Source organism: Streptomyces neyagawaensis (genome assembly GCF_023516595.1).
Lineage (GTDB): Bacteria > Actinomycetota > Actinomycetes > Streptomycetales > Streptomycetaceae > Streptomyces > Streptomyces neyagawaensis.
On sequence record NZ_JAMGBG010000048.1, the window covers coordinates 114,961 to 172,378 of the forward strand.

General features: G+C 69.2%; 45 protein-coding genes and 7 pseudogenes (2 of these 52 running past the window's edge). 34 read left to right on the forward strand and 18 right to left on the reverse strand.

Features of this window, described 5'->3' with window-relative positions; genetic code table 11:
* From acsA to M8J73_RS45545, 8 genes and pseudogenes are all read left to right on the forward strand, one after another.
* Positions 1-333 carry the end of an acetate--CoA ligase gene (gene acsA, locus M8J73_RS21675; protein ID WP_055541737.1) on the forward strand. It extends 1,458 nt beyond the left edge of the window, so only the last 333 of its 1,791 coding nucleotides appear in the window; its start codon lies beyond the left edge, outside the window; the stop codon is at positions 331-333.
* Positions 330-1,415 (forward strand): pyruvate dehydrogenase (acetyl-transferring) E1 component subunit alpha, encoded by a 1,086-nt coding sequence (pdhA, locus tag M8J73_RS21680; RefSeq protein ID WP_079055142.1) that lies wholly within the window; start codon positions 330-332, stop codon positions 1,413-1,415. Before acsA ends, pdhA begins: the two co-directional genes overlap by 4 nt.
* Before the next feature lie 2 nt (positions 1,416-1,417).
* Positions 1,418-2,413 (forward strand): alpha-ketoacid dehydrogenase subunit beta, encoded by a 996-nt coding sequence (locus M8J73_RS21685; RefSeq protein WP_055541738.1) that lies wholly within the window; start codon positions 1,418-1,420, stop codon positions 2,411-2,413.
* A 2-nt stretch (positions 2,414-2,415) separates the two neighbouring features.
* Entirely contained in the window at positions 2,416-3,873 is a 1,458-nt protein-coding gene (locus M8J73_RS21690; RefSeq protein WP_249828958.1) for a dihydrolipoamide acetyltransferase family protein, read from the forward strand.
* Complete coding sequence (locus tag M8J73_RS21695; RefSeq protein WP_240501781.1) at positions 3,870-4,115, forward strand: acyl carrier protein; 246 nt, start codon at positions 3,870-3,872, stop codon at positions 4,113-4,115. The genes M8J73_RS21690 and M8J73_RS21695 overlap by 4 nt, the downstream gene beginning before the upstream one ends.
* Before the next feature lie 636 nt (positions 4,116-4,751).
* A complete protein-coding gene (locus M8J73_RS21700; protein WP_055543175.1) occupies positions 4,752-5,519 on the forward strand; it encodes a DUF2182 domain-containing protein in 768 nt (255 codons plus the stop codon).
* Between the two features lie 112 nt (positions 5,520-5,631).
* Positions 5,632-6,288 (forward strand): DUF1326 domain-containing protein, encoded by a 657-nt coding sequence (locus M8J73_RS21705; protein ID WP_055543174.1) that lies wholly within the window; start codon positions 5,632-5,634, stop codon positions 6,286-6,288.
* A gap of 475 nt (positions 6,289-6,763) precedes the next feature.
* Positions 6,764-7,063 (forward strand): annotated as a pseudogene (locus M8J73_RS45545) (hypothetical protein); the annotation flags it as partial.
* 174 nt (positions 7,064-7,237) lie between these two features.
* On the opposite strand, the gene M8J73_RS45550 reads toward M8J73_RS45545, so the two are convergent.
* Positions 7,238-7,735, reverse strand: coding sequence for a GNAT family N-acetyltransferase (locus M8J73_RS45550; RefSeq protein ID WP_079055289.1), 498 nt, complete (start codon positions 7,733-7,735; stop codon positions 7,238-7,240).
* Positions 7,736-8,630: 895 nt separating this feature from the next.
* On the opposite strand from M8J73_RS45550, the pseudogene M8J73_RS21715 reads away from it, so the two are divergent.
* From M8J73_RS21715 to M8J73_RS21735, 5 genes and pseudogenes are all read left to right on the forward strand, one after another.
* Positions 8,631-9,134, forward strand: a pseudogene (locus M8J73_RS21715) (AbfB domain-containing protein); the annotation flags it as partial.
* 27 nt (positions 9,135-9,161) lie between these two features.
* Positions 9,162-11,468, forward strand: a complete 2,307-nt coding sequence (locus M8J73_RS21720) for a beta-L-arabinofuranosidase domain-containing protein (protein ID WP_055538372.1) — start codon at positions 9,162-9,164, stop codon at positions 11,466-11,468.
* 167 nt (positions 11,469-11,635) lie between these two features.
* On the forward strand, positions 11,636-13,051 hold the full coding sequence (locus M8J73_RS21725) for a non-reducing end alpha-L-arabinofuranosidase family hydrolase (protein ID WP_079054788.1): 1,416 nt from the start codon (positions 11,636-11,638) through the stop codon (positions 13,049-13,051).
* Positions 13,052-13,135: 84 nt separating this feature from the next.
* Positions 13,136-14,782, forward strand: coding sequence for a glycoside hydrolase family 27 protein (locus M8J73_RS21730; RefSeq protein WP_055538373.1), 1,647 nt, complete (start codon positions 13,136-13,138; stop codon positions 14,780-14,782).
* Between the two features lie 356 nt (positions 14,783-15,138).
* Complete coding sequence (locus M8J73_RS21735) at positions 15,139-15,783, forward strand: GAP family protein (protein WP_055538374.1); 645 nt, start codon at positions 15,139-15,141, stop codon at positions 15,781-15,783.
* 94 nt (positions 15,784-15,877) lie between these two features.
* On the opposite strand, the gene M8J73_RS21740 is transcribed toward M8J73_RS21735, so the two are convergent.
* The gene (locus tag M8J73_RS21740; RefSeq protein ID WP_157873120.1) at positions 15,878-16,021 is read right to left on the reverse strand and encodes a hypothetical protein; all 144 of its coding nucleotides are present in this window, start codon (positions 16,019-16,021) and stop codon (positions 15,878-15,880) included.
* 219 nt (positions 16,022-16,240) lie between these two features.
* Here M8J73_RS21740 and M8J73_RS21745 point away from each other — a divergent pair.
* Positions 16,241-17,354, forward strand: a pseudogene (locus tag M8J73_RS21745) (hypothetical protein).
* Positions 17,355-17,811: 457 nt separating this feature from the next.
* On the opposite strand, the gene M8J73_RS21750 reads toward M8J73_RS21745, so the two are convergent.
* Positions 17,812-19,371 (reverse strand): aromatic amino acid ammonia-lyase, encoded by a 1,560-nt coding sequence (locus tag M8J73_RS21750; RefSeq protein WP_249828959.1) that lies wholly within the window; start codon positions 19,369-19,371, stop codon positions 17,812-17,814.
* A gap of 141 nt (positions 19,372-19,512) precedes the next feature.
* On the opposite strand from M8J73_RS21750, the gene M8J73_RS21755 reads away from it, so the two are divergent.
* The 4 genes from M8J73_RS21755 to M8J73_RS21770 are packed head-to-tail and all read left to right on the forward strand — an operon-like array spanning position 19,513 to position 22,785.
* Positions 19,513-20,547 carry an ABC transporter ATP-binding protein gene (locus M8J73_RS21755; RefSeq protein ID WP_055537197.1) on the forward strand — a complete coding sequence of 345 codons (1,035 nt, stop codon included), beginning with the start codon at positions 19,513-19,515 and terminating at the stop codon, positions 20,545-20,547.
* Entirely contained in the window at positions 20,544-21,185 is a 642-nt protein-coding gene (locus tag M8J73_RS21760) for an ABC transporter permease (protein ID WP_055537196.1), read from the forward strand. The genes M8J73_RS21755 and M8J73_RS21760 overlap by 4 nt, the downstream gene beginning before the upstream one ends.
* A 1-nt stretch (position 21,186) precedes the next feature.
* Positions 21,187-21,849, forward strand: a complete 663-nt coding sequence (locus M8J73_RS21765; RefSeq protein WP_055537195.1) for an ABC transporter permease — start codon at positions 21,187-21,189, stop codon at positions 21,847-21,849.
* 9 nt (positions 21,850-21,858) lie between these two features.
* Positions 21,859-22,785, forward strand: a complete 927-nt coding sequence (locus M8J73_RS21770) for an ABC transporter substrate-binding protein (RefSeq protein WP_055537194.1) — start codon at positions 21,859-21,861, stop codon at positions 22,783-22,785.
* Positions 22,786-22,976: 191 nt separating this feature from the next.
* Here M8J73_RS21770 and M8J73_RS21775 read toward each other — a convergent pair whose 3' ends face one another.
* From M8J73_RS21775 to M8J73_RS21805, 7 genes are all read right to left on the reverse strand, one after another.
* A complete protein-coding gene (locus M8J73_RS21775; RefSeq protein ID WP_055537193.1) occupies positions 22,977-24,404 on the reverse strand; it encodes an aspartate ammonia-lyase in 1,428 nt (475 codons plus the stop codon).
* A 43-nt stretch (positions 24,405-24,447) separates the two neighbouring features.
* Positions 24,448-25,338: an amino acid ABC transporter permease gene (locus M8J73_RS21780; RefSeq protein ID WP_055537192.1), complete on the reverse strand. Its 891-nt coding sequence runs from the start codon at positions 25,336-25,338 to the stop codon at positions 24,448-24,450.
* Positions 25,335-26,003, reverse strand: coding sequence for an amino acid ABC transporter permease (locus M8J73_RS21785; protein ID WP_055537191.1), 669 nt, complete (start codon positions 26,001-26,003; stop codon positions 25,335-25,337). The genes M8J73_RS21780 and M8J73_RS21785 overlap by 4 nt, the downstream gene beginning before the upstream one ends.
* 76 nt (positions 26,004-26,079) lie before the next feature.
* Entirely contained in the window at positions 26,080-26,910 is an 831-nt protein-coding gene (locus M8J73_RS21790; protein ID WP_055537190.1) for a glutamate ABC transporter substrate-binding protein, read from the reverse strand.
* An 82-nt stretch (positions 26,911-26,992) separates the two neighbouring features.
* Complete coding sequence (locus M8J73_RS21795) at positions 26,993-27,772, reverse strand: amino acid ABC transporter ATP-binding protein (protein WP_079054674.1); 780 nt, start codon at positions 27,770-27,772, stop codon at positions 26,993-26,995.
* A 111-nt stretch (positions 27,773-27,883) separates the two neighbouring features.
* On the reverse strand, positions 27,884-28,780 hold the full coding sequence (locus tag M8J73_RS21800) for a glutamate ABC transporter substrate-binding protein (protein WP_055537188.1): 897 nt from the start codon (positions 28,778-28,780) through the stop codon (positions 27,884-27,886).
* Positions 28,777-29,466 (reverse strand): response regulator, encoded by a 690-nt coding sequence (locus M8J73_RS21805; RefSeq protein ID WP_063799156.1) that lies wholly within the window; start codon positions 29,464-29,466, stop codon positions 28,777-28,779. The genes M8J73_RS21800 and M8J73_RS21805 overlap by 4 nt, the downstream gene beginning before the upstream one ends.
* A 200-nt stretch (positions 29,467-29,666) precedes the next feature.
* On the opposite strand from M8J73_RS21805, the gene M8J73_RS21810 reads away from it, so the two are divergent.
* Positions 29,667-32,888: a hybrid sensor histidine kinase/response regulator gene (locus M8J73_RS21810; RefSeq protein WP_249828960.1), complete on the forward strand. Its 3,222-nt coding sequence runs from the start codon at positions 29,667-29,669 to the stop codon at positions 32,886-32,888.
* Positions 32,889-32,993: 105 nt separating this feature from the next.
* Here the strand turns inward: M8J73_RS21810 and M8J73_RS21815 are convergent, their stop codons facing one another.
* Positions 32,994-33,893, reverse strand: coding sequence for a LysR family transcriptional regulator (locus M8J73_RS21815; RefSeq protein ID WP_055540030.1), 900 nt, complete (start codon positions 33,891-33,893; stop codon positions 32,994-32,996).
* A gap of 98 nt (positions 33,894-33,991) precedes the next feature.
* Here M8J73_RS21815 and M8J73_RS21820 point away from each other — a divergent pair, with 98 nt between their 5' ends.
* The 3 genes from M8J73_RS21820 to M8J73_RS21830 all read left to right on the forward strand — a co-directional run bounded on the left by M8J73_RS21820 (position 33,992) and on the right by M8J73_RS21830 (position 36,894).
* The gene (locus M8J73_RS21820; RefSeq protein ID WP_055540029.1) at positions 33,992-34,357 is read left to right on the forward strand and encodes a YybH family protein; all 366 of its coding nucleotides are present in this window, start codon (positions 33,992-33,994) and stop codon (positions 34,355-34,357) included.
* Positions 34,358-34,480: 123 nt separating this feature from the next.
* Positions 34,481-35,038 carry a PadR family transcriptional regulator gene (locus M8J73_RS21825; RefSeq protein ID WP_055540028.1) on the forward strand — a complete coding sequence of 186 codons (558 nt, stop codon included), beginning with the start codon at positions 34,481-34,483 and terminating at the stop codon, positions 35,036-35,038.
* Between the two features lie 131 nt (positions 35,039-35,169).
* Positions 35,170-36,894, forward strand: coding sequence for an acyl-CoA dehydrogenase family protein (locus tag M8J73_RS21830; protein WP_055540027.1), 1,725 nt, complete (start codon positions 35,170-35,172; stop codon positions 36,892-36,894).
* A 188-nt stretch (positions 36,895-37,082) separates the two neighbouring features.
* Here M8J73_RS21830 and M8J73_RS21835 read toward each other — a convergent pair whose 3' ends face one another.
* Together M8J73_RS21835 and M8J73_RS21840 are read right to left on the reverse strand one after the other, a co-directional pair.
* Positions 37,083-37,559, reverse strand: a complete 477-nt coding sequence (locus M8J73_RS21835) for a GNAT family N-acetyltransferase (RefSeq protein WP_055540032.1) — start codon at positions 37,557-37,559, stop codon at positions 37,083-37,085.
* 182 nt (positions 37,560-37,741) lie between these two features.
* Entirely contained in the window at positions 37,742-38,881 is a 1,140-nt protein-coding gene (locus M8J73_RS21840) for a PucR family transcriptional regulator (RefSeq protein WP_055540026.1), read from the reverse strand.
* An 86-nt stretch (positions 38,882-38,967) separates the two neighbouring features.
* Between M8J73_RS21840 and M8J73_RS21845 the strand changes: the two genes are divergently transcribed.
* From M8J73_RS21845 to M8J73_RS21855, 3 genes are all read left to right on the forward strand, one after another.
* The gene (locus M8J73_RS21845; protein WP_055540025.1) at positions 38,968-40,029 is read left to right on the forward strand and encodes a ferredoxin reductase; all 1,062 of its coding nucleotides are present in this window, start codon (positions 38,968-38,970) and stop codon (positions 40,027-40,029) included.
* Positions 40,030-40,036: 7 nt separating this feature from the next.
* Positions 40,037-41,155: a fatty acid desaturase family protein gene (locus M8J73_RS21850; RefSeq protein WP_055540024.1), complete on the forward strand. Its 1,119-nt coding sequence runs from the start codon at positions 40,037-40,039 to the stop codon at positions 41,153-41,155.
* A 153-nt stretch (positions 41,156-41,308) separates the two neighbouring features.
* A complete protein-coding gene (locus tag M8J73_RS21855) occupies positions 41,309-41,764 on the forward strand; it encodes an ATP-binding protein (protein WP_107424018.1) in 456 nt (151 codons plus the stop codon).
* Between the two features lie 120 nt (positions 41,765-41,884).
* Here M8J73_RS21855 and M8J73_RS21860 read toward each other — a convergent pair whose 3' ends face one another.
* A complete protein-coding gene (locus M8J73_RS21860) occupies positions 41,885-43,837 on the reverse strand; it encodes an RICIN domain-containing protein (protein ID WP_055540023.1) in 1,953 nt (650 codons plus the stop codon).
* A 503-nt stretch (positions 43,838-44,340) separates the two neighbouring features.
* Here M8J73_RS21860 and M8J73_RS21865 point away from each other — a divergent pair.
* From M8J73_RS21865 to M8J73_RS21880, 4 genes and pseudogenes are all read left to right on the forward strand, one after another.
* Positions 44,341-44,484, forward strand: a pseudogene (locus M8J73_RS21865) (AbfB domain-containing protein); the annotation flags it as partial.
* A gap of 163 nt (positions 44,485-44,647) precedes the next feature.
* A pseudogene (locus M8J73_RS21870) lies at positions 44,648-46,429 on the forward strand (family 43 glycosylhydrolase); the annotation flags it as partial.
* A gap of 45 nt (positions 46,430-46,474) precedes the next feature.
* Positions 46,475-46,882: pseudogene (locus M8J73_RS45900) on the forward strand (AbfB domain-containing protein); the annotation flags it as partial.
* A 77-nt stretch (positions 46,883-46,959) separates the two neighbouring features.
* The gene (locus M8J73_RS21880) at positions 46,960-49,227 is read left to right on the forward strand and encodes a glycoside hydrolase family 97 protein (RefSeq protein ID WP_055540021.1); all 2,268 of its coding nucleotides are present in this window, start codon (positions 46,960-46,962) and stop codon (positions 49,225-49,227) included.
* Positions 49,228-49,315: 88 nt separating this feature from the next.
* Here the strand turns inward: M8J73_RS21880 and bla are convergent, their stop codons facing one another.
* On the reverse strand, positions 49,316-50,215 hold the full coding sequence (gene bla / locus M8J73_RS21885) for a class A beta-lactamase (RefSeq protein ID WP_055540020.1): 900 nt from the start codon (positions 50,213-50,215) through the stop codon (positions 49,316-49,318).
* A gap of 127 nt (positions 50,216-50,342) precedes the next feature.
* Positions 50,343-50,639, reverse strand: a complete 297-nt coding sequence (locus tag M8J73_RS21890) for a hypothetical protein (RefSeq protein WP_055540019.1) — start codon at positions 50,637-50,639, stop codon at positions 50,343-50,345.
* Between the two features lie 301 nt (positions 50,640-50,940).
* Between M8J73_RS21890 and M8J73_RS21895 the strand changes: the two genes are divergently transcribed.
* From M8J73_RS21895 to M8J73_RS44865, 3 genes are all read left to right on the forward strand, one after another.
* A complete protein-coding gene (locus M8J73_RS21895; protein ID WP_055540018.1) occupies positions 50,941-51,372 on the forward strand; it encodes a tautomerase family protein in 432 nt (143 codons plus the stop codon).
* 897 nt (positions 51,373-52,269) lie between these two features.
* Positions 52,270-53,700 carry an endo-1,4-beta-xylanase gene (locus M8J73_RS21900; RefSeq protein WP_055540017.1) on the forward strand — a complete coding sequence of 477 codons (1,431 nt, stop codon included), beginning with the start codon at positions 52,270-52,272 and terminating at the stop codon, positions 53,698-53,700.
* 95 nt (positions 53,701-53,795) lie between these two features.
* Positions 53,796-53,927 carry a hypothetical protein gene (locus tag M8J73_RS44865; protein WP_274757719.1) on the forward strand — a complete coding sequence of 44 codons (132 nt, stop codon included), beginning with the start codon at positions 53,796-53,798 and terminating at the stop codon, positions 53,925-53,927.
* A 16-nt stretch (positions 53,928-53,943) separates the two neighbouring features.
* Here M8J73_RS44865 and M8J73_RS21905 read toward each other — a convergent pair.
* Positions 53,944-54,741, reverse strand: a pseudogene (locus tag M8J73_RS21905) (AraC family transcriptional regulator); the annotation flags it as partial.
* 116 nt (positions 54,742-54,857) lie between these two features.
* On the opposite strand from M8J73_RS21905, the gene M8J73_RS21910 reads away from it, so the two are divergent.
* Complete coding sequence (locus tag M8J73_RS21910) at positions 54,858-55,535, forward strand: NAD(P)H oxidoreductase (protein ID WP_055540016.1); 678 nt, start codon at positions 54,858-54,860, stop codon at positions 55,533-55,535.
* Between the two features lie 81 nt (positions 55,536-55,616).
* On the opposite strand, the gene M8J73_RS21915 is transcribed toward M8J73_RS21910, so the two are convergent.
* Complete coding sequence (locus M8J73_RS21915; RefSeq protein ID WP_055540015.1) at positions 55,617-55,937, reverse strand: hypothetical protein; 321 nt, start codon at positions 55,935-55,937, stop codon at positions 55,617-55,619.
* A gap of 385 nt (positions 55,938-56,322) precedes the next feature.
* Here M8J73_RS21915 and M8J73_RS21920 point away from each other — a divergent pair, with 385 nt between their 5' ends.
* Positions 56,323-57,418: the 5' portion of a VWA domain-containing protein gene (locus tag M8J73_RS21920; protein WP_249828961.1), read on the forward strand. Its footprint extends 365 nt past the window's final position; the window shows 1,096 of its 1,461 coding nt (coding positions 1-1,096); it begins with the start codon at positions 56,323-56,325; the stop codon falls past the right edge of the window.

Genomic DNA, 57,418 nt, shown 5'->3' on the forward strand with positions numbered 1-57,418 from the left:
CATCTGATCGGCCCGTTCGAAGTGGAGAGCGCGCTGATGGAACACCCGGCAGTGGCCGAGGCCGGGGTGATCGGCCGTCCGGACCCGGTCGCCGGGAACGTCGTGAAGGCTTTCGTGTCGCTGCGCCCGGGTGTCGATCCGACCCCGGACCTGGAGAGGGAGCTTCTGGCCTTCGGCCGCCGCAAGCTGGGCCCCGCCGTCGCTCCCAGGGAGATCGCGTTCGACCAGAAGCTGCCCAAGACCCGCAGCGGGAAGGTAATGCGGCGTGTGCTGCGTGCGCGTGAACTCGGCCTGCCCACAGGCGACCTGTCGACCCTGGAGGGATCCGAATGACCGTGGCCCGCCCCGCCCGCGCGCGGAAGGACTCGGCGCCCCCGAAGTCCGGCAAGAAGACCAGGGCGACCGGGGGGAACGCGAGTGCCGGAGCTCCGTCCGGGCGCGGGGTCACCGGACACCGGACCGGTCTGCTGGAGTCGATGCTGCGCATCCGGCGCTTCGAGGAGCGGTGCGTCGAGTTGTACAGCGCGGCGAGGATCCGTGGCTTCGTCCACCTCTACATCGGCGAGGAGGCCGTGGCCGTCGGCGTCAACGAGGCACTGACACCCGAGGACGCGGTCGTCTCCACGTACCGTGAACACGGCCACGCCCTGGCCCGCGGGATCACGGCCGAGGCCGTCATGGCCGAGATGTACGGCCGGACCACCGGGTGCAGCGGCGGCCGAGGCGGTTCCATGCACCTGTTCGACGTGAGCCGCCGCTTCTACGGCGGCAACGCCATCGTCGCCGGCGGGCTCCCCCTGGCCGCCGGCCTCGCGCTCGCCGACCATATGCGCGGACAGCCGAACGTCACCTGCTGCTTCTTCGGCGACGGGGCCTTCGCGGAGGGCGAGTTCCACGAGACCGCGAACCTGGCGGCCCTGTGGAAGCTCCCCCTGCTCATGGTCTGCGAGAACAACCTCTACGCGATGGGCACGGCCCTGGAGCGGCACGAGGCGCAGACCGACCTGGCCATGCGCGCCGCCTCCTACGGCATGGTCGCCTGGGCCGTGGACGGCATGGACGTCGAGGCCGTCGAACACGCCGCCAGGCGGGCCGTGGAGGGCATCCGGAACGGCACCGGGCCGCACTTCCTGGAACTGCGCACCTACCGCTTCCGCGCCCACTCGATGTACGACCCGGACCGGTATCGCCACAAGGCGGAGGTCGAGCGCTGGAAGGAGCGGGACCCGATCAGCCTGCTCACCGACCGTATGCGCGAGAACGGTGAACTGGGCGACAAGCAACTGGCCCGGATCGAGCAACGCATCACTGACGAGATCGACCACGCCGTCGAAGCAGCGGAACGGGCACCCGAGGAACCGGTCGAGCACCTGCTCCACCACGTCACCAGTTCCTCGGCAGAGGCGGTGAGTTGAACGTGGGCGCCAGCGAGACGCACGAGGCGACGACGACCTACCGGGAGGCGATGCGCGAGGCGCTTCGAGAGGCCCTGCGCTCCGACGACCGTGTCTTCCTCATGGGCGAGGACGTGGGCCGTTACGGCGGATGCTTCGGCGTCAGCCTGGGGCTGCTGGAGGAGTTCGGTCCCGAACGCGTCCGCGACGCCCCGTTGTCGGAGTCCGCGTTCGTGGGCGCCGGCATCGGCGCGGCCCTCGCGGGGCTGCGCCCGATCGTCGAGATCATGACCGTCAACTTCAGCCTGCTCGCCCTCGACCAGATCCTCAACAACGCCGCCACCCTGCTGCACATGTCGGGCGGGCAACTGCCCGTGCCTCTGGTCATCCGCATGACCACGGGCGCCGGACGGCAACTCGGCGCCCAGCACTCGCACAGCCTCGAAGGCTGGTACGCCCACATTCCCGGCCTCCGTGTCCTCACTCCCGCCACGCTGGAGGACGCGCGACACGTTCTGGCCCCGGCGATCGAGGACCCCGACCCCGTACTGATCTTCGAACACGGCAGTCTCTACAACGTCTCCGGGGAACTCCCCTCACCGACCGCTCCCGTGGGCCTCGACCACGCCGCGGTTCGCCGCCCCGGCACCGACATCTCCCTGATCACGTACGGTGGTTCGCTGCCCAAGGCACTCGCCGCGGCGGACGATCTGGCCGCCGAGGACATCAGCGCCGAGGTGATCGACCTACGTACGCTGCGCCCCTTGGACGACGCGACCATCAGTGCTTCGGTGGCCCGGACACATCGCGCGGTGGTCGTCGACGAGGCATGGCGGACGGGAAGCATCGCCGCTGAAGTGTCAGCCCGCATCGCGGAAGAGTACTTCTATGAACTGGATGCTCCCGTCGAGCGGGTGTGCAGTGCGGAGGTACCCATGCCGTACGCCCGGCGGCTGGAAGAAGCAGCCCTGCCCCAGGTCGCCGACATCGTGGCGGCCGCCCATCGGGCGGTGGACTGATCATGGCCGAGTTCACCATGCCGTCCCTGGGTGCGGACATGGACGAGGGCACGCTCCTGGAATGGCTCGTGGCACCCGGTGACGTCGTCCACAAGGGGGAACCGGTCGCGGTGGTCGAAACCGCCAAGTCGACCATCGAGGTCGAGTGCTTCGAAACCGGGACCATGACGGAACTGCTCGTCGAGCCCGGGGCGACGGTGCCCGTGGGCACCCCGCTCGCACTGATCGGACCGGCCAAGGAGCGACCACCCGCCCATCGCGCGCCGAAGGAGGGCAAGACCACCAAGACCACCAAGACCACCAAGACCACGGAGACCACACAGGCCACGGGGGCCGCAAAGGCCCCCAGGCCCCCCGAGCGCCTCCCGTCGGGGCCCGAGCCCGGCACCGCCGCGGAACCGACGCCTTCCGCCGCGAGGCCGCCCGACCACGTGGAGGCCGGCCCCTTGGTCCGGCACCTCGCGGAGCACAGCGGGGTCGACCTGGAGACGCTGCACGGCTCCGGGCCCGGGGGACGGATCACCCGGACCGACGTCGAACGGGCGGTGGCCCCGAGGAGCGACACCGCGCCACCCCGTGTAAGGGCCACCCCTCGCGCCCGGCGGCTCGCCGCCGAACTGGGTGTCGACCTGGCCGCGGTGAGCGGCACCGGACGGGATGCGGCCGTCCGGGCCGCGGATGTACGCCGGGCGGCCCCCACCCCCGCGGCACCCGCTCCCCGACCGCCCTCGGCCGACGGACCCACACGCCGTCCTTCCGCTGAACGCACTTCGGTCACGCCCCCGCCCCGGGACCGGGTGAAGGCCGGACGCCGGGCGATCGCCGACCTGATGACCCGCGCCAACCGGGAGATCCCCCACTACTACCTCTCCACGACCGTGGATCTGGCCGCCGCGACACACTGGCTGCACGAGCACAACCGACGCGTCCCGCTCAGCGAAAGACTGTTGCCCGCCGCGCTGCTGCTCAAGGCAGCCGCCCTGGCCGCGCGGGAGGTACCCGACCTCAACGGCTTCTGGACGGATGACCACTTCACGGCGGCCGAGAGCGTCCACCTGGGCATGGCGGTGTCCCTGCGCGGCGGAGGCCTCGTCGCCCCTGCGCTGCGCCATGCCGACACGCTGACGCTCACCGAGCTGATGGGCGCGCTGAAGGACCTGGTCAGCCGGACCCGTACGGGCAGGCTCCGCGGTTCCGAGGTGTCCGGCGCCACGATCACGGTCACCAGCCTCGGTGATCAGGGCGTGGAAGCCGTCTTCGGCGTGATCCACCCCCCGCAAGTGGCCCTGGTCGGCTTCGGACGCGTCGTCGACCGGCCGTGCGCCGTCGACGGTCTGCTCGGGGTGCGCCCCACGGTCACGGCGACCCTCTCGGCCGACCACCGGGCGACCGACGGCGCGGTCGGAGCCCGCTACCTCACCGCGGTCTCCCGCTTCCTGCAGAACCCGGAGGAGTTGTGAACCCATCCGACGCACTGGACATGGTCAGGGAGTCCATCTCCGCCGTGGTCCCTGACGCCGACCTCGCCTCGCTGGGCCCGGACGACGCGTTCCGGGAGGCATTGGAGATGGACTCGCTGGACTTCCTCAGTTTCGTCGAGGTGCTCGCCGAAAGATCCGGCGTTCGTATCGAGGACGAGGACACGTCCCGACTCACCACGCTGTCCGCGAGCGCGGACTTCCTGGTCGCCCGTACACGCTGACGTGCGTCCCGGACGCGGTCCGCACGAGTCTCCGGCCTCAGACGGCGCCTATGCCGTCCACGACCTCGGCCACGTCGTCGATCTCCCGCCCGCCACCCGCAGTTCGGGGACGACAGCCTCGTCCCCCGCCGCGCCAAGGCGTCCGCGTGCTCGATCCCCACCGGGAGGAGCACGCCGCGGCTCTCGCCGTTGCTGCCCTTGCCGCGGCCTGACGCGGGTCTGCCGCCTCACCTCCGCGCGGCGCCGACGGTTCCGTACCGGTGGTCATCCGATCCCGTGCGGTGTCGGTGGTCCGCCCATGAACGGCGGCGTGCTCCCCTCGTTCGATGGTCCCGGCGCCGTGCCCGCTGGCGGGTAGGACGGCGACCCCTCGAGTGTGCGGCTGCGTGCGTCAGTCGTTCACGCAGACGTTGCCGAACGCCGGGTTCAGCACACCGATCAGCTTCACGAGGTGCGGAGCGGACGCGGCGGCGAAGGCGATCAGGCCGCTGAGCAGGAAGGGTTCGGCGCGGTCGCGGGGCGGCGGTAGGCGTGCTGTTCTGGGTATGTACGGAGGAGAGTTCTGCTGTGCGTCATCTCCGGACTTCCGTCCCCGCCTCCACCCGGTCGTCCGCGCCGAGCGGAGCGGGCAGAGGACTGCTCCCGCTGCGGGAGCTCGCGCTCGCGTGGTCGCTGATCCTTCTGGTCGTCGTGCCGACGTGGGTGCTGACCGTTGGGCAGGCGCGGGACATGGGGGTCGAGCCGGGCACGATGGGGATGGCCCTGCCCCTGTTCTTGTTGCTCTGGGCGACGATGATGGCCGCCATGATGCTGCCGTCCATGGCGCCGGTGGCCCTCACCTGGGTGCGGGGGATCGGGCGGCGGTCGTCCGGATGGGTCCGGGCAGTGCGCACGCTGGAGTTCGTGAGCGGGTACCTGTTGGTGTGGACGACCTTCGGTCTGATCGCCTACGCGGCTCTGGCCTTCACCGGGGGCCTCGTGGACGATCATCGGACCGCGGGACGCTGGATCGGTGCAGTGGCCTTCCTGCTGGCTGGCCTCTATCAGCTCGGGCCCCTCAAGAACGTCTGTCTGCGGCACTGCCGGGACCCCATGAGCCAGCTGGTGCGCTACGCCGGGTTCCGGCAGCCGGCCCGTGATCTGCGGGTAGGCGTCCACCACGGTGGCTACTGCGTGGGCTGCTGCGCGGGACTGATGGTGGTTTTCGTGCCGCTCGGGGTGATGAACGTGGCCGCGATGGCCGGGCTGGCGGTGGTGATCTTCGTGGAGAAGCTGTGGTCACGAGGGCCGCTGCTGGCCCGGGTGGTGGGTGTCGTGTTCCTCGTCCTGGCCGTGCTGGCGCCCTTCCAGGACTGGATGCTGCCGGGGCTGCAGGAATCGGCTCCTTCGATGGACGGCATGTGAGCAGCTACGGCATGCTGGAAGGGAGGCCGCCTCGCGATCCGCGTGCGGGCTCGGGACGCGCGGTCTCGCCACTCCAAAGGAGCTCCCTCGAATTCGACGGGAGGGAAGCGAGATGACGGAACAGGCCACACCCAATACCCGCTGGCATCTGGCCGGCGACTGGTTCGACGTGTGCAAATGCGCCATACCCTGCCCCTGCACGTTCGCGCAGCCCCCGACCTACGGCGACTGCGAAGGCGTACTGGTCTGGCACATCCGTGAGGGCAACTACGGCGACGTACGGCTCGACGATCTCAACGTCCTGATGCTCGGCTCCTTCGAGGGCAACCCGTGGGCCGGCACGCACACGAACCCCTACGCCGCGGTCTTCCTCGACGAACGCGCCGACGACCGGCAGCGCGCCGCGCTCGGCACCGTTTTCGCAGGTGAGGCGGGCGGCTGGCCGGCGCGGTTCGGGGAAATGTTCCGGCCCGAGATGCGCGGCATGGACATCGCGCCGATCCACGTGGAGATCGACGAGGACCTCGCCACCTGGCGAGCCGAGATTCCCGGCCGGGTCATGGCCACCGCCGAGGCACTCACCGGCCCGACGACCCCGACGGGCGCGCGCGTCGAAGTCCACAACGCCCCGGGCGCCGAGGTCGGACCGGGCCAGGTCGCCACCTGGGGCCAGGCCACCGTCGACCGCGCCGACGCGTTCGGCTTCTCGTGGGACCGCTCGGGAAAGTCGAGCAAGCACTTCCCCTTCGACTGGACGGGACCCGACTGAGCGCGCGGGACGGGAAAACTCCGGTGGCAAGAGCGGGAAGCTGCGGGCGGACGTGGGTTCCACACGTAGACGCGGCGGCCCTGGTTGAGGTCGGTGCGGGTGTCGCGGCCGTTGCCGGTGTGGATGCTCTTCGGCGGCGCCCCGGCGGTGAGAGGCATGGTCCCGATCGCGTCCTCCATGATGCACGGCCCCCACGACACGGAATCGGACGGCAACCACTGGATACCCGCATGCCAGTGACGGCGCACGCCGTGTGAGGATCTTGCAGCGCTGGTGTGATCACGACATCGGAATCGTCCTGGGTAGCCCCTTTCATCTGCAGGCCGCCCGCGCCAGTCCGCTCGCCGGCGAACGGAATCTGTGGAGCCGACACCTCGCCGTGGCGGCGGGCCTCGCCGTCGTCGCGGTGCTGCTGCTCTGTGTCTGGGCCGTCATCGAGCTGCGCGGCACGACGCCCCTGATCGATGTGCGGGCGGTGCGGCACCCGGCGGTCGCCGGGGCGAACCTCGCCATGTCGTCGGCGGGATCGGCATGTACCTCCTGCAAGGAGAACCACATCGCCGCGGCAGGCGTTGTGACCACCGCGATCGACGCGGTCTGGCGTTCAATGGCACGCACCGGGCAGAAGGTGGAGACCGACGTCGAGGTGCAGAACGTGACGCAGGCCGTCGAGGCCCTCGATGCCGGAGCCCGCTGGATCATGCTCGACAACCTGCCGGTGGCCGACATCGAAGTGGTCGTGCACATCCGGGCCGAGCGTGCCGACGCCTCCCGGATCCTGCTGGAGGCCTCGGGCACCGTCCACCTGGACAGCGTCCGCGCCATCGCCAAGACGCCAAGGCTGCATGAGCGGACGGCTGGGGCTCTGCTCCTGCGGATACGGCGACTTCATCGTCGCGGGTCACCGCTCCGGTTTCATCGTTGCGGGTCACCGCTCCGGTCTGCGCCGTCACCCCAAGACGGGCATGATCAGCGTCGTCACGAAGTCGACGGCCCCTTCCCGCTGGTAGAAGCGCAGGGCGTCATCATTGCCCGCGACGACGGAGATCTTCATGACCTGGACACCCGACCCGGCGAGACGCGCGCGCACGGCCTTGACAAGGGCCTGCCCGACTCCGGCGCCGCGAGCCTCGTCATCGACCACGAGGGTTTCCAGGATGCCGACTTGGTCCCCCCACTGCCATGACCCCGGGGCATCCAGGATGCGCACGACCGCATAGCCGAGCACGTGATTTCCGTCCCGAGCGACCAGAATCGCGGCGAGCGGCTCCTGCAGCCATTCGAGGTACTGGCCCCGCCGCAGACGCCAGGAGTCCTCGGGTGAACGAACCGCGCCGAGAGCCGCCAGATGTGCGGCCTCCCGACTGTGGTGGACCAAGAGCTGCCCCCACAAGCGCTCCAGGCAGTCCACCTCGGAGGAAGCCAGAACGTCGATCACGGGATTCATGCCAGGAAGCGTAGTCAGCGAGGGCTCCGCGGCTCCAACCGATCAGTGGTGAACCATCAGTGCAAAGCCCCTGGCTGCCCCTCGCAGTCGAAGCAGGAGCCACTTGCCCCCAGGCTTTCCCGCCAGCCGGCTCACCTGAACTGGCCGCTCATCACCCACGCGGCCAGGATCCTGACCAGGGGACCTCCCTGGAGGGACCCGCAGGTGGGCGTGTTCCCCGCACTGGCCACCACCCGGGGACGGGCCCTGATCGACCGAGTATGTCTTCTGGCGTTCGCCTCCGATGTCCCGGCACCGACCCGGCGCATCCCCCTCGCGCGCGACGCGGCACGCCCCGCCGCCCCGCCGCCCCGCCGCCCGCCCAGGCGATGGCCCGCGTTCCGCGCTCGGTGGTGCGGCCCTTCACTGTCCGAGACCCGCAGCGGGCCCGACTCGGCGCGGTCCGACGGGCTGACGGTGCCACCGCTGGTCAGAGGATGAAAGTAGATCCACCGATAGCGGATTCAGCGCTCTGGGCGGCTATATCACCCTTGTTCCCCGAACAGACATGCCATGTCTGACGAAACTGAAGGCGTACCCGTCAGAAACATTGACGTCATCACGCCCCAAATCTATCTTCTGCTCGAACTACCGCACATTGTTCGCGATTTCGAACCATGAGGAGTCTCGCTACGGCGATCGGCCAAGCGGACCGGCCGTGCCGGAGGAAGAGTTGAAGAGACCCGTGAGAACGCTGCTCCCCCTGCTGGGCCCGCTGCTGCTGGTCCTGCTGGGCGTCCCCGCCCTCCGGGGAACCGCCGCCGCGGCCGCCCCGCCGGCCGGGCAGACCACGCGATACACGATGACCGCGTTCACCAACCCCATTGAGTCGAACATGTACGTCTACGACTCGCCCGAGGGCCCGGCCCTGGTCCCGCTCGACAACGGCGGCCGGCGCATCCACTACGACGGCTACAGCGCCGGTAAGTACTGGTACAGCGACAGCTACGACAACTTCGCCACCTGGACGACCCCGACCGAGCTGCCCGGCCTCACCGGCTTCGCCCGACACCTCACCGTGCTGAAGGAAACCGTCTCCGGCGGTGTGACCCTGCCGACCAACACCACCCGGTCACTGCAGTCCGTCAACTACCCGAGCCGCTACGCCGTGGCCCGCTCCGACAACCTCGGCTACATCGACCCGGTGAGCGGCTCCAGCACCACCGCCGTCAAGCAGAGCGCCACCCTCACCGTCGTGCCCGGCCTCGCCGACGCCAACTGCTACTCCTTCCGCGACTCCTCCGGCCGCTACCTCCGCCACCTCCGCCGCTACGACTGCGCGCTGCCTGTGGACCTCTTCCAGAACACCGACACCTTCCGCGCCGACAGTTCCCTCACAGGGGTCACCCCCTGGGCCTGATCACTTCTGCTCACCGAAAGGTTTCAGATGTCCCCCTCCCTCAGTAGACGGCGCCTCCTGCAAGCAGCCGGGGCCACCGTCGTCGCCTCTGCCACCGGGTCCCTCGTCGGCGCATCCTCCGCCCTTGCGGTCGTCCCTCCCGCGAGGACCGACATCGGGGTCTCGGCGCACCCGTTCGAGATCGGCCAGGTCCGGCTGACCGCGAGCCGGTGGCTGGACAACCAGGACCGTACGCGGAACTACCTGCGGTTCGTCGACGTGGACCGGCTGCTGTACAACTTCCGCGCCAACCACAAGCTGTCCACCAACGGCGCGGCCGCCACCGGCGGTTGGGACGCCCCCAACTTCCCCTTCCGCACCCACGTCCAGGGTCACTTCCTCACGGCGTGGGCGCAGCTGTACGCCGTGAGCGGGGACACCGTCTGCCGGGACAAGGCCACCTACATGGTCGCGGAGCTGGCCAAGTGCCAGGCCAACAACAGTGCCGCCGGTTTCAACGCCGGTTACCTCTCGGGCTATCCCGAGTCCGACTTCACCGCTCTCGAGCAGCGAACCCTGACCAACGGCAACGTTCCGTACTACACCATCCACAAGACCCTCGCCGGTCTGCTGGACGTGTGGCGCCTCATCGGCAGCACCCAGGCACGTGACGTGCTGCTCGCGCTGGCGGGATGGGTCGACCTGCGCACCGGCCGGCTGACCAATCAACAGATGCAGGCCATGCTGCAGACCGAGTTCGGCGGCATGAACACCGTGCTGACCGACCTCTACCAGCAGACCAATGACGCCCGATGGCTCACCGTCGCCCAGAGGTTCGACCACGCCGCGGTCTTCGACCCGCTGGCTGCCAACCAGGACAAGCTGGGCGGACTGCACGCCAACACGCAGGTGCCCAAGTGGATCGGGGCCGCGAGGGAGTTCAAGGCCACCGGTACGACCCGTTACCGGGACATCGCCACCAACGCCTGGAATCTCACCGTCGACGCGCACACCTATGCCATCGGCGGCAACAGCCAGGCGGAGCACTTCCGCGCCCCGAACGCCATCGCCGGCTACCTCAACAACGACACGTGCGAGAGCTGCAACACCTTCAACATGCTCACCCTCACCCGGGAGTTGTTCACGCTGGACCCGAACCGGGTCGAGCTGTTCGACTACTACGAGCGGGCGTGGCTGAACCAGATGATCGGCCAGCAGAACCCGGCCGACGACCACGGCCACGTCACCTACTTCACCCCGCTCAAGCCGGGAGGCCGACGCGGTGTGGGCCCGGCGTGGGGCGGCGGCACCTGGAGCACCGACTACGGCACCTTCTGGTGCTGCCAGGGCACCGGCCTGGAGATGCACACCAGGCTGATGGACTCCATCTACTTCCGCACCGACACCACGCTCATCGTGAACATGTTCGTGCCCTCGGTGCTCACCTGGTCGGAGCGCGGCATCACGGTCACCCAGACCACCTCGTACCCGACCAGCGACACCACGACCTTGCAGGTCACCGGCAGTGTCAACGGAACCTGGGCAATGCGCATCCGTATCCCGAGCTGGACCGCCGGGGCCACCGTCAGCGTCAACGGTGTCAAGCAGAACATCGCCACCGACCCCGGCAGCTACGCCACCCTGAACCGTTCCTGGACGTCCGGTGACACGGTCACCGTCCGCCTGCCCATGCGGGTCGTGATGCGAGCGGCCAACGACAACGCGAACGTCGCCGCGATCACCTACGGCCCGGTCGTCCTGTCCGGCAACTACGGCACCACCGCGCTCAGTTCGCTCCCGACGCTGAACACGTCCTCGATCACACGGACCAGCAGCAGTTCGCTCGCCTTCACCGCCACCGCCAACGGCTCCACCGTCAACCTGGGCCCGTTCCACGACGCGCACGGCCACAACTACACCGTCTACTGGAACACCACCGGCAGCGTCCGTCTCGTCAACGCGGCCAGTGGTCTGCTGCTGGGCATCCAGAACATGTCCACGGCCGACGGCGGCCGCGCACTTCAGTGGTCGGACAACGGCACCGCCGACCACGACTGGTACATGATCACCGACGGGGACGGGTTCCGCTTCCGCAACGCCAACAGCGGCAAGGTGCTGGGCGTCCTGAACATGTCCACCGCGGACGGCGCGACGGTGCTGCAGTGGTCGGACAACGGCACCGCCGACCACCGGTGGACGCTGCTCGACCAGGGCGACGGGACCTACAAGATCCGCAACGCCAACAGCGGCAAGCTGCTCGCCATCGCGGGCAACTCCACCGCCGTCGGCGCGTTCGCGGTCCAGGACGCGGACGACGGCACCGCCGACAACCGGTGGCGCATCGTGCGGAACTGAGTCCGCCGCGGAACCGGATCTCCGTCGCTCCCCGCCCCTCATCATCCGCCCAATTCTCCGACCATGGTTCGGCATTCCGAACCTCTCCCCCTGGTCGCAGCCCCATCCGTCCGGACGGCCCGTCAGTGGACCGTCCGGATCCGCTCCCCCCGAAGAATGAGGTTCACGTGCTCAGTCGTACGTTCACTCGCAGACACCTGTCCGTGGTGCTCGCGGCCTTGGTCGCCTCGGCTGCGACGATCGTCGCCAATCCCAGCCCGGCTCAGGCGGCCAGCACCGGCGCCCTGCGCGGTGTCGGCTCCGGCAGGTGTCTCGATGTGCCGGGTGCCAGCCAGACCGACGGCGCGAATACGCATATCTGGGACTGTCACGGCGGGACCAACCAGCAGTGGACGCTGACGGACAGCAACCAGCTCACCGTCTACGGCAACAAGTGTCTGGACGTCCCGGGTCACGCCACCACGGCCGGCACCCGGCCGGTGATCTGGTCCTGCAACGGCGGTACGAACCAGCAGTGGCGGGTGAACCCCGACGGTACGGTCGTCGCCGTGGAGTCCGGGCTGTGCCTGGACGTCAGCGGCGGCGCCACGGCCAACGGCACGGCGGTGCAGCTGTGGAACTGCAACGGCGGCGACAACCAGAAGTGGACCGGCCTGTCCGGGACGGGCAGCACGTGCTCGCTTCCGTCGACATACCGCTGGACGTCGACGGGTCCGCTGGCGCAGCCGGCGAACGGGTGGGTCGCGCTGAAGGACTTCACCACCGCGAAGTACAACGGCCAGAACCTGGTCTACGCGACCACCTCTGACGGATCGTCGTGGGACTCGATGGCGTTCCGTCCCTTCACGAACTGGTCGGACATGGCGACGGCCACCCAGACCGGGATGGGCGAGGGCCTGGCGGTGGCGCCCAAACTGTTCTACCTCTCGACCAAGAACATCTGGGTGCTCGCCTCGAACGGCTGGGGTACCGCATGGCCCTTCACCTACCGCACCTCCAGCGACCCCACCAACCCCAACGGCTGGTCCGCCCCGCAGCCGCTGTTCACCGGCAGCCTCCCCGTAGGCGGCCCGATCGACCCGACCCTGATCGCCGACGACCAGAACATGTACCTGTTCTTCGCCGACGACCTCGGCAGCATCTACCGGTCGACCATGCCGCTCGGTAACTTCCCGAGCAGCTTCGGCTCGTCGTACACGACGGTCATGAAGGACACCGAGGACAAACTGTTCGAGGCTCCGGAGGTCTACAAGGTCCAGGGCCGGAGCCAGTACCTCATGATCGTCGAGGCAAAGGGTACGGGCGGGCGCTACTTCCGCTCGTTCACCGCCTCCAGCCTGAACGGTCCGTGGGCCGAGCAGGCCGGCACCGAGAGCAGCCCCTTCGCGGGCAAGGCCAACAGCGGTGCCACCTGGACCAACGACATCAGCCACGGTGATCTGATCCGCGTCAACGCCGACCAGACGATGACCGTCGACCCGTGCAACCTGCAGTTCCTCTACCAGGGCAGGGACCCCGGCGTGAGCGTCCCCGACTACCTGAAGCTGCCGTACCGGCCTGGCCTGCTCACCCTGCAGCGCTGACCGGGCGCGTCATCCCGAGCTCGTGACCATGCCCCCGACGCCCGCACAGCGGCTTCCGCTGTGCGGGCCAGGAAGGACCCCCTCATGGCCCCCCTGCACACACGACTGCTACGCCTCCTCACAGCCACCGCGCTGACGCTCACCGCCTGCGTCACCGCCTCCGCCGGTACGGTCGCCGAGGCCGCGCCGGGCAGCCCCGCGCTCACCCCGCCCCTGGGCTGGAACAGCTGGAACAGCTTCGGATGCGGGATCACCGAGGCACAGGTCCGCCAGGCCGCCGACGCGATGGTGTCCTCCGGTATGAAGGACGCCGGCTACCAGTACGTCGTCGTCGACGACTGCTGGTTCGACCCGCAGCGTGACGGCGCGGGCAACCTGCGGGCCAACCCGACCACGTTCCCCAGCGGGATGAAGGCGCTGGGCGACTACATCCACAGCAAGGGCCTGAAGTTCGGCATCTACCAGGCGCCCAACGAGAAGACGTGCGCCCAGGGCGTGGGCACCTACCCCGGCTCCACCGGCAGCAAGGGGCACGAGGCGCAGGACGCCGCCTCGTTCGCCTCATGGGGCGTGGACTACCTCAAGTACGACTGGTGCTCCGGCAACGGCACCCTCAGCGAGCAGGTCGCACAGTTCACCACCATGCGTGACGCCCTGCGCGCCACCGGACGTCCGATCGTCTACAGCATCAATCCCAACAGCTTCCACTCCCCCACCGGCGCCTCCTACGACTGGGGACAGGTCGCCGACCTGTGGCGGACGACGGAGGACCTGCTCGACATCTGGCAGAACAACAACACCAACAGCTACCCGATGGGTGTCGGGAACGTCCTGGACATCACCGCGCCGCTGGCCGCGCAGTCGGGCCCGGGCCACTGGAACGATCCGGACATGCTGGTCGTCGGGCGTCCCGGGCTGTCGCTGACCGAGGCCCGCTCCCACTTCGCCCTGTGGTCGCTGCTCTCGGCTCCCCTCATGGCCGGCAACGACATCCGCACCATGTCCGCCGACGTGAGCGCGATCCTCCGCAACCCCCGCCTGCTGGCGGTGAACCAGGACACGCTGGGTGCGGGCGGGCGCCGGGTGCGCGACGACGGCGCCACCGAGGTCTTCGCCAAGCGCCTGTCCGACGGCTCGGTCGCCGTGGGCCTGTTCAACCGGGGTGACAGCGCCGCGACGATCACCACCAACGCCGCCCAAGTCGGCCTCTCCGGAGGGTCGTTCACTCTCACCGATCTCTGGACCGGCGGCACGTCCAGCACGTCCGGTCAGGTCTCGGCGAGCGTCCCGGCGCACGGTGTCGCCGTGTTCAAGATGAGCGGCGGCAGTCCCCTGGCCTCCACCACGGCACGCCTGCGCGGCACCGGGTCCGGCCGCTGCCTGGATGTGGAAGGCGGCAGCACCGCGGCCGGGACGGCGACACTGATCTGGGACTGCCACACCGCCGCCAACCAGCTGTGGACGACCTGGGCCGGCGGCGAGATCCGCGTCTTCGGCGACAAGTGCCTGGACGCCAACAACCAGGGCACCACCAACGGCACACAGGTCATCATCTGGCCCTGCAACGGCCAGAACAACCAGAAGTGGACCACGCAGGCCGACGGCTCGATCCGCAACGTCAACGCCGGGCTGTGCCTCGACGTCAACGGGGCCGCCACCGCGAACGGGACCCGGCTGATCCTGTGGACCTGCAACGGCCAGAACAACCAGAAGTGGACGTCTCTGACGTAACCAGCCGCCCGTCTGATACGCGGGGAGACCTCCCGGCAGGGAGACCTCCGCTGGGAAGGGGGCGGTCCCACGGCAGCGTGCCTCGCGCCGCGCTGCGGGGGCCGCCCTCCTCCACCGGAAGGTGGTGTGTGCGGGCTTGGCCGAGTCGGGTGAGGGCCAGGTCGAGCATGTCGGCGAAGAAGTCGGCGTGATGGTGTCACGGACGGGCAGGGCTTCATGGGCGTGGCCTGCTTGACCCACCAGGCCGCCACCTGCACAGTCGGGATGCGGCACCGTGGCAGCGCTGCCTCCCTCTGCCGGCCGGTCCCTGATCCATGGGTGGCGGACGGCCCTGACACCCAGGAGTGCCTCGTCCGATGGTCCTCGACCTGGTGGTGATCGGTACGGCCATCACTCTTGGGCCCTTGCACAACAGCGCCTTCATCCTGCTGCTCTCCTCGCGGCGCGGCGTCCGTCAAGGTCTGGCGTTCCTGTTGTCGTGGCTGGCCAACCTGATCGCTGTCATTGCCATCGTGGTGCTGCTGACCGGCGGTGAGCCCCCGGCCCGCCACAGCGCGCCCTCGACCGCCGCGATCGCCGCGAAACTCGTCATCGGTCTGGCGCTGGTGCTGTACGGCGCGCACCGGCGGCACCGGCCGCCCCGCCCTCACGGCCCACCGCGCTGGGCCGCCCTGATCGACAACACCTCTCCGGCCGCGGCCGCCGGTCTGGCCTGGCTGCTGCAGCCCTGGGCACTGGTCGGCGCCGGTGCCGCGGCAGCCCTTGAGGCGAACCTCTCCACCGTCGGCGACTGGCTCGCGCTGACCGGCTACTCTCTGCTGGCCACGCTCAGTCTCATCATCATGGAGATGTACGCGGTCTGGGCACCGGCGACCGCGGAAGCCCGGCTGAACGCCCTGCGGAACTGGCTGAGCCAGCACCAGGAGCAGCTGATTGTCACGCTCTCCCTCCTCGCCGGCCTGTGGTTTACGGCCGTGAGCATCTATGAGCTGGTCGCCTGAGGCAGGAGCCACCAGGCGCGTTCACCACCTCGTCGACGGACTCGACAGTGATCGACAAGGAACCCTGCGAGAAGATACCGGGGGCTCACAGCATTCAGTCGGCGCTTTCCAGCATCGGCGGGGCCCAGTCGCCGGTGAGGCGGCCCTCTGCCCCGCTGCCGCCCGCCCTGCCCGACGCGCTGACCGCCGTGGCGGCCGCACGCATCGGCCGCCCCGTCCGCTGGACGTGGCTGTTCATCGCCGCCCACCCAGCTCCGTCTCACTGGCGAAGCCAGGGCGGACCTCCGCCGCCCCCGTCAGTGACGACTCCCAGTCGTCAGCAGTGGTGGGGTACGGCGCCCAGTAGCTCTGTGCGCTGATCCCCGATCGGGGATCGGTTACGGACGGGCACCGATGTTATGGCGGGGCATTCTGGGCACTGCTGGACGTCGGGTGCAGCCGACGAGGAGAGGCCGTTATGGGTGAGTCGTCGCAAAGCGTTACGGTCGTGGCTCTCCTGGCGGACCCGGACGCGCCGACAGAAGTCGCGCAGCGCATAGCCCGGGACCTCCCCGCTCGGCTCGCGGACAAGTTCGGTCAGGAGCGCCGGTTCGACGTCAAGGTGGTGAGCGAGCCCTTCACCGCGGGGACCGAGGACCTCTCCACGTTGACACGCCGGATCTTGGACCGCAGGCGCACGGAGGATTGGGACATCGTCGTAGCTCTCACCGACCTGCCGTTGCACTCACGGGGGCGCAAGCTCGTGGTGGATCTGGGGCATGAACACGGCTTGGCGCTCCTGTCCCTCCCCTCGCTGGGTGGTCTGCGTTTGTACAGAAGGGCCCCGGCGGGCGGTTGAAGAGGTCGTGCTCAGCTTGGCAGGTGCGCAAGCCGCTGAGGCCGAGGGAGCCCACCGTCGGTCGCTGGAAGATCTCACCAGTGGTCTTGCGTCTGTTCACCGGGCCCCGGTCGGTGACGAGGAAGCCGCGGATCTGCGATATGTCGTCGGCGGTGCGCGTGGTTACCTGAGGATGCTCGCCGGCATGGTCCGGGCCAACAGGCCGTGGCGCTTGATTCCGGGGCTCTCGAAGGCCCTGGCGGCCGCACTCGCCACAGGAGCGATCGCCACCGTGAACTCCACCGTCTGGAGCGTGGCCGCGGCCCTGAGCACGCCACGCCTCGTGATCGCCACGGTCGGGTCCATCGCGCTCATGATCGGCTGGCTGATCGTGGACGCGCACCTGTGGCATCGAACGGCGGAGGACTCACCGGAGGCGAGGAAGCGGACAGCTCTCTACAACGCGTCGACGGTCTTGACCGTGGGCATCGGGGTGGTCGTCTGCTATGTGGGGTTGCTGGTCATCAACTTGGTGTGGGCCCTCTTCATCCTCAACGGCCAGGTGTTCGCCTCCGTGACCCGGACCCCGCTGCGCGCCTCGGAGTACTGGGCGCTGGCCTGGTTCGTCGCTTCGGTCGCCACGGTGGGCGGTGCTCTGGGATCGGGCCTGGAGAGTGACGAGGCGATCCGGGCAGCCGCCTATTCCAAGCGCGAACAGGAACGCCGCCGCATGGTGGACAACGACCAGGACTAGCCGGTTCTCCGAGCCGGCAGCCGGATGCCAGGACTCAGCCGATCATTCGATATATGACCATTTCGTGCCGGACACCGGCGGGGACCCGCACAGCACGCCGCCGGAGCGCCGAAGCTCCGCCTGGCGGGCAGGTGGCGGCTCCACCGTCCATCCGACCGGGTGAACGGCCCGCAGAGTCGTACCGGAGCCAGGGGCCCCGTCATCAACAACTTGGTCAGCCCCCGCTTTCATCCGAGAACGCTCACTCGAAGGCCTCGCAACAGCCGAGGCCGCGGGGAAGTCCGGCGGCCGCCCGCCGCACCGTCGACGGCGACAGCCTCGCCGCCCCCTCCCCCGCCGTCCCCCTCCCCCCGCCGGCGCAGATCCCCGCCCGGTCCGGACCCCGCCCCGGTCCACCACCGCCATCTGCCACCTGGACGGAGGCAGCCGTGACGTGGTCACGGTCACCCTCCCGCCTTCACTCACCCCGCCAGATGTCCGTGAACCGGTCGAGCAGTGCGGCCGCCGACGTCACGTCGTCCGTGAGCGGCCGGTCGGCGTGATCCTCGTCGAGCACCGACAGGGCGAGCTCCAGCGCGCGGCCCACGGGAAGATCCGGGTCGGGCCGGAGCTCGCGCTGGCGCAGCGCCCGTACGGCGGCGACGAGTTCGCAGCCGACGACCAGACGGTACGCACCGCACGCACGCAGTGTCTGACGTGCGGCGAGCGAGGCGAAGCTGGCCTGTTCCTCGACGCCTCGGGAGAGTACGGCGTGGCCGAGCGACGCGGGCGCCGAGAAGGCCCGCAGATCGCCGAGGGCCGCGCCGGCGGCGTACTCCAGGATCATGACGCCGGAGGAAGCGGGTTCACGGTCGGCGAGAAAGGGGCGCAGACGGGTGTAGGCGGGCTCGTTGAGGGTGGAGAGCCGTGACGTCGACAGCCGGGCCACCTGGGTGAGGGCCAGCCTGAAGTGGTCCAGAGCCAGGGCGAGTTGCGCCTGGTAGAAGCCGCCGTGGTGGTAGGCCGCCATGTCGGCGGGGGCGATCAGTGGGTTTTCGGCGGCCGCGTTGATCTCGATCGCGACGACCGCTTCCAGGGCGTCGGCCGCGTCATGGGCGGGACCGTGGATCTGAGGGAGACAGCGGAAGCCGTACGGGTCCTGGATCCGCCCGAGCGGCGGGGCGGGCCGGTCGGCGGCGCCGATCAACTCCCGCATCCGCCGGGCGACTTCGATGGAGCCGCGGTGCGGCCGGGCGGCGTGCACGGGCGCGGCGTACGCCTCGTGTGCCCCGTCGATCGCCAGCAGTGACAGCGCGCCGACAACCTGCGTGGCCTCCAGCAGCCCCCGTAGTTCGTGCAGGGCGAGCGCGGCCTGGGCGAGCGTGAGGGCGTTGCTGCTGATGAAGGCGAGGGCGTCGTTGTTGTCGAGGGGCTGTGGCTCGGGGGCACCCACCACACCCTGCGGCTCTCCGGAAGCGTCGCCGTCGCCCGAGGAGCCCGCCCCCCGCCACGGATGCTCCCCCGCCAGCGCCAGTCCCACCTGGGCCAGTGCCGCGATGTCCCCGGTGCCCACCGATCCGAACTCGTTGACGACCGGATACGCCCCGCTCTCCAGCGCCTCGCACAGCGCGGTGACCACGGTCGGCCGCAGTCCCGCACCCCCGGCCAGCAACTGGTTGGCGCGGACGGCGAGCAGCGCGCGGACCTGGCGGGCGGGCAGCTCCTCCCCGATGGCGCCGGCGTGGCTGCGCAGCAGCCGGAGGCCGTGCTCGGCGGCCGCCTCTGTGGGCACGTCCTCGTTCCGGTTGGCGCCGACTCCGGTGGAGCGGCCGTAGACGCGTCCGGTCGCGGCGATCTGCCGGGCGGCGTCCCAGGACTCCGCCACGCGCTTCATCGCGTCGGTCCCGGGTTCGGGACGCACCGTCCCGTCGGCGAGGTTGACGACGTCCTCGACCCGGAGTCCGGTCCCGTCGAGGACCAGTGGGCCGGCTTGCCCGGAAGACACGGCACCAGCCGCGTCCACGATCTGAGACGGCATCACACCCGAACTCCCCTCAAGACGGACATTCGATCTCACCTAGCGGTCAGCCGTTACATCGGATTAACACCAGGCCGTTGACAAACTATTCACCTACCGAGAACTCTGCATGAAGTTATACAGCCGGGCAAGGGACATCTCATGATCCAGTTCGACGCGGTCCACAAGCGCTTCCCCAACGGCACGACAGCAGTCCACGACCTCACCCTCAACATGGCGGAAGGCGGCGTAACCGTCCTCGTCGGATCCTCCGGTTGCGGCAAGACGACCACCCTGCGCATGATCAACCGGATGGTCGAGCCGACCTCCGGCACCATCCGCGTCGGCGGCAAGGACGTCACCCGCCAGGACGCCGCCGAACTGCGCCGCTCCATCGGATACGTCATCCAGCAGGCCGGCCTTTTCCCGCACCGCACGGTGCTCGACAACATCGCCACCGTGCCGCTGCTCCTGGGCCACGGCCGCAGGAAGGCCCGGGCCCGCGCGGCCGAGCTGCTGGAGACCGTGGGCCTGACGGCGGAGGCCGGCAAGCGCTACCCGCACCAGCTCTCCGGCGGCCAACAGCAGCGCGTCGGCGTGGCCCGGGCGCTCGCCGCCGACCCTCCGGTGCTCCTCATGGACGAGCCGTTCGGCGCGGTCGACCCGGTCGTGCGCGCCCAGCTTCAGGACGAACTGCTGCGGCTCCAGAGAGAGTTGAGCAAGACCATCGTCTTCGTCACCCACGACATCGACGAGGCCGTACGACTGGGCGACCGGATCGCGATCTTCCGCACCGGTGGCCACCTGGTCCAGTGCGCCTCACCCACCGAACTCCTGGCACGCCCCGCCGACGACTTCGTGGCGGACTTCCTCGGCGCCGAGCGCGGCCTGAAACTGCTCTCGCTGAAGACCCTGGCGGCCGTCCCGCAGGGCCCGGCCCCGGAGGGCGGCCCCTGGGACCTCGTACTCGACGCGGCGAACAAACCGCTGCACTGGGCCTCGGGCGACGCCGAACTCCCCGTACGACCGCTCAAGGACGACGACTCCCTGCTGTCGGCCCTCAACGAGTCCATCGCCTCCCCCACCGGCCTGATAGCCCGCGTCGACGCCGACGGCGTCCTCACCGGCGTCTCGTCCCGTGACGACATCCACCAGCACGCCGGGCAGGCCCACACGGAAGCCCGGGTGGCCGCATGACGATCGACTGGTCGTGGATCGGCGACCACACCGACGACCTCGCCACCCTCACGGTCTCCCACCTCCAGGCCGCCCTGTCCGCCGTCCTCCTCGGAGTCCTGATCTCGCTCCCCCTGGCAGTGGTCGCCCACCGGGTCCGCCCTCTGCGCGGTTTCCTGCTCGGCATCTCGAACGTCCTGTTCACGATCCCGTCGATCGCGATCTTCGTGCTCCTGCTGCCGGTCAGCGGCCTCACCCGCACCACCACGGTGATCGGCCTGACGGTCTACACGCTGGTCGTGCTCCTCCGGAACACCGTGGAGGGGCTCGACTCGGTCCCCGCGAAGACGAAGGAGGCGGCGAAGGCGATGGGCACGCGCCCCCTGCGCACGCTGCTCACGGTCGAGTTGCCGCTGGCGCTCCCCGTGATCATGGCGGGCGTCCGCATCGCGACGGTCATGTCCATCTCCCTCGTCTCGGTCGCGACCTACATCGGCGACGGCGGCCTCGGGCAGCTCTTCACCGACGGCTTCCAGCGCGACTTCCCGACGCCGGTGGTCGCGGGAGTGGTCCTCACGATCCTCCTGGCCGTGGTCGCGGACGCGGCCCTGGTCGCCGTCCAGTACGTCCTGACCCCCTGGCAGAGGCGGCGAGCCTGACATGTACGAACTCTTCAAGAACCTCGGCAGCTGGCTGACCAGCGGCGCCCAGTGGTCCGGCTCGGACGGCATTGCCCACCGCCTCGCCGAGCACCTCCAGTACTCCCTCCTCGCCACGCTCGTCGCGGCCGCCATCGGCCTCCCGCTGGGCCTGCTGATCGGCCACACCGGCAAGGGCGCGTTCCTTGCCATCAACCTGGCGTCGTTCGGCCGCGCGCTGCCCACCGTCGGCCTGGTCGTTCTGGTCTTCCTGGCCGGCGGACTGTCCATGCTCCCGGTCTACGTCGCCCTGGTCGCCCTCGCGGTCCCGGCGATCGTCACCAACACCTACGCCGGGATGACCGCCGTCGACGCGGGCGTGAAGGACGCGGCGCGCGGGCAGGGCATGCGCGGTCACCAAGTCCTGTTCCAGGTCGAGTTGCCGCTCGCCCTCCCTCTGATCATGACGGGCCTGCGCCTGGCGCTCATCCAGGTCGTCGCCACCGCCACGATCGCCGCGTACGTCTCCTTCGGCGGCCTCGGCCGCTACGTCTTCGACGGCCTCGCCCAGCGCGACCTCGTGCAGGTGCTGGGCGGCGCGGTACTGGTCGCCGTCGTGGCCGTCGTACTCGATGTGCTGCTGAGCACCCTCCAGCGCTTCCTCTTCCGACACCGCACTGCCTAGGGACCCTCGATGAACCGACGCACTGTCCTCGGCGGCCTTTTCGCAGCGGCCTCCGTCCCCGCCCTCTCCTCCTGCGCGAGCGGCATCACCTCTCTCGACAGCCAGGGCACGACCTCCGGCGGAGGCTCCAGCAAGGGCGGAGTCACCATCGGCACCGCCAACTTCACCGAAAATCAGGTGCTGGGGTATCTGTACGCGGCCGTGCTCACGGCAGCCGGCGTGAAGACGAATGTCCGCCCGAACCTCGGCACCCGCGAGATCCTCATCCCCGCGCTCAAGGGCGGCGACATCGACCTCCTGCCGGAGTACCAGGGCGCCCTCCTGCACTACCTCGCCCCGAAGGCGACGGAGACCGAGGAGGGCGAGATGCAGAACGCCCTCGCCGTCGCGCTCCCCGCCGGCCTCCAGGTGTTGCCGTACGGCATGGCGGAGGACTCGGACGCCTTCGTGGTCACGCGGGAGACGGCGAAGAAGTACGGCCTGACCTCGCTGGCCGACCTGAAGAAGCAGAACGGCAAGCTGGTCATCGGCGCGGCGCCGGAGGTGAAGAAGCGCCAGGTGGGCGTGATCGGCCTCAGGGAGGTCTACGGGGTGGAGTTCAAGGAGTTCAAGTCCCTCGACTCCTCCGGGCCCCTGGTCAAGGGCGCCCTGAAGAAGGGCGACGTCGATGTGGCGAACCTCTTCACCACGGACACCGACATCCAGGCCAACGACTGGGTGGTGCTGAAGGACCCCGAGAACCTCATCCCCGGCCAGCATGTCGTCCCGCTCATAGCCGACCGCAAGGCCGACTCCACGGTCCGCAAGGCCCTGGCCCGCCTCGGCAACATCCTCACCACGGCCCAGCTCACCGAGCTCAACCGCCAGGTCGACAAGGACAAGAAGGACCCGGAAGACGTGGCAAACGCCTACGCGAAGCAGCATGGGCTGGCCTGACATTTCGTCGCATGTGGCGTGCTGGTCGTGCGGTAGAGCTCGGGGTCGAGCCGGCTGCGGCTCTCGTCCCTGCGAGGGACGGCCGGGCCCGCGTCCGGGGACGCGGATGCGGGCCATGACCTCCTCGAACTGCGCGCCTGCTGCCGATCTTCACGGTGCCCAGGGCGGTGTGGTGGTCGAGGGCGGTCGGGTCAGTTCGGTGCGTGTGCGTGTGCCTCCGGGGCGTTGTTTCCGGCTAGCGTCTCGGGGCGTAGTACGCGCTGGAGTTCGTCGGCGGTGAGCAGGTCTTGGGCCAGGACCACGTCGGCCACCGGCAGGTTGCTGTCCAGGGCCTCCTGTGCGGCGGCGCTGGCCTTCGCGTAGCCGATGACGGGGGTGAGCGCGGTGACGATTCCGATGGTGTTGTGGACGACCGCGCGCAGGTGCTCGCGGTTGGCGGTGATGCCGTTCACGCAGCGGTCGGCCAGCGTCAGGCATCCGGCCTCCAGCTGACCGATGCTTTCGAACAGGCAGTGGGCGATGACCGGTTCGAAGGCATTGAGCTGGAGCTGACCCGCCTCGGCGGCCATGGTGATGGTGATGTCGTTGCCGATGGCCCTGAAGGCGATCTGGTTGACGACCTCGGGGATCACCGGGTTGACCTTGCCGGGCATGATGCTGGAGCCGGCCTGTACCGCGGGAAGGTTGATCTCGCCGAGGCCGGCCCGGGGCCCCGAGGACAGCAGTCGCAGATCGTTGCAGGTCTTGGAGAGCTTGACGGCGATGCGCTTGAGCACCCCGGAGAGCTGGACGAACGCTCCCGCGTCCTGGGTCGCCTCCACGAGGTCCGCGGCGGTGGACAGGGGCTCACCGGTGATGGCACTGAGGTGTGCGCAGGCCAGTGCCGCGTAGTGGGGGTGGGAGTTGAGGCCGGTCCCGATGGCCGTACCTCCGAGGTTGATCTCCCGGATGAGGGCGCTCGCTTCGGCCAGGCGCTGTTCGTCCTCGGCCAGCATCACCGCGTACGCGCCGAACTCCTGGCCGAGGGTCATGGGTACCGCGTCCTGCAGTTGGGTGCGGCCGGTCTTGACGACGTCGGCGAACTCGTCGGCCTTGGCCCGGAACGCCTGCCGCAGGGTGGCCATGGCCTGTTGAAGGCGGTGCGTGCTTGTCTGCAGGGCCACCTTGACCGCCGTCGGGTACGCGTCGTTCGTGCTCTGCCCGGCGTTCACGTCGTCGAGGGGGTGCAGGTGGTGGTAGTCGCCGCGCTGGTGACCCAGGAGTTCGAGTGCCCGGTTGGCTATGACCTCGTTCGCGTTCATGTTGGTGGACGTGCCCGCGCCGCCCTGGATGACGTCCACGACGAACTGGTCGTGGAGCTTGCCGGAGCGGATCTCCTCGCAGGCGGTGACGATGGCCTCGGCCTTGTCGGCCTCCAGGAGCCCCAGGTCGCGGTTGGCCAGCGCCGCGGCCTGCTTGACGGCGGCCAGCCCGTTGACCAGGTCACGGTGGGCGGAGATACGGGTGCCGGTGATGGGGAAGTTGTGCACGGCCCGGAGGGTGTGGATGCCGAAGTAGGCGTACCGGGGCACCGGAAGGTCACCGAGGAGGTCGTGCTCGTAGCGGAACTCGTCGTCCATGAGGGGGTGTACTCCTGATCTGGGCGGATCACCCTGAGTTTGTTCAGAGCGGCTTGGCGAAGGCGTTGTCCATCGCGGCGGGCTGCGGTGGGGCCGTGTCCCTGCCGGGCTCGCGCGTCACTTTTCTGCCTCTGCTGATGCGCTTCTGGAGCCAGTGCGCCAGCGCGTCCAGGGCCGTGTTGATCGCGATGAATATCGCCGCCACGAGCAGCGCGGCCGGGATCACGTTGGAGAAGTTGGCGGCGATGCCGTTCAGGCCCCGGTCGACGAGTTCGTCGTAGCCGACGATGAAGCCCAGGGCGGAGTCCTTCAGCAGGACGATGAACTGGCTGATGATGGCGGGCATCATGGCGACGATGGCCTGGGGCATCAGGACGAGCACCATCATCTGGCCCTTGGGCATGCCGAGCGCCCGTGCGGCCTCCGCCTGTCCCTTGGGAAGGCTGTTCACTCCGGCCCGGAGCGTCTCCGCGATCACCGACCCGTTGTAGAGGGTGAGGCCGAGGACCACGGCGGCGAACGGGGACATGGTCGTCCCGGTGAGCGCGAAGGAGCCGAAGAACGCGCAGAAGATGAGCAGCAGGAGGGGTACGGCCCGGAAGAACTCCACGACCGCTGCGGCGGGTACACGGATCCAGGCGTGTTCGGACATCCGAGCGGTCGCGAAGACCAGCCCGAAGGCGCCCGCGAGCACGATGCCCAGCCCCGCGGCCTTGAGCGTGCCCTCCAGGCCCGGCAGGATGAACGTGGTCCAGACGTCCGCGCGCAGCAGGGGCTGCCATTTCTCGGCCGCCCACTGGTCACGCTCGTCGAAGCGCGCGTACACCACGTATCCGAGCCAGAGGAAGGCGGCGGTGATCACCGTTGCCAGCACCTGGTTGCGGATGACGCCCCGGCGGCCGGGGACCTCGTACAGATTCGAGTGACCGCTCATCGGGCCACCGCCAGACGGCGCGAGAGCCAGCCGAACAGCAGGCCGGTCGGCAGGCACAGCACCACGAAGCCCGCCGCGAAGCCGAGGAAGATCTGGATCACTTGGTCGCCGTAGATTTCGATCATCTCCCGCATGCGGACGGAGGCTTCCGCGACCCCTGCGACGAGGGCGACGGTGGTGTTCTTGGTCAGCGCGATCAGAATGCTTCCGAGTGGTGGGATCACCGCCCGGAACGCCTGGGGCAGCACGACGAAGCCCAGGGTCTGACCGAATCCGAGACCCACGGCCCGGGCCGCCTCCGCCTGCCCGACGGGGACGGTGTTGATGCCCGCCCGCAGGGCCTCGCACACGAACGCCGAGGTGTACGCGGTCAGTCCGAGGACGGCGAGCCAGTAGTTGTTGACGCTGATCTGTGCGGAGAACTCCACGCCCAGATTGGCGCCCACGCCCAGGCTGGTGAACAACAGGACCAGGGTGAGCGGGGTGTTGCGCGCCACCGTCACATAGACCTGCGAGGCGGTCCGCAGCACGGGGAGGGGGGAGACGCGCATCCCGCTCAGCACGGTGCCCAGCACGAGTGAGCCGAGGGCGCTGACGGCGGTGAGCCGCAGGGTCATCCAGAACGCGGCGAGGATCGTTGCTCGCTCGGTGAACAGTGCGTCCATGAGTACCTTCAATCGGGGCGGGGCCGGGCTGTGCGGTCGCACGTGCCGCCCGGTGGCCCGCCGTTCGGCGTCGTCGTCAGTACCGCTCGAGGCGCGGGACGGGGAATCCGGAGGCGGGGAGGTTGGCCTTGAGCGCAATGTCCCAGGAGCCGTCGGACACCATCTTCGCCAGCGCGTCGTTGACCGCGTCCCGGCCCTTCTTGTCGTCCTTCTTCAGCCCGATGCCGTACTTCTCCTCGCTGAAGGGCGAGTCGAGCACCCGCAGCTTGTCGGGGTGCTGGGCCGCATAGCCGTAGAGGATGGAGTTGTCGGTGGTGACCGCGTCCAACTGGCCGGTGAGCACCCGGTCCACGCAGGCGGAGTAGGTCCGTTCCTCCTGGAGCTGCACGTCCTTGGCGTACTTGTCCTTGATCAGTTGCGCGGAGGTCGAGCCCGCGACCGAACACAGCTTCTTGCCGTTGAGCGACTTCGGCCCCGTGATGCCCTTGTTGTCCTTGCGGACCAGCAGGTCCTGGCCGGCGATCAGGTAGGGGCCGGCGAAGGCGACCTTCTGCTTGCGGGCGTCGTTGATGGAGTAGGTGGCGACGACCATGTCGACCTGGCCCTGCTGGAGGAACGCCTCCCTGTTGGCCGACACGGCCTCCTTGAAGGTGATGTCCTTCTGGTCGACTCCCAGTTCCTTGGCGACGTACTTGGCGACGTCGATGTCGAAGCCGGTGAAGGAGCCGTCCGGGGTGCGCAGGCCGAGCCCGGGCTGGTCGGCCTTCACGCCGATGACGAGCTTCTTGTCCTTCGCGGCCCGGTCGACGACGGACGATCCGGTGTCGTCGCCGCCGTTTCCGCAGGCGCCGACGCTCAGTACGACGATCACGGAGGTGAGAGCGACGCTGATCAGTCTCTTGGACATGTTGATTCCTTCTATGACAGACGGGAAGAGGGTCTGGAGGTGCGGGTGCGCGCGGCCCTCGGACGGCCGGCGGGTCCAGGTGTCAGTGGGTGAGGATCTTGGCGAGGAACGCCTGGGCGCGTTCACTGCGCGGGTTGTCGAAGAACTCGTGGGGGGTGTTCTCCTCGACGATCTGGCCGTCGGCCATGAACACGACGCGATCGGCGGCCCGGCGGGCGAAGCCCATCTCGTGCGTCACCACGACCATCGTCATGCCGTCCCGGGCGAGGGCCGTCATCACGTCCAGCACCTCGTTGACCATCTCGGGGTCGAGGGCGGAGGTCGGCTCGTCGAACAGGATCACCTTCGGGTCCATGGCCAGCGCCCGGGCGATGGCCACCCGCTGCTGCTGTCCTCCGGACAGTTGGGCCGGGTACTTGTGGGCCTGGCTGCCGATACCGACGCGGTCGAGGAGTTCGTGGGCGCGCTGCTCGGCGGCCCTACGGTTCTGCTTCAGCACCTTGACCGGGGCGAGGGTGACGTTGTCCAGGACCGTCTTGTGGGCGAAGAGGTTGAAGCCCTGGAAGACCATGCCCACTTCGGCGCGCAGTCGTGCGAGCTGCCTGCCCTCGGTGGGCAACGGCGTGCCGTCGACAGTGATGGCGCCGGAGTCGATCGTCTCCAACCGGTTGATGGCGCGGCAGAGCGTGGACTTGCCGGACCCCGAGGGACCGATCAGCACCACGACCTCACCGCGGCTCACAGCCAGGTCGATGTCCTTCAGCACATGCAGGGGCCCGTAGTGCTTGTTGACCTTGTCGAGCACCACCAGGTCGGTGCTCGGCACCGCCCGCCGATGCGTCGCGGACATAACCTTGGTCATGGGAACACATCCCTCCCTTCCTCGGATTCGCCGACCGCGATGCCGTTCTCGGCGGCGATGGCGTCACCGTAGGAAAAGCGCACTCCCGCAAAGGGCTTGTGCGCTTTCTGCTCAGCGGGAGGGTGCGGAAAGGGAGGATGAAGAGCGGGAAAGGGAGGATGAAGAAGGGGAAAGCGACGGCTTGGCCGCCTTCGCGGGCACGTTCATCACGCCGATGGTGTCCCGGAATGCCTTGTCCCAGCGGCCGTCGCGCACATACCGCTGGATCAGCCCGCTCAGATAGTCGCGGAAGTCGGTGTCGCCCCGGCGCACGCCGATGCCGTAGGGCTCCCTTCCAAAAGGCTTGCCGACGAGCCGGACCGTGTCCGGGTACTGGCTCATCATGCCCAGCAGAATGGACTCGTCCGTGCTGATCGCGTCGATCCGCCCGTCGACCAGCGCGGACATGCACTCGCTGTAGGTGTCGACGAGGACCAGTCGGGCGCGCGGGACCTCGCCCCGCAACCGCTGCGCGGACGTGGAGCCCGCCGCGGTGCACACGTCCCGGCCGGCGAGGTCGGCGAGGTCGTGGATGCCCCGTTCGTCGCGGCGGACCAGCACGTCCTGACTGGAGTAGTAGTACGGGTCGGTGAAGTCCACGAGTTTGCGGCGCTCTTCGCTGATCGAGTACGTCGCCACCACGATGTCGACGACACCGCGGCGCAGGAAGTCCTCGCGGTTGCGGGGCATGGTCTCGATGAACCGGATGTTGCGCTCGCTGCCGGTGAGGTCCTTCGCCACCATGCGGGCGATCTCCGCGTCGAATCCGGTGATCCGGCCGGTGGAGGGGTCCTTGTACCCGAAGAGCGGATGATCGAACTTGATGCCGACGGTGAACGTGCCCCGGTCCTCGATGCGGGCCATGGCCGACCCCCCGGGGAAGCGTGCCCCGGTGTCCGGACCGGGCAGGCCGCAGCCGCCGACCAGCAGACAGCTCAGCGCGGCCAGTACCGCGCGGCGGGAGGTCATGAGTCGCAGAAGCGGTAGCGGTGCTGCGGCCGTCCCGACGACCCGTAGCGCAAGCTGGTCACGACGTCTCCCCGGTCGGCCAGATACTCGAGATACCGCCTGGCGGTGGCCCTGCTGATGCCGACGGCCTCGGCGGTCTCGTGAGCCGACAGATCCCGTCCCGCGGCGGCCAGCGCGTCGAGCACCACCCGCTCGGTCGCGGCCGAGATGCTCTTGGGCCGGACGACCGCGTCGAGGTGCAGGGAGCGGAAGACGCGGTCGATCGCGCGCTGCTCCACCATCCCCTCGCCGGCCGACAGGTGTGCCGAGGCTGCCGCGTATCTGAGGAGGGTCTGTTCCACGGTGCCTGTCCGGGCGGGCTTGATCAGGTAGTAGAGGGCGCCCCGCTGCATCGCGGCCTGTACGGCGGCGGACTCCCTCCTGCCGGAGATCACGATGACGTCGGTGGGCGAACAGTCGGGTCGCCGAAGCTGATGGGCCACGTCCAGGCCTGAGATGTCGGGCAGATGCAGATCGAGAAGGACCAGGCGCGGTGCGAACCGGCGCGCGGCGGCCAGCGCCTCGCGCCCGGTGTGCGCGATGGCCACGACCCTGAACCCGGGGATCCGGTTGACCTGCGCCCGCAGGGCAGTGGTGACGACCGGGTCGTCGTCCACGATGAGAAGGGTTATCTCCTTCGACGCCATCGCCACGCTCCTCGTTTCGGCGACCGTCCAGACGACCCCATAGATTCTCAATCGACGCGGTGTCCCCTCGGCATTTTGAGCATTGTGCTCACCGCGAATATCTCTTTCAACCGCTTGACCTACTATTTTTTTCCCGGCAACCACTCTTGTTACTGCGGCAGCATCTCGATGAGCCGCCGGTTCACCTGGAGGTGAACGCATTGGGAGGGCGACTCTCCAGGACCGGACGGCGTGCCTGGTCGTTTCGGCGCCGCGGTGACGGCGACCGGGGATGGCTGTTCGCGGTGGCCGCGCTGTGGGTGCTGCTCGGCCTGCTGCCGCTCGGGCTGCTGACCTCGTCGAGTGTGACGCTGTCCGACCGGGCCGTCCGCAGCGAGGTGCGCGACCGGGTCGAGACGACCGCCGCGGTGAGCCGGGTGGTCGTGGAGCAGCAGATGGGGACGTTGAAGCAGCTCGTCAGCGCCTACGCCCAGCGGCCCGAGATACGCGCCTCGGTCAGCTCCGGCGACCGGGCGGCCGGGCCGGGCCTGAGCGACGCGCTGGCGGAGCTGGCCCGGATGCGGCCCGGGATCAGCGGAGTGATCGTGGCCGCGCCCGATGGGCGGCTGATCGACGCCCAGCCCTCGGCCAAGCTGTTCCAGGACGTCAGCAGAACCGACTGGTACCGCGCGGTGCGCGACGACATGCAGCCGTACGTGTCGCAGGCGTACACGCCCACCATGCGGGGAGTCTCCCGTGCCGTGGCGGTCGCGGCGCCGATCCCCGGCGAGGACGGCCGGGAGATGCTGGGCATCCTGACCGCCGTCTACAGCCTGGACGCGATCCAGGCGTACGCCTCCGAGGCCGCCGCGGCTCAGGGGATCCGGCTGCTGATCACGGACCGGGCCGGGGTCCTCGTGGCGGACCCGGCGGGCCGGCTGTTCGCGCTCACCTCCTTGCGGGAGGACGCGCGGGTGGACGCGGCGCTGGCCGGACGCAGGGTTTTCACCGGCTGGCGCGGCACCGAGGGGGCGGTGCTCTCGGCCTCCGAGCCCATCCCGGGCATCGGCTGGACGGTCACCGCGGAGGTGCCCGCCGCCGAGGCACTGGCCTCCGCGGAGCATTTGCGCAGCCGGGTACTGTTCATCGCCGCCCTGCTCACCGCCTTGATCCTGGCCGGGCTCGGCTTCCAGATCCACACCAGCCGCAGCCGTCGACGGGCGCAGCGGACCCTGGCGCGCTACGCGGACGCGCTCGCCACGGCGCGGGACGAGGCGGTGCGGGCCTCGGCCGCCAAGTCCGAGTTCCTGGCCAAGGTCAGCCACGAGATCCGTACGCCGATCAACGGCGTACTGGGCATGAACACCCTCCTGCTCGACACCCGCATGGACGACGAGCAGCGCCACTACGCGAGCACCGTGCAGGAATCCGCGCAGAACCTGCTCCGACTGCTGGACGACTTCCTCGATCTGTCGAAGGTCGAGGCAGGCCGTCTGAAGATCGAGAGGGTGGCCTTCGACCTGCCCCGGCTGTGCGACGAGGTCGTGGCCCTGTTCGCCCCGCACGCCTACCGGCAGGGCCTGTGGCTGACGCTCCGCCTGGCCGACGACCTCCCGCAGCACGTGGCCGGCGATCCCGTCCGGCTCCGGCAAGTGCTGACCAACATCATCGGCAACGCCATGAAGTTCACCGTCCAGGGCGGGATCGACCTGGAGGTCACTCTGGAGGCCGACCGCGATCAGAGTGCTCCGTCGCTGGAGCCGGACGACGATCGACGTGCCCCGTCGCTGGAGTCAGGCCGCGATCATCCTGCCCCGTCGCTGGAGCCCGACCACGCTCGACGTGACCCGTCACTGGAGCCCGACCACCGTCGACGTGCCCCGTCCATCGCCGACCGGGCGACCTTGCGGTTCACCGTCCGTGACACCGGCATCGGTGTCGGCCCCGAGGACCGGGACCGGGTCTTCGAGACCTTCCGTCGGCTCGACTCGCCCATCACGCGCCGCACCGGCGGCAGCGGGCTGGGGCTTGCCATCAGCCGTCAGTTGGTCGAACTGATGGGCGGCAGGATCGGGCTGGACAGTGTGAAGGGCGTCGGCAGCCGTTTCTGGGTGACCCTGCCCCTGGACGTCCTCGCCCGGACCGCCCCCGCCCACGAGGAACTGCGCGGTCGCCGTGTCCTCATCGCCGACGCGGACGAGGACAACCGGGACCTGGCGCGCCGTATTCTGTCCGGTGCCGGTCTGGTGGTGGAAGAAGCGGCGGACGCTGCCGCAGCCACGGCCACGCTACGAACCGCGGCAGCGGCCCGGTCGCCGTTCGACCTGGCCGTCATCGACCTGCACATGTCCCTCGCCGGAAACGGTACGCGTCCGGCCCGGCCGGATGACGACGACGAGGGGTCACTGGCCGATGTCGTCCTCGCCGACCCTCAGCTCCGAGCGACCAGCGTCATCGTGCTGATCACTCCGGGACGCACCGGTGTCGCTTGGCCGACCGCCTCCCGCACCAAGGACCGGATCGTCCAGTCGGTGACGTTGCCCCTGAGCCGGCGCCTTCTGCTGGCGGCGGTCCAGAACGCGCTCGGCACGACGGGATCCCTCGACCCCCAGGGGGTCCTCCCCCAGCAGTACGACGGCGGAACATACGATCACCCGGACGTCGGGGCAGGCCCGCTCCGCCCCGCCCGCCCCGCCCGCCCCGTCCGCCCTGTCCGTGTCCTCGTCGTCGAGGACGACGACGTCAGTTCCCAGGTCGCACGGCTCGTTCTGCAGAAGGCGGGCCACCAGGTCGACGTGGTCGACGACGGTGAGCGTGCCGTGCGGGCCGTCCTCCGCAAGCAGTACGACCTGGTCCTCATGGACTGTCAGCTGCCGGGACTGGACGGCCTCGCCGCGACGGCCGAGATCAGGCGGCGCCAGGCCCGATCCGAGCGCGTGCCGATCATCGCGATGACGGCGGCGGCCATGCCGGACGACCGGGTCCGCTGCATCGAGGCGGGCATGGACGACCACCTCACCAAGCCGGTGGACTGGACGCAGGTGCTGGCCCGTATCGCCGTGTGGGTGGCGGCGGAACCGCCCACCGAGCCCGCCCCGCCGACCGCTTCGAGCACTCCGGCGGAGCTCGACGGTCTGCCCGCCGAGGACATCGCGGCCATCGCGGACGCGTTCGCGGCTTCGACCCCCGACATCCTCGGCCGGCTCCGCCGGACACTGGAGGCCGGGGACTTCGATGCGGCACGCCTGCTGGCGCACCGCCTCAAGGGCAGTTGCGCGACCGTGGGAGCCGGCCGGGCGGCGGAACTCTGCCAGAACATCGAAGCCGCTGCCGCCGCACGGCGGCCGTGGACGGCTCACGACGAAGCCCCGCTCCCGGCGGTCCTGACGCAACTGGCGGACGAGATGCGCCGGGCCACGCAGGAGTTGCGCAGCCGATGCTGAGGATCGAGCTCGCTGGAACTGAAGGAACTTCGGCCGGAACGCAAGATCCGTCGCCCTGAAGTCAGGGGATCCGTCGCCCTGAAGTCAGGGGATGCACCGGCGAGTTCACCGGGAAGTCGCGGGGTCGGGCTTGGTGAATGCTCGTCGGCTGTGCGCGAGCAGCTCACGCATCCCCGGGCTGTGCGTGTTCTTCCAGATCAGGGCGAGCAGTGCGGGTGTAGCGACGTCATCGATGGTGCGTGCGGTGAGCCGGTCGCGGTAGTGGGCGGCCATGGAGTCGCTGAGGACGGCGACGGCGAGCCCGCGGGCCGCGAGGTCGGCAATGGCGTCCGCGGCGCTGGCTTGCAGCGCGATCGCGGGTCGGAGGTTCTGTGCGGCGCAGGCCTGGTCGAGCACCGTGCGCAGGCCGGTGCCGAGCGGCATGCACACGATCGGGTGGGCGATCACGTCGCGCAGGGTGACCCGCCGCTGTTTCGCCAAAGGGTGCCCGGCCGGGACTGCCACGGCGAGCCGCTCGCTGATGATGGTCAGCGCGTGCAGCCCCTCGGGGGTGGCGGCCGCGGCCCCGATCAGTGCCAGGTCGACGGCACCGGTGCGCACCCCCTCGACGAGCCGGTCCGAACTGTCCTCCAGCAGCGTGATCTCCACACCGGGATGTGCCTGGTGGAACGAGGCGAGGGCATCGAACAGCGGGGTGAGGGTGCAGCCGATGACCATCCCGACGGTGAGGCGCCCCCGGATCAGGTCGGTCACCTCGCCCACCGCCTGGCCGACTGCCTCAGCGGCGGCGAGCGCGGCGCGGGCGTGTTCGAGTGCGGCTTTTCCGGCGACGGTGAGGGTGACAGTGCGGGCCGACCGATCGAACAGCTCGGCACCGAGTTCCCGTTCCAGTTGGCGGATCTGGGCGCTGACGCCGGACTGGCTGATGCGCACCCGGTCGGCTGCCCGGGTGAAGTTCTGTTCCTCGGCGACCGCGACGAAGTACTCCAACTGCCTCAACTCCATGACTACAGACTCTAGTTGCCATAAGTTTCATCTGTTGGACTTCTGGCCGGTCGGTGGCCACCCTGGGAGGCGTCGAAGCCCGACGTCAGGAGGAACCCATGCCGGAGTACGAGAAGGCCATGCGCCCCGAGGACCTCACCCGCTTGTTCGTCGAACGATCCAACGCCGGTGACGCGGCCGGGGTCGCCGCACTCTACGAAGAGGGTGCGGTGATGGCCTACCCGCCCGGCGACCGGACGGTGGGCCGGGAGGCGATTCGCGCGCTGTGGGAGAAGGTGCTGGCCAACGGTCCCCGTTTCGAGCAGGAGCAACCGCTGCCGACGCTGATCAGCGGCGACATCGCCCTCACCTCGACCCCGCCGAAGGACGGGGCCGGTGCCCGGGCGCAGGTCGTCCGGCGCCAGCCTGACGGAAGCTGGCTGCGCCTGCTCGACCAGCCCGAGTTCGTCCCACCCACTCGCTGACCCTCGTTTCCGCCAGTTCGCGGAACTGAGAGCTGTCGGGACGTCCACGTGACGGCACCGGGTGAGCGGTGTCTCACCGTCACGGCGTTGCTATGCAACAAGGTGCATAGCAGGATCGTGCCCATGGCGCTCGAACACGCGATCCTCGTCTCCCTGCTGGAGAAGCCGGGCTCCGGCTATGAGTTGGCCCGGCGGTTCGAGCGGTCCATCGGATACTTCTGGACCGCCACCCACCAGCAGATCTACCGCGTGCTCAAGCGGATGGAGAGCGACGGCTGGGTCGACGTCCGCGAGGTCCCGCAGTACGGGCGCCCGGACAAGAAGGAGTACTCCGTGGCAGGGCCCGGACGGGAGGCGCTCTCCGCGTGGCTCCACGAACCGACCGAGCCCGACAGCGTCCGGCACGACCTCGCGGTGAAGATCCGCGGCGCCGCCTTCGACGACCCGGCCGCCCTGATCAGTGAGGTCGAACGACACCGACAGGCGCACACGGACCGCCTGGAGCACTACCTCGCGGGCGCGGCCCGCGACTTCGGGGATCCTCCGGCGGACGGCCCGATCGACGCCGAACGGGAACTCCAGCACGTCGTCCTGCGCGGCGGCATCGCGTACGAACGCATGATGATCGCCTGGCTCGACGACGTCCTCGCCACACTCGCCGGCTTCGCTCCCGGTCACTGACCGGCCGAGCCGGCCCCCAGAACGTCGTCCCGGAACGTAAGCCCGGAACGTGCCCCCAGACATGCCCCGGGCATGCGTTCGCACTCGCCCTCATCCATCAACCCGCAACCCTCAACCGAAAGGCGGCACTCATGACCGACGCGCTGCTCTTCAACCCGCGGACCTACGACCCCGCGCACTTCGACCCGGAGACCCGCAGGCTGCTGCGCGCCACCGTCGACTGGTTCGAGGAACGAGGCAAGCGCCGGCTGATCGAGGACTACCGGTCCCGTGCCTGGCTCGGCGACTTCCTCGCCTTCGCGGCCGAGGAAGGGCTGTTCGCGACGTTCCTCACGCCCGCCTCCGCCGCCGCGGAGGGCGAGGGCGACAAGCGCTGGGACACCGCCCGTATCGCCGCCCTCAACGAGATACTCGGCTTCTACGGCCTCGACTACTGGTACGCGTGGCAGGTCACCATCCTCGGACTCGGGCCGGTCTGGCAGAGCGACAACCCCGCCGCCCGTGATCGCGCCGCCGAACTGCTCTCCCGGGGTGAGGTGTTCGCCTTCGGTCTGTCCGAGAAGGCGCACGGCGCCGACATCTACTCCACCGACATGCTTCTGGAGCCGGACGGTACGGGCGGTTTCCGTGCCACCGGCTCCAAGTACTACATCGGCAACGGCAACGCGGCCGGGCTCGTCTCGGTCTTCGGCCGCCGCACCGACATCGAGGGCCCCGACGGCTATGTCTTCTTCGCCGCCGACAGCCGTCACCCGGCGTACCACCTGGTCAAGAACGTCGTCGACTCCTCGAAGTTCGTCAGCGAGTTCCGCCTGGAGGACTACCCCGTAGCCCCGGACGACGTCCTGCACACCGGCCGCGCCGCCTTCGACGCCGCCCTCAACACCGTGAACGTCGGCAAGTTCAACCTCTGCACCGCCTCCATCGGCATCTGCGAGCACGCGATGTACGAGGCCGTCACCCACGCGCAGAACCGCATCCTGTACGGCCGTCCCGTCACCGCCTTCCCGCACGTGCGGCGGGAGTTGGCCGACGCGTACGTCCGGCTCGTCGGGATGAAGCTGTTCAGCGACCGTGCCGTCGACTACTTCCGCACCGCGGGCCCCGACGACCGCCGCTACCTCCTCTTCAACCCGATGACGAAGATGAAGGTGACCACCGAGGGCGAGAAGGTCATCGACCTGATGTGGGACGTCATCGCCGCCAAGGGCTTCGAGAAGGACAACTACTTCGCCCAGGCCGCCGTCGAGATCCGCGGCCTGCCGAAGCTGGAGGGCACCGTCCACGTCAACCTGGCGCTGATCCTCAAGTTCATGCGCAACCACCTGCTCGACCCGGCGGAGTACGCGCCCGTCCCCACCCGGCTCGACGCGGCCGACGACGTCTTCCTCTTCCGGCAGGGGCCGGCCCGCGGTCTCGGCTCGGTGCGCTTCCACGACTGGCGGCCGGCCTTCGACACGTACGCCCACCTGCCCAACGTCGCCCGGTTCCGGGAACAGGCCGACGCGCTCTGCGAGTTCGTGCTCAAGGCCGCGCCCGACGAGAAGCAGAGCCGGGATCTCGATCTGCTCCTCTCCGTCGGGCAGCTCTTCGCGCTCGTCGTCCACGGGCAGCTGGTCCTGGAGCAGGCAGCCCTGTCGGACCTCGACGAGGACGTGCTCGACGAGCTGTTCGCCGTCCTCGTGCGGGACTTCTCCGCCCATGCCGTCGAACTGCACGGCAAGGACTCCGCGACCGAGGAGCAGCAGCTCTGGGCGCTCGGCGCGGTCCGGCGGCCGGTCGTCGACGGGGCGCGTTCGGAGCGGGTCTGGCAGCGCGTGGAAGCTCTGTCGGGGGCGTACGAGATGACGCCCTGACGCCTGGCGAACACGCCCACGGAGTACGGTGACCCGCGGAGTACGGCGGCCCGCGGAGTACGGCGGCCGCCATTTCCGTACTCCGCGGCGCGTGCGCCGGTGTGTGCCGAGCCGGTCGGCCGAAGCACGACCGGTGCTGAACCATCCTGTGCACGGTTTCGCGTTCGCCCAGCAGGGTCTCAGCTTGTTCAACCTCCGATGACCGTGGCGTCGCGGAGTCGACTGCTTGGGCAGAGGTAGAAGAGTTCGGGATCTCCCTCGTCGAGGCCGTGGAGCAGACCGACCGGGTGCCAGCCGGCGCGTTGTAGGAGCCGCTGCATGGGGTGGTTGGAGACGTTGGTCGAGGTGAACAGCTTCGCGGTGGTGCAGACCGTCTCGACGGCCGTGACGAGGCGTGCGCCCACACCTCGCCGACGGGCACTGGGGGCGACCATCAGCATGGTGACGAAGCCCTGCCCGAAAAAGCTGTACTCCAGCACGCTGTAACCCAAAGGTCCCGTTGAGTCTCGTGCCATGAGGACCACACCCTGTTCGCACCAGCGCCGGATGCTGTCCCGTCGTGCATGGTCGCCTGCTGCCGCGACGGAATCAATCTTGGCTAGCGTGGCCCAGTCCGATGGGTCCGCGCGGTCCACTTGAAGCCCGCTGAGGTTCTCGACATCCATGGGGTGCATCGTGGCAACGCAGGGGCGGTTGGTGCTTGCCATTCGGGTTCGGCCGGGCTTGGTTTCCGTCTTGTGATGTGGGGCGGCCTGGGTGGGCCGGGGTGGTTTCGGTGCACCGGCAGGGATACCCGGTCGTCGCGCGCAGGTTTTCCGAATCCTCTGCGGACCGGGTGAACAACGTGTCAGCTGTCCCGAAGACCGACCGCCAGCGTCAGTTCGAGGACCCGTTGTGGCGATGCGAGGTCCGGGAACAGCTCTCGCAGCTGCGTCATCCGGTAGCGGACGGTCTGGGGATGGACGAACAGCGCCGCCGCGACCTCCTCCCGTCTGCCCTGGTGCAGCAGCCACGCCCGCAACGTCTCCTCCAGCCGCCGCGCGGTCGCGACGGGCAGGGTCCGCAGCGGTGCCAGGGCTCGGGCACGCAGGTCGGCGAACGCGTCCATGTCGGCGCTCAGCACCAGCTCGGGCAGGTGCTCCTCGGTGTCGCGGATGTCGGAGGAGAGGGAGCGCGCGCGTACGGCACGCGCGTACGAGGCGGACGCACGGGTCCATGGCCGGGCCGGGCCGACCACGACGGTGCGGCCGGTCAGCTGCCTCAGGAGATGTGGTCGGTCGGCATCGGGGACGAGCAGCACGCCGAAGGCGTCCGGCAGATCGTCGAGGACGAGGGTGCTCGGGTCGAGAACACGGTAGGCGGGCCGGGCATCGGCGGCGGGCAGCAGGACCGCGGTCAGTGAAACCGGAGGCTGCCACCCTGCCCGTTGAGCAGAGGCCAGCAGCACGTCCGGGCTCGCGCCGGCGAGGAGATCGCGGACCAGTTGTTCCAGATGGCGCTCGTGGGCCCTGCCCCGGGCGGCCAGTTCGTCGGCGTGACCCGCGGCACTGGCGGCGGAGAGTTCGTCGATGTAGGCGAAGGTCAGCTCGGCGAACTTGGCGACCTCGGCGGCGGGCAGACCCGCGGGTACGGCCCCCGCGGCCAGGCATCGCCAGGCCACGCGGGCGCCGACGCGGTAGGCGCTGAGCAGGGCGTCCATCGAACGGCCGTCGCGCACCTCGCCGCGGCCCAGCTCGTAGGCCGCGTCACCGGCGTCACCGCCCGTGGCGTTCCCGCTCGCGAGGTCCAGGTAGTGCCCCAGGGCGGTGCGGACGGCTCGGCGGATGGTGCCGCCCATGCTGCCCGAAAGGGCGTTGGCGTAGGGAGGGACCTCGTCGATGATCGCCTGGACGACCTCGTCGGCGGTGGTCCTCAGCTCGGCCCGCAGTGCGGTGACCGTCGTCTCATCGAGGGCCAGTTCGGTGGCTCTCCGGATTGCTTGGCTCATGTTTTGTTCCCTGCGAACAATTCAGCGGACCAGATTCACGTCCTACGGTCAGGACTTTACGCCCTGCGGCGCATCAAGCTGGAGTCATGACGAGTACAGCCCTCCGTAGTAGGGCGTGGAAACTGCTGGAGATGGTCACGACGCCGGTGCTGCCGTCGGACTACCTCGACCTGGTCAGCCCGCTGCGTGCGGGCGCCGACCTGCGGGGGCGCATCGAGGCCGTACACCCGGAGACGGCTGACGCCGCGACCATCGTGATCCGGCCGGGACGGGGCTGGCGCGGCCACACAGCCGGTCAGTACGTACGCATCGGGATCGATGTCGACGGAGTGCGCCTGTGGCGTGCCTACTCGCTCACCTCGCCGACCGACCGCCAGGACGGCCGCGTCACGATCACCGTGAAGGCGATCCCGGACGGCAAGGTCAGCAACCATCTGGTCCGCAAGGTGAAACCGGGCACGCTGATCCACCTCGACCAGGCGACCGGTGACTTCGTGCTGCCGCAGGCCAAGCCCGCCAAGGTGCTCTATCTGACGGCCGGCAGCGGCATCACGCCTGTGATGGGCATGCTGCGCGACACCGAGTTCGACGACGCCGTCATGGTCCACTCCGCGCCACAGCCCCACGACGTGATCTTCCGCAAGGATCTGCACGACCTGGTCGCGGAGAAGAAGCTGCGTCTCACCGAGCTGCACACCGACACCGACGGCATGCTCGACATCGCCCGCCTCGACGAGCTCGTGCCCGACTGGGCGGAGCGCGAGACCTGGGCCTGCGGTCCCGCGGGTCTGCTCGACGCCGCCGAGCAGCACTGGAGCAGGCACGGCGTCGCGGAACGCCTGCACACCGAACGCTTCCGCCCCAGCGTCGTCGTCGCCGGCGACGGAGCCGGTGGCGAGGTCACGTTCAGCACCACCGGCAGGACCGTCGACGCGGACGGCGCGACGCCGTTGCTGGACGTCGGCGAGGAGGCCGGCGTGCTCATGCCGTCCGGGTGCCGCATGGGCATCTGCTTCGGCTGCGTCACTCCGCTCAAGGCGGGCGCCGTCCGCGACCTGCGCACCGGCGAGATCACCGAGGCCGAGCCGGGCGTCCTCATCCAGACCTGCGTGTCCGCCACGGCGGGCCCTTGCGACATCGAACGGTAGGAGCACCTTGACCGCCATCGACCCCACCGCCCATCTGACCGCGGAGCAGATCGAGGAGCTCGGCCGCGAGCTGGACGCGATCCGCGACGAGGTGATCGCGAGCCGCGGCGAGAAGGACGCCGCCTACATCCGCAAGGTCATCTCGGCGCAGCGCAAGCTGGAGCTGGTCAGCAGGGGTGTGCTGCTGTTCTCGTTCTTCCCGCCCGCGTGGATCATCGGCACCGCCGGTCTGTCCGTGGCGAAGATCATGGACAACATGGAGATCGGCCACAACATCCTGCACGGCCAGTGGGACTGGATGCGGGACCCGAAGATCCACTCCACGACCTGGGAGTGGGATCACGCCTCGCCGGCCGAGCAGTGGAAGCACTCGCACAACGAGCTGCACCACACGTACACCAACGTGATCGGCAAGGACAACGACCTCGGCTACGGCATCATGCGCGTCGACGAGGACCAGAAGTGGTACCCGTTCCACCTCGGTCAGCCGCTGTGGAACTTCATCAACGCCTGCTTCTTCGAGTACGGCATCGCCGCGTACGATCTGCAGCTCGGCAAGAACCTGCGCAAGCGCCGTCGCAAGAACCCGGAGTTCCGCGCGCAGGCCAAGGCCGTGGGCCGCAAGATCCGCAAGCAGGTGCTCAAGGACTACGTGATCCACCCGCTGCTGTCGGGTCCGTCGTTCCTCACGACGCTCGCCGCCACGTTCACCGCGAACGTGGTCCGCAACATCTGGTCGCACTCGGTGATCATGTGCGGGCACTTCCCCGAGGGCGTGCAGGTCTTCGAGCGCCGGTCGATCAAGGGCGAGACGCGCGGCCAGTGGTACCTGCGCCAGATGATGGGCTCGGCGAACATCAGCGGCAGCAAGGCCATGCACTTCATGACCGGCAATCTGTCGCACCAGATCGAGCACCACCTGTTCCCTGACCTGCCGAGCAACCGGTACGCCGAGGTCGCGGTGAAGGTGCGCGCGCTGTTCGAGAAGTACGAGCTGGAGTACGTCAGCGGGCCGCTGCCCAAGCAGGTGTTCTCCGCGTGGCGCAAGGTCTTCCGGCTGTCGCTGCCGAACAAGAAGCCGAAGGTCAAGACGCCGGACCGCGAACGGGAGCTCGCCGCGGCCTGATCCCGGTCTCGGCTCGGACCAAGGGGGCGGCGTTCGGCGTGTGCGGGTGCTGTGCCGCTGGTGGGACGGGGGCTTCCCATGCCTGTCGCGTCGGGTGCCGGGTACACGGTGCTTGCACGCGCCGGGATGGCTGACGGGGAAGGAGTCGGAGCAGTGGCGGTGAAGGCGATGGGGTGGGCGCACTCGTTCCCGATGTCGAAGGGGGTACGCGCGGGGCGGGAGTGGACACGCAGGCGTCTGGAGTCCCTGCCCTGGGCCGCCGCCGAGCCCCACACCGTGGACTCCGTCGTGCTGGCGGTGTCCGAGCTGATCACCAACGCGCACGTCCACGCACACAGCGACGCACACCTGGTCCTCACCTGGGACGGCGACTGCCTCCATGTGAGTGTCCACGACGAGGACCCGACACTGCCGCGCCAGCGCGAACCAGAGCCGGGTGAGGTCTCCGGCCGCGGAGTGGCCATCGTGCGGACCCTCGCCGACGAGTGGGGAATCAGGTGCCAACGGCAGGGCAAGACGGTGACGGCGTGCTTCCGCCCCGAAGAAGCCGATCCCGATGTCGGTCCACATGTCGCTCCCGATGTCGATCCCGCTCGTCGACCGGAGTGACGGTGCGGCATTCGATCGTGGTGCTTGCTGCGACGCCGCGCCCGCCGGGACCATTCCGCGCGACCCCGCCTCAGCAGCGATGGCGGGCGTCGGTGGACTCGACGCCCGCCGTCGGGGTGGTCAGAGGGCGATGATCTGCCACTGCTGGCGCGTCAGTGACGCGTACGGCTGCTGCTCGATGTTGGCTCCGTCGGCGGTGCTGCCCTCGTCGACGGCGAGGCAGAGCCCGCTGTAGCGGTTGATGAGGACGTAGTAGCCGTCACCGGTGGGTGTGACGGCCCAGTGCTGCTGGGGGACCGCGTCCTCCGACCAGATGCCGACGCCGCCGCCGTCGGCACGGGAGAGACCCGACACCTCCATGAGCTTGCCGCTGCCCACACCCTTGATCTTGTAGTAGCCGTCGCCGGTGTGGGTGAAGGTCCACTTCTGGTTCGCCTTGTTGAGCCACGGCCACTGCAGCACGGGGGTGTTGTTCGCCGTGCCATTGCCCTTCACGTCGGCGACCTTGCCGCTGTGCCGGGCCACCAGCCGGTAGGTGGTGCCGTCTCCGGGCAGCGTGGTGGACACCAGTGCCGGCTTGGCCGTACGGCCGCCGATGTGAACGCCGCCCATGTTGGCGTAGCCGCCGGTGGCCGCGTTGGCCTGGAGCCGCACGAAGCCCACGTTCCGGGCCGACCACTCGGCCACCTTGGGGGCACGGTTACCGGCCCACGTGCCGGTCGCGACCTGGGTGAAGTTCGTGCCGTCGGTGCTGGTGGAGATGGTGTACGAGGTGATGTCGCCGTCGGTGGCGTTGGTGCGGTTCCACTGCTTGGGCAGGTACTCCAGAGTGGAGACGTTGCTCCACACCCCGCCCAGGTCGATCGTGATCGAGTGCGGCAGGGGGGAGGGCAGTCCCCAGGTCGACCAGCAGGTCTCGTAGTTCCTGTCGCTCAGCCCGTCGATGGCGTTCAGCGGTCCCTCGCGGTCGCGGAACCCGGTCGCGTAGGCGCTGACGGGTGTCACGGGATGCTCGGCGCGCAGTGGCTGCGCGGGCAGTGGGGGCCTGGAGGTGTCGGGGCTCCAGGCCGCCCCGACTTCGGCGAGCCGGTTGACGATGTTGGTGTCCAGCCTGCCGTTGCGGTTGGGCGGGCAGTTGAGGATGAACGAGGTGTACTTCGGCTCCAGGTCCGCCAGGTGGGAGAGGATCGCGTCCTTGCTCATCAGGCCCTCGGTCGGCGTGGCGGGATGCCAGAACCAGCCGTTGCTGATCGTCTGCCCCTGCGTGGCGGCGTAGGTGTTGCCGGCCGGCGCCGAGACGCCCAGCGGCTCCTCGAAGTAGATGGCGTCGCCGAGCCACGGCACCGACAGGGCACCGTGGTCGATCATGATGATGTCCGGCTGGAGCGACTTCACGTGCTCGCGGATGCGCTGGTAGGAGACGGCCTGCTGGCCCATCTGCCATGCGTAGCCGTCGGTGATGAACATGTCGATGGTGCCGTAGTTGGTGAGCAGCTCGGTGATCTGACCGAGTATGAAGGTCATGTCGCCGGGCTGGATGGCGTCCGTGATCTCGAGGCCGGACACCTTGTGCCGGCTCTCCCATGCCTCGACGCCGAAGGTGCGGTCCCAGATCGAGTAGTAGAACGCGACCCTGAGCCCCTTCGCGCGGAAGGCGTCGCAGTACGCCTTCACCACGTCCTGCTTGTAGGAGCTGTTCGCGACGTTCTGGGTGCCGTAGGCGCTCGGCCACAGCGCGAAGCCGTCGTGGTGCTTGGTGGTCAGGATGCCGTAGCTCATCTTCGCCGCCGCGGCAGCGTCCGCCCACTGCGCGCAGTCCACGGCCGTGGGGGCGAACAACGCGGGGTTCTGGTTGGGTTCGGCCCACTCCTGGTTGGTGAAGGTGCCCAGGCTGAAGTGGTTGAACATGCCGAACCGCATGTTGGCCAGCTTCTCCAGGTTGGTCTGGGGGTCCGCTGCGGCCGCCTCCGCGAGCAGGGGCGACAGCGCGGGCACCACGGGCAGCGCGGTCGTGGCCGCGGCGGCGCCGACAGCGCCCAGAAGCGCACGACGGGACAGTCTTCCTGACGGCATGTTGACTCCCGGTTCCATTAGCACTGTGGTTCGGGTTGAGGCAGGGGGTGGGCAACCCGAGGACGTTCGGTCTCCAGGCGTTCGGGCGCGGGCTCCCTCAGGGCTCCAAGGCGCCGGACGTTACGCAAGAAGTTCGATGATGTAACTGCCTTGTGTCAACGGGTAAGTGGATGAAAGTGCGCTCGGTGGAGTCAGAAGATGTGCTTCTGGTCATTTAAGTGGCTATTTGCTCCACCGTAGACATGCAATGTCTGAGGGCAGAACCCGAGCGGGCCACCTGGCGGCCGCAGGGTGAGCAAATGCCGTGCGGCCGCCTCGCGAACGGTCGGGCGCCGCTGCCGGAAGTATTGACGCACCCCACTCCCCACACTTAGCGTCTGCCCGACCTTACGAACGTTGTTCGATTCATCGGACAAGTCGCCTTGAGGACAAAGGAGTCGGCTACCGACGGTTACCGTCCGTCGAGGGCTGGGAGGCCCCTCGCACGGCGCGACAGCGGTCACGTGCGGCCCGGCCTGGCGGGCACCGGCACCGCCTCCTTCGAGTCGGTGAACTACCCCGGCTGCTTCCTACGGCACGCAAACTACGACTTCCAGCTGGTCCGCAACGACGGCACCGCCCAGTTCGCCGCCGTCGCCACCTTCCGCGTGACGAGCTGACCCGCACGCAACAGGGCACCTCTGCGGTGCCTTTCGGTCTTCTTCAGAGGGATGTGAACCCATGCACAGCCTGAGACCCCAGGGCCGCAGGAGATTCCGGTCGGGCGCTCTCGCCGCCGTGGCCGCTGTCTCGCTCCTGGTGGGCCTCGCCGGCCCAGCGGCTCCCGCCCAGGCAGCGGAGATCACTGAGGGCCTGGCTCTCTGGTACAAACTCGACGCCACGTCGGGCACCGTGGCGGCGGACGCCTCGGGCAACGGCCGGAACGGAACCGTGAACGGCACCGCGGGCTGGTCCGGTTCCGGGGAAGGGCTCACGTTCAACGGCTCCGACACCTACATCAAGGTGCCGGACAACGTCATGAGCGGCATGAACTCGATCACCGTCTCGATGGACGTGCAGATCGACGCCAACCAGGCCACGCCGTACTTCCTCTACGGCTTCGGCAACTCCGCGGGCGGAGCCGGCAACGGGTACCTGTTCACCACCGGCAACACGTTCCGGACCGCCATCGCCTCCGGGGCCTTCTCCACTGAGCAGAACACCCGGACCACCACCGAGCTGCCGCGCGCCGTCTGGAAGCACGTCACCTACACCCAGACCGGCACCACGGGCGTGCTGTACCAGGACGGCGTGGAGGTGGCCCGCAACACCTCGGTCACCACCACCCCCGGTTCCATCGGATCCGGCACCACCACGGCCAACTACATCGGCAAGTCGCTCTACAGCGGTGACAAGCTCTTCAAGGGCAAGATGCGGGACTTCAGGGTCTACAACCGCGCACTGGCGCCCGGCGAGGTCCTCGAACTCAGCGGGAACACCACGCACATCACCGCGGCCACCCATCCCTCGCTGAAGATCGACGCCCTCATCGACGACGCCCGAAGCAAGATCACGCTGCCGGTGAAGGAGGGCACGGACCTCACCACGCTCGCCCCGCAGTTCACCCTCGTCCAGGGCGGGTCGATCAGCCCGGCCTCCGGCACCCCGCGCGACTTCACCGAGCCCGTGACGTACGAGGTGACCGGCTCCGACGGAACGAAGCGCACCTGGACGGTGGAGGCACTGGTCATGAGGAGCCCGGTTCTGCCGGGGCTCACCGCCGACCCGAACATCGTCCGCTTCGGCGACACCTACTACATCTACCCGACCACCGACGGCTTCGCGAACTGGAGCGGTACGCAGTTCAAGGCGTACTCCTCCAAGGACCTGGTCCACTGGACGGACCACGGCGTCATCCTGGATCTCGGTCCTGACATCTCCTGGACCAACAGCCGGGCCTGGGCCCCGACGATGACCGCGAAGAACGGGAAGTACTACTTCTACTACTCCGCCGACACGAACATCGGCGTCGCGGTCTCCGATTCACCCACCGGCCCGTTCAGGGACCCACTGGGCAAGCCTCTGATCGCCCGCGGCGCCCATGCCGGCCAGATGATCGACCCGGCGGTCTTCACCGACGACGACGGCCAGTCGTACCTGTACTGGGGCAACGGCCACGGCTACGTCGTCCCGCTGAACCAGGACATGGTCTCCTTCGACGCCTCGAAGGTCACCGACATCACGACGAGCGGCTACCGCGAGGGCTCCTTCGTCGTCAAGCGCAAGGGCACCTACTACTTCATGTGGTCGGAGAACGACACACGTGACGAGAACTACCGGGTCGCCTACGCCACCGGCTCCTCGCCCACCGGTCCCTGGACCAAGCGCGGCGTGATCCTGGAGAAGGACCTCTCGCTCGGCATCAAGGGCCCCGGCCACCACTCCGTGGTGCAGGTACCGGGAACCGACGACTGGTACATCGCCTACCACCGCTTCGCCATCCCCGGCGGAGACGGCACCCACCGCGAAACCACCATCGACAGGATGGAGTTCGACGGCGACGGCCTGATCAAGAAGGTCGTCCCCACCCTGAGCGGCATCACCCCGGTCTCCGGCGGCGTCACCCTGCCGACGAACACCACCCGCTCGCTCCAGTCGGTCAACTTCCCCGGCCGCTACGCCGCCGTACGCTCCGACAGCCTCGGCTACCTCGACCCGGTCACGTCCTCCAGCACGACGGCGGTCAAGCAGGGCGCAACCTTCTCGATCGTCCCCGGTCTGGCCGACGGAAGCTGCTACTCGTTCCGTGACTCCTCCGGCCGCTACCTGCGCCACAAGGACCTCCGGATCCGCGCCGACGCGAGCAACGGCACCACACTCTTCGACAAGGACGCCACCTACTGCGCCCGGTCGGGCTCGGCCACCGGTGCGGTCAGCCTGGAGTCGTACAACTACCCCGGCCGCTACCTGCGCCACTACAACTACGAGCTGCGCCTCGACACCTTCCAGGACAACGCCACCTTCCGCGCCGACAGTTCCTTCAAGGCGGTCAGCCCCTGGGCCTGATCCGCAGAAGGGCCGATCTCTCCCGGCCTCCGGCTTGAGCGCGCGCCGGACCACCCTTCAACTCTCAGGAAGGCCGTATGAAGCTCCCTCCAAGAAGCGGTATCCGAGTAGCCGGTGCGGCCACCGCCGTCCTCGCCGTCCTGGGCACGGTGACCGCGGTGCCCGCGTCCGCCGCCACGCCGGGGAGCTGGACCTCGGTCCAGCCCGGTGTCGCACAGACCGGCTGTGACGGCGTACGCGCCACCGTCGCGCTGGACGCGAACGGCGCCCTCTCGCTCGGCGCGACCTGGAACTGCCGCCAGGCCCTGACACCCGCTCCGATCGGGCTGGTGACCAGCCAGGTCGACTTCACCACCGGACTGGACTTCGTCAGCCGCACGGATACGCCCGTCACCTCCACCTACGAGGTCCAAGCGGGGAAGTCCCGCGTCCGGACGCGGTCCGCCACCGAGACGAGACTGGTGTTCGCGAAGGGCTCCGCGCGGATGACCGTGCACGTCCGCACCTCCGCGGACGGCATGGCCCTGCGCTACGAGCTGCCGTCGGGCGCGACGGTGCTGCGCGAGGCGACCTCGTTCGATCTGCCGGCCGACGCCCAGCTGTCCCGGCAGGAGTTCAGCGCCGATCACGAGCGGGGTTATGTGACCTCTCCGGTCGCCGACGTGGCGACGGGCTCCTACGACATGGGCATGTACGCCCAGCAGACCAACGGCGCGCGGGTGCTGCTCGCCGAGTCCGGTGTGGACGGCGGCTACTCGGGTGGCCGGTTCACCCACACCCAGGGCACCGACCGGTTCACCGTCGCGCTGGCCGACGCGCAGATCGTGCGGTCCGGCGCGTTCGCCACAGCCTGGCGAACCGCCGCCATCGGCAGCGCGGCGACGGTCGTGGAGTCCACCCTGGTCGACGACGTCGCGCCCGCGTCGAAGGTCTCCGACACCTCGTGGATCAAGCCGGGTATCGCCGCGTGGCCATGGCTGGACGGCATGTGGAACACCCAGCGCGATCTGACCAAGCTCAAGCAGTGGGCCGACTACGCCTCCTCGCAGGGCTGGCCCTATCTCCTGGTGGACGACGGCTGGAAGGACAACCAGGCGATCATCCCCGAGCTCGTGACCTACGCCCGGGAGCGGGGTGTGCGGATCATGCTCTGGTATCACTGGCAGGACCTGGACACCGCCGCCGAGCGGGACACCCAGTTCACCAAGATCACTGGGTGGGGTGTCGCCGGCGTCAAGATGGACTTCATGGGTTCCGAGGCCCAGGCCCGTCAGCAGTGGTACGACGAGGCCCTGGCCGACACCGCCCGCTACAAGCTGATGGTCGACCTGCACGGCTCGCGCCTGTCCGTCGGCGTCCACCGCACCTGGCCGCACGTGCTGACCAACGAGGCCGTCCGGGGCGAGGAATACCCCGGTGGCCGGAACATCGGGCACGTGGCCGCCCTGCCGTTCACGCGCGGTGTCCTCGGCCCGGCCGACTACTCGCCGATGAGCTTCCAGCAGGGCAACCCGAACAGCGACGCCGCCGAACTCGCCCTCGGCGTACTCCTGGACAGCGGCATCATGCTGCCCGGCGGCCGCATCTCGGACTACCAGGCCCGTCCCGAGGCACAGCGGTGGCTGCGCCTGCTGCCGACCGTGTGGGACGAGACGAAGTACGTCTCGGGCGACCCGCTCACCGGAGGGGTCGTCGCGCGCCGCAGCGGCGACCGGTGGTTCGTCGGCGCGCTCAGGCGCGGCGGCGCCACGACCATCAGCTACCCGACGACGTTCCTCGGCTCCGGTACCTGGCACGCGGAGATCACCACCGACGGCCCCGACGGCCTGATCCGCACCAGCAAGGTCATCCAGGCCGGTGACACACTGAGCGTCCCGGCGGTCGCCAACGGCGGCCATGCGGTCAGGCTGACCAAGGTCGCGGCCCTCCCGACCGGGAACCGCACGGTGACCATCGCCGGCAGCAGCCATGTACTCGACGTGAAGAGCGCGAGCCTCGCGAACGACGCGGAGATCATCCGCTGGCCCGGCACCGGCGGCGCCAACCAGCGCTTCGCGTTCGTGCCCCTCGGCGACGGATACACGCGGATCGTCAACCAGGCCAGTGGCAGGGACGTCGTGATCCGGTACGCGTCGCGCGACGCGGGCGCGAAGGCGATCCAGTACACCTACGAAGCGGGCGAGAACACCAACGACGAATGGCTGGCCGAAGACGCGGGCAACGGCCGCGTCCGGTTCCTCAACCGCCACAGCGGTCTCTACCTCACCGCGGGCAACGCCCAGGGCGACCAGTTGGAGCAACGCCCGTTCGACGGCGGCGACCACCAGATGTTCACCGTCTCCTGAGAACCGTCTGTGCGCCCGGCCCTGACGCTCGCATCAGGGCCGGGCGCCTGTCGACGGAGAGGGAGACGGAGACGTGCGGGAGGTGGTGCTAACGCAGGGCGTCGGCCAGGAGATGGGCCGTGTCCGCGATCAGTTTGTTCTCCGTCGCGGCGTCCTGGTCGAACTTGCGGGACATGAGGGAGAAGACCAGCGGGGTGCCGTCCTCGGTCCAGGCGATGCCCACGTTGTTGTTGGTGCCGTAGGAACCACCGCCCGTCTTGTCCGCGACGGCCCACGACGACGGCAGACCCGCGCGCATGCGGGTTTTGCTGGTCTCGTTGTGCAGCAGCCAGTGCGTGAGCAGCGCGCGGTCGGGCCGGGTGAGCGCGTCGCCGAGGACGAGCCGGGCGTAGGTGCGGCCGATCGCACGCGGGCTGGTGGTGTCCGTGATCCGCCACGGCTCGCCCGAGTTCAGCTCCGTCTCCCACCGGTCCAGCCGGGTCACCGGGTCGCCGAGGGACCGGGCGAATCGGGTGATCGCCGTGGGGCCGCCCAGTTCGCGCAGGAGCAGATTGCCCGCGGTGTTGTCACTGTGGCGGATCGTGGCGTCGCACAGTTCGGCGATCGTCATGCCTGTGGCCAGGTGATCCCTTGTCACGTCCGAGTTCTCCAGGAGGTCGGCCGCGGTGTAGTGAATCCGGCGGGCCAGCACCTCGCCGTCGCGGTCCAGGTCGCGCAGCACCGCTGCGGCGGCGAGCGTCTTGAACAGCGAACAGATCGGGAACAGCGTGTCGGCACGGTGGCGGATCGTTTCCCCCGTGCGGACATTGTGGGCGTAGACCCCCAGGCGGGCCCCGTACTGCTCCTCCAGCGCGCGAAGACCGCCGGTGACACCGTCCGAAGCGCGGGCGGGCGCGGTGGTGAGCAGTGCCGTCGCGGTGGCGGTACCGGCCACAAGCAGCGTGCGCCGGCTCATCGCAGAGGCAAGGGGGCCGCTCGTCCGTAACATCGTTCGCTCCTTCATCAACGTGCGTCAGCAGTTCCGTCAGTGATCGACGCGGCGCCACGCGCCCTGGTTGCGTCCAGCAGCAGCCACCGATGCCGCGGCTGATCTGCCGTGGCCGGGCTGATGACGGTCAGGGCGTGTCACCGGAGTAGTAGAAGCGGCAGCTCACACCCGGGCCCGGTGTGCGGGGTTCGCCGGGGCGCGGGTCGTACAGGGCGCGGCCGCCGGGCCAGCGTCCGAGTTCGGTGGACAGGGCCACGCCGTCGTCGACTTCTTCGGTCCGCCAGCCGTGGATGTCGAGCAGCAGACCGTCCAGCGGTCCGCCGACCAGTTCGGCGTAGGTCCGGTGTGGGAGCGGGCCGGGGTTGGGGTCGTCGTGCTCCGCGCCGTAGACCCGGCCGTTCAGCAGCTGCTCATCGCCGTTCATCCGACCAAGCCTCGCAGCCGCCACTGACAATGCGGGTTCCTCCAGGGCTGCCTTGGGCTCGTCGGCTTCGGCCTGCGCTTGTGCTGCGAAGGAGCGGCGCTGGAGTCCTCAAGAAGGTGGTGATCGAACGCTGGGGCGAACCGGCTACGATGCGTTCGCGCGATGAAGTGGCGGATCTCAGGACCGAGGTCCTCCCGGGTGTCTCCCACGTCACCGTCGCGTCGACCTGGTCATGAACGACCGTGGTAGATCTTGCCGTGCTGCGCTGGGTGGTGTGTACGGCCGACAAGGAGAACTCGGCATGTCGATGATCCGGCTCACGGCCCCGGCCCACTCCCTCACCGAGGAGGGCCGCAAGTCCGTCCAGCGCGATCTGGCCACCGCCCTCCTGCACTGGGAGGGGGCGCCCGACGCGGCGTTCTTCCGAGCCCAGTTGTGGAGCTACCTCGTCGAACTGCCCGAAGGGGCGCAGACCACCGCCGAGGATGACGCGTCCCGTTTCCTCGTCGACGTCACTGTTCCGCAGGGAGTGCTCTCCGCGGAGGGCACCGCCGGCTTGGTGGCGGAAGCCACCAGGATCGTTCTGTCGGCGGCCGGGCTCTCCCCGGCGGACGCACCGCGGGTATGGGTGCTGGTGCACGAGCAGCCCGACGGGACCTGGGGGGCGGGCGGACAGGTCGTCCGCCGTGCCGACCTCGCGGCCATCGCCAAGAAGCAGCGCGACGAGGCGTGACACGACCTGCGGCGGGCTCGAATGCCGCAGGCAGTGAAGGCCATGACCGAGGGCGTCCTGCGTGGTGGGGCGTCGTCGGCCCGGGAGACATCAGTGGGCCTCCTGCGACAGTCTCGAAACTTTCGAATGTTTCCCAGAATCTTTGACGCCACAACCTAGGAATGCGGAGCCCTGCGGTCAAGAGCTCTGGCCGATCTGTCTACAAACAGGTCCCCTCCTTGACCTTGGCGGGTCGGGACTCCGGCCGACGTCCCGCCGACGGTCGCCATAGGGCCTGCCACCCCTGGAAGGCGAAGGACGGCAGCTGGAGGGCGGCGACCGAGGTGTCCGCGCGCCTGTTCCGGAGCCGGCCCGAGGCCCATGACGTCCATCGGCCGGTGGCGATGAGGGCTCGCTTCAGTCGCCCTACGGGTTTCCGAATGTTTCGAAGCGAAAGCTGAAACTTTTTGTGTGGCGAGTATTGACGACTCATCGTCAATCCCTCAATCATCCCTGTCGGGAAGCCGACCAGAGACCGTGCTCTCGGCCGAGTCGGCAAACCGTGCCGCACAGCGGATGCCTGCACGACAGATCCGCGCACCGATGCTCCTGCGCCACCCCGTTTCGTGTACCGGAGAGGTTCGCACCAGCGCATCCTGGCTCTTCGCCCAGTCGGAGAGATACGCGACGCCGCGTGACGGTCCCCCGGCTGAGCCGCAATGGAGTTCCCCCATGCTCGTGTCGAAACAGCGCTGCCAGCCCCGACGGATGAGATCGTCCCGGTCCCCGTGACCGCGATGCGCGGTGATTCCGTGCCGCCCGGGTTCCGACCCGACCCGCCCGTGTGACGAGCGGAAGCGGACGACACCTTCCCCCGCGCTTCAGCCATTCCGTGATCTCTACCTTGGAGGCACAGTCATGGGCTTGTACGCCCTTCCAGGACCAGCTGTCCGCCGCAAGATCCGCGGCCTGCTGCTGGCGCTGTTCGTCGGCGTGCTCGGTGCGGCCGCCGCGCTGGTCGCGCCGCCGGCCGCGCACGCCGCCGAGAGCACGCTCGGCGCCGCGGCTGCGCAGAGCGGCCGCTACTTCGGTACCGCCATCGCCTCGGGCAGGCTGGGCGACTCCGCGTACACGACGATCGCGAACCGTGAGTTCAACTCGGTGACGGCCGAGAACGAGATGAAGATCGACGCCACCGAGCCTCAGCGGGGTCAGTTCAACTTCTCCGGCGCCGACCGCGTCTTCAACTGGGCGGTGCAGAACGGCAAGCAGGTCCGCGGCCACACCCTGGCCTGGCACTCCCAGCAGCCCGGCTGGATGCAGAGCCTCAGCGGCAGCAACCTGCGCCAGGCGATGATCGGCCACATCAATGGCGTGATGGCGCACTACAAGGGCAGGATCGCCCAGTGGGACGTCGTGAACGAGGCCTTCGCCGACGGCAATTCGGGAGCCCGGCGCGACTCCAACCTGCAGCGCACCGGCAACGACTGGATCGAGGTGGCCTTCCGTACCGCGCGCGCCGCGGACCCGGCCGCCAAGCTCTGCTACAACGACTACAACGTCGAGAACTGGACCTGGGCCAAGACCCAGGCGATGTACGCCATGGTCCGGGACTTCAAGCAGCGTGGCGTGCCGATCGACTGCGTGGGCTTCCAGTCGCACTTCAACAACGACAGCCCCTACAACAGCAACTTCCGCACCACCCTGCAGAACTTCGCCGCTCTCGGCGTCGACGTGGCCATCACCGAACTCGACATCCAGGGCGCCTCGGGCACGACCTACGCCAACGTCGTCAACGACTGCCTGGCCGTCCCGCGCTGCCTCGGCATCACCGTCTGGGGTGTGCGCGACTCCGACTCCTGGCGGCCGGAGCACTCGCCGCTGCTGTTCAACCGCGACGGAAGCAAGAAGCCTGCCTACACCTCCGTCCTCAACGCACTCAACGGCGGTACCCCCACGCCGCCTTCGGATGCCAAGCCGATCAAGGGCGTCGGTTCGGGCCGCTGCCTCGACGTGCCCGGCAGCGGTACCGCCGACGGCACCCAGCTCCAGCTGTGGGACTGCCACAGCGGCACCAACCAGCAGTGGACGTACACCTCGGCCGGCGAGCTGAGGGTCTACGGCAACAAGTGTCTGGACGCGGCCGGCACCGGCAACGGCACCAAGGTCCAGATCTACGGTTGCTGGGGCGGGGACAACCAGAAGTGGCGCCTCAACTCCGACGGAACCATCGTCGGCGTCCAGTCCGGCCTCTGCCTCGACGTGGCCGCGGGCGGCACCGCCAACGGCACCCTGATCCAGATCTCCACCTGCTCGAACAGCAACAACCAGCGTTGGACCCGCACCTGATGAAGTCCGCCGTCCCTCGGTGACAACATCGCTGGGTGGTCCGGGGTCGCCGCCGTGATGGCGGCGACCCGCGCTGACAGGTCACGGTGCTGTTCATGCCGGTCATCGTGCGACGCTGCCACCGGCGGCAAGGTCAAGCAGCCATGGTCAGCGTGTTCCTCGTCCGCCGTGCCGTCGGCTACCTCGACGCGAGGGAACCCGGACTTGCGGCCGTCGTGGCGCGGTAGCCGCTGGGGCTCAGGCCAGCACCTCGGCCTCGTCCATGCGGCATTCGGTGAGGTAGGCGAGCGGCGGACGGCCCATCAGCAGGGTGAAGCGCTTGGCGAACAGTGCCCGCGAGACCCCGGCGCGAGCGGCCAGGGAGGCCACGGTCCAGGGTGCGGCGGGCCGGTCGTGGAAGGACTGCAGGGCGGGTGCGAGGACCGGGTCGGTGAGGCCCCGGTACCAGATGGGCGCGTCGGCGCCCGCCTTGCCGAACCAGCTCCGCAACGTGCACACCAGAGCCCAGTCGAGGAGCCGGTCCATCAACGCCTGCGAACCGGCCGAGTGTTGGGCGGCGTCGGCGGCGGCCGTCTCCAGCCAGCCACAGACCTCGGCGTCCTCCTCGACCACCAGGACGGGCGGCAGGGCGCGCAGGAGCCGCTCATGGCGGTGGCCCCAGGCGCGGTAGGCGCCCACGATCAGCGCGGTCGTCTCCTCCGAGTCGACGCCCCAGTGGATACCTCCGATTTCCTCGGCGGCGCACTCGGCGTTCTCGGTGAAGCAGGCGATCTCGTACGCGGCATGGGGACCGTGCGCGGTAGTGGGGTGGTCCGCGAGGTGGAACGGTTCGGGTCCGCGCACGATGGCCGTGTCGCCGGCGCCGATCGCCCGTTCCGTGCCGTCGGGCAGCAGCAGCGTGCCCCCGCCGCGCAGCACGCTGATCATGACGAGCGGCGCGGCGTCGGCGAAGCGGACGGTCCAGGGCGCCGCCAGTACGGCGTGACTGACGACCGACCCCTCGGCCCGGATGCCGCTCAGCAGCGAACTCAGAGGATCCACGGCACACATCGTAGACGATCTCCTATGTTTCAGAGCGGATCTCCCATGGATCATCTACGCCGTCGGGGCTGTACTGGACTCGTTCATCGGACCGACCGAGACCACCGGGAGACACCGTGACGCAGCACGACAGCCGTGCCACAGCACTTGTCGTCGTCGCACACCACCGCACCGATTCCCTCACCGCGCACACGGCCAGGCGGGCCGCCGCCCGGCTCGAGGCCGCCGGCTACCGCGTCGACCTGCTCGACCTGCACGCCGAGGGGTTCGACCCTCGGATGAACGTGGCGGACCAGCCGGACTGGGTCGACCGGGAGAAGAGGTACTCGGACGAAGTGCACGCGCACATGCAGCGCGTCCTCGACGCCGATGCCGTCGTCGCCGTCTTCCCCGTGTACTGGCAGAGCGTGCCCGCCATCCTCAAGGGCTGGATCGACCGTGTATGGAACTACGGGTTGGCCTACGGACGCAGCAAGCCGCGCCTCGCCGGCAAACGCATCCTGTGGCTGGGCCTGGCCGGCGCCACTGCCGACGATCCGATCGTGGAGGGGATGCGGACCGTCCTCGAGACCACTCTGAGCGAGGGCATCGCCTATTACTGCGGCTTCTCCCGCTCCACCGTCGGCCTTCTCACCGACGCGGAGGAGCGCCCTCAGCGCGTCGACGCCGAGGGCAACCTCCTGGTCGGCGACGCGGTCAGCGGCGCCGAACGGGAGGCTCAGTACGCGGAGTTCGACCGCCGCGCGGAGGAGCTCGTGGAGAAGTTCGCCGCCGAGGAGAGCGCGGCGGCCTGATCGCCAGGGGGGCGTTGGTCGCGTCAGGTCCGTGGGTGCCGCGGACCTGACTCGCATCGGATTCGGCGGCGTGCTCCGCCGCTACATGGCCTGCTGCCCGTCAAGTTCCCGCCGGGCGGCGAGAGCTCTTGCCAGCACCTTGGCGCGGTAGGGGTTCGCGGCGTCGAGGGCCGTCGCCACCGCCACCGCCTCGTCCAGCAGGGCCAGCCGTTGCCCGGGCAGCTCCCGCACCAGCGGCGAGGCGCCGGCCTCCACCAGGACGTACGCCAACTTCGATCCGTACACCTCCGGCTCGACCTGCGTCAGCAGGCGGTAGATCCACAGTCCTTCGGCGCCGCGCACCACTCGCCGGTTCGCGCTGAGCAGTTGCACCTTCGCCCGCAGAACCATGTCCTGATCCATCGATCCCCCTTCGTGCCCTCACCCCTCCGGCCCGTCCCGTCACTCGACGGGACAGCACAGCGACGCGCCGGCAGCCGGGAACGGATGCCGACACGGACGTCGGAGAGTGGATGACGACGAGTCTGCGGGCGGACCACCACCCGCGACAAGCCCGAACGGACGTGCGCTCCGTCCTACCGAAACCGCCTCCGAACAGGCATGATGGATCTGACACTCGCTGAGAACCGCGCCCGCCGCCGGGGGTTGGTCAGCGCGGGCCCCGGAGGCGCCAGATCTGGTTCTTCCTGGTGGTGAGGATGCTGCCGGTGTCGCAGGTCCACTGGTTGACCAGGGCGCGTGGCTGGGTGGAGACGCCGGCGACGTCGACTCACGGCAGACTGGGCGCATGACAGCAACATCGATGGCCAAAGGCGGCAACCTTCCCGTCGCCGCCAAGGCGGTGCACGTCGAGCTCGGCTGGTCCGGGAGCCCCGGAGGGCCGGATGCCGATGCCTCGGCGCTGCTGCTCGGCGCCGACGGGCGGGTGAGGGACGACGGGGACTTCGTCTTCTACAACCAGCCCCAGCACGCCTCGGGTGCCGTGCGCCATCTGGGCAAGCGGAGCGACGGTGCCGGGACGACGGACACCATCGGGGTGGACCTGGAGGCCCTGGAGCCGGAGATCGACCGGGTCGTTCTCGGCGCTTCCGCGGACGGCGGCACCTTCGGCCAGTTGCCCGGCCTGCGGCTGCGGCTGCTCGACGCCGCGACGGGCGGACAGCTGGCGTTGTTCGAGATGCAGGCGACGACGGAGACGGCGTTCATCGGCGGAGAACTGTACCGGCGGGCCGGTCAGTGGAAGTTCCGCGCCGTGGGACAGGGATACGCGTCCGGACTCGCGGGGCTGGCCACCGACTTCGGGATCAGCGTGGACGAAGACCCGGCCGTCACCACGCCGACGGCTTCCTCCCCGCCCACGCCCGCAGCTCCTCCCCCTCCCATGCCCGCCGCCCCGGCGTCGCCCACGCCGCCCCTCGCAAACATGGCTCAGCCTCAGCCCGGCCCTCCCGCCGCGCCCCCTGCCCCGGGGACCCCCGCCGCGCGGCTCGTCAAGGGCGAGGAGCAGTTGCCGGTGGACATGCGCAAGCGGCTCTCCCTGCGCAAGGAGCAGGTGGCCGTCAGTCTGCGCAAGCATGGGGCGGAGGGCGTGACCGCGCGCGTCATCCTGGTCCTGGACGCCTCCGGGTCGATGTCGATGCTGTACTCGAAGGGCGTCGTCGCCGACGTCGTGGAGCGGATGGCCGCGGTGGCCGCGCAGCTCGACGACGACGGTGAAATGCAGGCATGGACGTTCGCGTCGAACCCGGCCCGGCTGCCGGACCTCACCCTGGGCGAGCTGCCGCAGTGGCTCCAGCACCACGTCCGGGTCGGCGAACTGGCGCTGTTCCGGCGCAAGAAGCCGCAGAAGGGGCTGCTGCCGGGCCAGGTGGACATGCGCGCGG

Excerpts from the sequence above, each read along its gene's own strand:
- pdhA (WP_079055142.1), top strand. The coding sequence starts at position 330 with ATGACCGTGGCCCGCCCCGCCCGCGCGCGGAAGGACTCGGCGCCCCCG.
- M8J73_RS21690 (WP_249828958.1), top strand. The coding sequence starts at position 2,416 with ATGGCCGAGTTCACCATGCCGTCCCTGGGTGCGGACATGGACGAGGGC.
- M8J73_RS21705 (WP_055543174.1), top strand. The coding sequence starts at position 5,632 with ATGACGGAACAGGCCACACCCAATACCCGCTGGCATCTGGCCGGCGAC.
- M8J73_RS45550 (WP_079055289.1), bottom strand. The coding sequence starts at position 7,735 with ATGAATCCCGTGATCGACGTTCTGGCTTCCTCCGAGGTGGACTGCCTG.
- M8J73_RS21720 (WP_055538372.1), top strand. The coding sequence starts at position 9,162 with ATGTCCCCCTCCCTCAGTAGACGGCGCCTCCTGCAAGCAGCCGGGGCC.
- M8J73_RS21730 (WP_055538373.1), top strand. The coding sequence starts at position 13,136 with ATGGCCCCCCTGCACACACGACTGCTACGCCTCCTCACAGCCACCGCG.
- M8J73_RS21735 (WP_055538374.1), top strand. The coding sequence starts at position 15,139 with ATGGTCCTCGACCTGGTGGTGATCGGTACGGCCATCACTCTTGGGCCC.
- M8J73_RS21740 (WP_157873120.1), bottom strand. The coding sequence starts at position 16,021 with ATGAACAGCCACGTCCAGCGGACGGGGCGGCCGATGCGTGCGGCCGCC.
- M8J73_RS21750 (WP_249828959.1), bottom strand. The coding sequence starts at position 19,371 with ATGCCGTCTCAGATCGTGGACGCGGCTGGTGCCGTGTCTTCCGGGCAA.
- M8J73_RS21755 (WP_055537197.1), top strand. The coding sequence starts at position 19,513 with ATGATCCAGTTCGACGCGGTCCACAAGCGCTTCCCCAACGGCACGACA.
- M8J73_RS21760 (WP_055537196.1), top strand. The coding sequence starts at position 20,544 with ATGACGATCGACTGGTCGTGGATCGGCGACCACACCGACGACCTCGCC.
- M8J73_RS21765 (WP_055537195.1), top strand. The coding sequence starts at position 21,187 with ATGTACGAACTCTTCAAGAACCTCGGCAGCTGGCTGACCAGCGGCGCC.
- M8J73_RS21770 (WP_055537194.1), top strand. The coding sequence starts at position 21,859 with ATGAACCGACGCACTGTCCTCGGCGGCCTTTTCGCAGCGGCCTCCGTC.
- M8J73_RS21775 (WP_055537193.1), bottom strand. The coding sequence starts at position 24,404 with ATGGACGACGAGTTCCGCTACGAGCACGACCTCCTCGGTGACCTTCCG.
- M8J73_RS21780 (WP_055537192.1), bottom strand. The coding sequence starts at position 25,338 with ATGAGCGGTCACTCGAATCTGTACGAGGTCCCCGGCCGCCGGGGCGTC.
- M8J73_RS21785 (WP_055537191.1), bottom strand. The coding sequence starts at position 26,003 with ATGGACGCACTGTTCACCGAGCGAGCAACGATCCTCGCCGCGTTCTGG.
- M8J73_RS21790 (WP_055537190.1), bottom strand. The coding sequence starts at position 26,910 with ATGTCCAAGAGACTGATCAGCGTCGCTCTCACCTCCGTGATCGTCGTA.
- M8J73_RS21795 (WP_079054674.1), bottom strand. The coding sequence starts at position 27,772 with ATGACCAAGGTTATGTCCGCGACGCATCGGCGGGCGGTGCCGAGCACC.
- M8J73_RS21800 (WP_055537188.1), bottom strand. The coding sequence starts at position 28,780 with ATGACCTCCCGCCGCGCGGTACTGGCCGCGCTGAGCTGTCTGCTGGTC.
- M8J73_RS21805 (WP_063799156.1), bottom strand. The coding sequence starts at position 29,466 with ATGGCGTCGAAGGAGATAACCCTTCTCATCGTGGACGACGACCCGGTC.
- M8J73_RS21815 (WP_055540030.1), bottom strand. The coding sequence starts at position 33,893 with ATGGAGTTGAGGCAGTTGGAGTACTTCGTCGCGGTCGCCGAGGAACAG.
- M8J73_RS21820 (WP_055540029.1), top strand. The coding sequence starts at position 33,992 with ATGCCGGAGTACGAGAAGGCCATGCGCCCCGAGGACCTCACCCGCTTG.
- M8J73_RS21825 (WP_055540028.1), top strand. The coding sequence starts at position 34,481 with ATGGCGCTCGAACACGCGATCCTCGTCTCCCTGCTGGAGAAGCCGGGC.
- M8J73_RS21830 (WP_055540027.1), top strand. The coding sequence starts at position 35,170 with ATGACCGACGCGCTGCTCTTCAACCCGCGGACCTACGACCCCGCGCAC.
- M8J73_RS21835 (WP_055540032.1), bottom strand. The coding sequence starts at position 37,559 with ATGGATGTCGAGAACCTCAGCGGGCTTCAAGTGGACCGCGCGGACCCA.
- M8J73_RS21840 (WP_055540026.1), bottom strand. The coding sequence starts at position 38,881 with ATGAGCCAAGCAATCCGGAGAGCCACCGAACTGGCCCTCGATGAGACG.
- M8J73_RS21845 (WP_055540025.1), top strand. The coding sequence starts at position 38,968 with ATGACGAGTACAGCCCTCCGTAGTAGGGCGTGGAAACTGCTGGAGATG.
- M8J73_RS21860 (WP_055540023.1), bottom strand. The coding sequence starts at position 43,837 with ATGCCGTCAGGAAGACTGTCCCGTCGTGCGCTTCTGGGCGCTGTCGGC.
- M8J73_RS21880 (WP_055540021.1), top strand. The coding sequence starts at position 46,960 with ATGAAGCTCCCTCCAAGAAGCGGTATCCGAGTAGCCGGTGCGGCCACC.
- bla (WP_055540020.1), bottom strand. The coding sequence starts at position 50,215 with ATGTTACGGACGAGCGGCCCCCTTGCCTCTGCGATGAGCCGGCGCACG.
- M8J73_RS21890 (WP_055540019.1), bottom strand. The coding sequence starts at position 50,639 with ATGAACGGCGATGAGCAGCTGCTGAACGGCCGGGTCTACGGCGCGGAG.
- M8J73_RS21895 (WP_055540018.1), top strand. The coding sequence starts at position 50,941 with ATGTCGATGATCCGGCTCACGGCCCCGGCCCACTCCCTCACCGAGGAG.
- M8J73_RS21900 (WP_055540017.1), top strand. The coding sequence starts at position 52,270 with ATGGGCTTGTACGCCCTTCCAGGACCAGCTGTCCGCCGCAAGATCCGC.
- M8J73_RS44865 (WP_274757719.1), top strand. The coding sequence starts at position 53,796 with ATGCCGGTCATCGTGCGACGCTGCCACCGGCGGCAAGGTCAAGCAGCC.
- M8J73_RS21915 (WP_055540015.1), bottom strand. The coding sequence starts at position 55,937 with ATGGATCAGGACATGGTTCTGCGGGCGAAGGTGCAACTGCTCAGCGCG.